Genomic DNA, 56,394 nt, shown 5'->3' on the forward strand with positions numbered 1-56,394 from the left:
CGAGGATGATCCACGGGATATGACGCGACATTATAAGCCTCTCTGGGATATCTTTGGCCGCGGGCTATTTTAGACGGTAGTGTCGCGGCAGCGCGGGGTAAAATCACCGTTTGATCAATAGGGAGATCAAATCCTACCGGTAAAGGTCACGATAATTGCAGGTCCCCCAGCTAGGATAGGCTCGGCGTATTTCACGCAGTCATGTGTATCAAGCTGGTGTGACGAAACCGTCTGCGGGGCCAGGGCCACCAAAAACCCTGCTGAGGGGGTCTGCATACCAAGCGTGAGCCTGCTCATCCGCACCGCATGGTGCGAGCGCCTAGCCATCGCATTCAGATCAAGCACCGGCCTGCCGACAGGTTGGCCGTAAACCGCTATCCCACCGTCGAACTCCGCAGGTGCGCTTCGACTGTCAAGTTGCGCGTCAATCCCTTTACCCGAAAGCGCCAGTGTCCCCTCCAGCACCGCCAGTGTCCGATTGATGCCGGGAAATAAGGAGAATGAACCCGGGGCAGTCACCTTGGCCATGCTTAGCCGCCAGAGAAAGTCGTCCATGCTTGCCCCTGGCGGGAACACGGCAATTTCTAGCGTCGTCCCGCCGCCGTTCTTCCATGGCACTGCGAGGCAATCGACGGCCCGGATGACGGTTACAGTGCTCACCCCAGAATGCCCGGCAGATCGAGGCCCTTCGCCTCGGCGCAATCCCTGGCGATGTCGTAGCCCGCGTCGGCGTGGCGCATGACGCCGGTGGCGGGGTCGTTCCACAGCACGCGCTCAAGCCGCGCCGCCGCTTCGGGCGTACCGTCCGCCACGATCACCATGCCCGAGTGCTGCGAGAAGCCCATGCCGACGCCGCCGCCGTGATGCAGCGAGACCCATGTCGCACCGCTGGCGGTGTTGAGCAGGGCGTTGAGCAGCGGCCAGTCGCTCACCGCGTCCGAACCGTCCTTCATCGACTCGGTCTCGCGATTGGGCGAGGCGACCGAGCCGCTGTCGAGATGGTCGCGGCCGATCACGACGGGGGCCTTCAGCTCGCCGCTCGCGACCATCTCGTTGAAGGCGAGGCCGAGGCGTTGGCGATCGCCCAGGCCCACCCAGCAGATGCGTGCGGGCAGGCCTTGGAACTGGATCTTCTCGCGCGCCATGTCGAGCCAGTTGTGCAGGTGCGCGTTGTCGGGCAGCAGCTCCTTCACTTTGGCGTCGGTCTTGTAGATGTCCTCGGGATCGCCAGAAAGCGCGGCCCAACGGAACGGGCCGACGCCGCGGCAGAACAGCGGGCGGATATAGGCGGGGACGAAGCCGGGGAAGTCGAACGCGTTCTCGACGCCCTCGTCGAGCGCGACCTGCCGGATGTTGTTGCCGTAGTCGGTGGTGGGAACCCCCGCCGCCTGGAAATCGAGCATCGCACGCACGTGCTGCGCCATCGAGGCCTTGGCGGCCTTGGCGACTGCTTCGGGCTCGCGCTCGCGCCGCTCGATCCATTCGGCGACCGTCCAGCCGGCGGGCAGGTAGCCGTTGACCGGATCGTGCGCGCTGGTCTGGTCGGTGAGCAGATCCGGGCGGATGCCGCGCGCATAGATCTCGGGCAGCAATTCCGCGGCATTGCCGAGCAGGCCGACCGAAAGCGCCACCTTGTCGGCGTTGGCCTTCTCTATGATCGTCATCGCCTCGTCGATCGAGTTCGCGGCGACGTCGAGGTAGCCGGTGCGCAGACGCATCTCGATGCGGCTCGCCTGGCATTCGATGGCAAGGCACGAGGCCCCCGCCATCACCGCCGCCAGCGGTTGTGCGCCGCCCATGCCGCCGAGGCCGGCGGTCAGCAGCCACTTGCCCGACAAGTCGCCGCCGTAATGCTGGCGGCCCATCTCGACGAAGGTCTCATAGGTGCCCTGAACGATGCCTTGCGTGCCGATGTAGATCCACGAACCGGCGGTCATCTGGCCGTACATGGCGAGGCCGCGCTTATCGAGTTCGTTGAAATGCTCCCAGTTCGCCCAGTGCGGCACGAGGTTGGAGTTGGCGATCAGCACGCGCGGCGCATCGGCATGGGTGCGGAACACGCCGACCGGCTTGCCCGATTGCACCAGCAGCGTCTCGTCGGCTTCGAGGCGGCGCAGCGTCTCGACGATCTTGTCGTAGCTGGCCCAGTCGCGCGCGGCGCGGCCGATGCCGCCGTAGACCACCAGCTCCTCGGGCCGCTCGGCGACGTCGGGATGGAGATTGTTCATCAGCATGCGCAGGGGCGCTTCGGTGAGCCAGGACTTGGCGGAAAGCTCGGTGCCGGTGGCGGGCTTGATGACGCGAGTGTTGTCGATACGGGACATGGAGGTCAGGCTTCCTGAAAGGCGAAGGCGCGGGCGGCTTCGATGATCTGGACAAGGGTCGCGGTGAGGAAGGCGGCGCGGGCGGCGTCGAAGGCGGGGGGCCAGTTGGCCTCGCTCGGCGTTTCGGGCTCGTCCATGTAGCCGCGAATGGCGAGTTCTATCTGGATCGCGTGGACGCCGTTTTCGGGGCGGCCGTAGTGGCGCGTGGTCCAGCCACCGCGGAACCGCCCGTCAAGGACGTGGCTTTCGCCGCTGGCCTTGCAGACGGCCTCGACGGCGGCGGCAAGCGCGGGATCACACGTGGCGCCGCCGTTGGTGCCGATGTTGAACTGCGGCAGTTCGCCCTCGAACAGGCGCGGCACGTGGCTGCGGATCGAGTGGGCGTCGTACAGCACGACGCGCGGATGAGCGGCGCGAAGGCGGTCGATCTGCGCCTGCAGGGCGGCGTGGTACGGATCGAACCAGAGCGCGCGGCGGCGAGCGATCTCGACCTCGTCCGGCACGGCGTCGGCGTAGAGCGGTTCGCCGTCGAACGTCGTCGTCGGGCACAGTTCGGTCGTCGCCTGGCCCGGATAGAGCGAGGCGCCCGAGGGATCGCGGTTCACGTCGATCACGCTGCGCGAGATGCCCGTCGCCACCAGCGTCGCGCCAAGGTCGGCGGCGAAGGCGTAGAGGTCGTCGACCCACCAGTCGGCATCGCGCCGCGCCAGCCAGGGCGAGCGGAAGGCGCCTGCGACGTCCGCCAACCCGCTACCGATGTGCGGGAAGGCGACGATCAGCGGCGCGTCGCCTTCAGTGACCTTGAGCCAGTCGCTCATGCCACACCCGGCAGCGCACCACCGGCCGCCGCGACGAGCGCGCCTGTGCGGATCAGCGCATTCGCCGCTTCCATGTCGGGGTGGAAATGGCGGTCGTCCTCCAGCGCGGGCACCACTTCGCGCAAGGCCGCGCGGGCGGCTTCGAGCGCGTCGCTGGAGGCGAGCGGGGCGTGGAAGCCGATCCCCTGCACCGAGGCGAGCAGTTCGATGCCGATGACCGCGAAGCCGTTTTCGGCCATTTCCAGCAGGCGGCGCGCGCCGTGGGCGGCCATCGAGACGTGGTCTTCCTGGTTTGCAGAAGTCGGGATCGAATCGACGCTTGCGGGATAAGCGCGCTGCTTGTTCTCGCTGACGAGCGCGGCGGCGGTGACTTGCGGGATCATGAACCCGGAGTTGAGTCCGGGGCGCGGCGTCAGGAACGCGGGCAAGGCGGAGAGCGCGGGGTCGACCAGCATGGCGATGCGGCGCTCGGCGATCGAGCCGATCTCGCAGATCGCCAGCGCGATCATGTCGGCGGCGAAGGCGACCGGCTCGGCGTGGAAGTTGCCGCCCGACAGCGCCTCGTCGGTCTCGGGGAAGATCAGCGGGTTGTCTGAGACGCCGTTGGCCTCGATCTCCAGCGTCGTCGCCGCCTGGCGCAGCAGGTCGAGCACCGCGCCCATCACCTGGGGCTGGCAGCGCAGGCAGTAGGGATCCTGCACCCGCGCATCGTTCTCGAGATGGCTGGCGCGGATAGCGCTGCCCGCCATCAGATCGCGCAAGGCGTCGGCGACTTCGATCTGCCCCTTCTGTCGGCGCAGCGCGTGAATGCGCGGATCGAACGGCGTGTCCGAGCCCTTCGCTGCTTCGGTCGACAGCGCGCCGGTGACGAGCGCTGAGCGGAACAGCAGCTCGGTCTCGAACAGGCCGGCCAGCGCGTTGGCGGTGGAGAACTGAGTGCCGTTGAGCAGGGCTAGACCTTCTTTAGGACCGAGTACGGTGGGCTGGAGGCCCGCCTTGCGCAACGCTTCGGCCGCCGTCAGGCGCTCGCCCTCGTAAAAGATTTCGCCCACGCCGATCATCGTCGCGGCCATGTGCGAAAGCGGCGCCAAGTCGCCGCTCGCGCCGACCGAGCCCTGGCACGGCACCACCGGGGTCAGGCCCTTTCCGAGCATCGCTTCGAGCAGCGCCACCGTCTCGGGCCGCACCCCCGAAGCACCTTGCGCCAGGCTTGCGAGCTTGAGCGCCATCATCAGCCGGATCACCGGCGCCGGCGAAGGCGCGCCCGTGCCCGCCGCGTGGCTGAGCACGATGTTGCGCTGGAGCGTCGCCAAATCCTTGCCGCCGATCCGCACGCTGGCGAGCTTACCGAAACCGGTGTTGATGCCGTACACGGGCTCACCTTTGGCAAGAATGCGCGACACGGCAGCTGCGCTTTCGGCCACGAGCGGGGCGCAGGCGGGATCCAGACGGATGGTGGCACCGCGATAGACGCTGCGCCAGTCCCCAAGCGGAACCTCTCCGGGGACAAGCAGGATCGTGTTCATTGACCACTCCAGATTCGGGCATGGAGCGGATTGAAGCCCATGCGATAAACGAGTTCGGCGGGACGCTCGACGTCCCAAATGGCAAGGTCGCAGCGCTTGCCGGCTTCCAGGGTGCCCCGGTCGGCCAGGCCGAGCGCGCGTGCCGCGTTACGGGTGACGCCTGCCAGGCATTCGGCAACGGTGAGGCGGAACAGCGTCGCGCCCATGTTCATCACCAGCAGCAGCGAAGTGAGCGGCGACGTGCCGGGATTGCAATCGGTCGCCAGCGCGATCGGTACCCCGGCGGCGCGCAGCGCCTCGATCGGCGGCAGCCTCGTCTCGCGCACGAAGTAGTAGGCGCCGGGCAGTAACGTCGCGACGGTGCCCGACGCGGCCATTGCCGCAATGCCGGTCTCGTCGAGAAATTCGAGATGGTCGGCCGACAGCGCGCCATGATGAGCTGCCAGCGCTGCTCCGTGCAGATTTGACAGTTGCTCAGCATGGAGCTTTACCGGGAGGCCGTGGCGGGCGGCGGCGCTGAACATGCGCTCGGTCTGGGGGGGCGTAAAGCCAATCCCCTCGCAAAAGGCGTCAACGGCATCGGCGAGCCCGAGGGCGGCAATTTCGGGCAGGACCTCGTCGCACAGCATCGTGACGTAGGCATCCGCATCGCCTGCATATTCCGGCGGCAGCGCATGGGCGCCCAGAAACGTGGTGGCCACGCTGACCGGGCGTTCGCTGCTTAGCCGCCGGGCGGCCCGCAGCATACAGATCTCCGTTTCACGATCGAGGCCGTAACCGGACTTGACCTCCACCGTGGTCACACCTTCGGCGATCAGTGCGTCGAGCCGGGGCAGGGCAGAGGCTACCAGTTCGGCCTCGTTTGCGGCACGGGTGGCCCGCATGGTGGAGACGATACCACCGCCAGTCCGTGCTATCTGTTCATAGGAAGCGCCGTCGAGGCGCATCTCGAACTCGGCCGCGCGGTCGCCGCCGTGGATCAGATGGGTGTGGCAGTCGATCAGCCCGGGGGTGATCCAGCGGCCCTCGCAATCGACAACGCGTGGGGCATCGAGACCGGGCGCATCGTCGACGGCACCGGCGTAGACGATTTTGCCGTCGCTCGCTGCGATTATGCCGCGCTCGACCACGCCGATGCCATCGCCGACCATCGTGGCAAGCCGGGCATCCTTCCAGATCGTATCGCACCGCATGATCAGCCCCTCGCTTGCCCGTCCCAATGTGATTGCACCGTTCGGATTTAATGTATAGACAAAAAGTGAAGCGAGGAGCAGATTCATGACGGAAAGTTGGGGCGTCACGCGCAAAGTATTGTTTTTCCAACATCTTCTACTTCCGCATGGATGGGCCCGAGATGTGCGCGTTGCGCTTTCCGGCGGCCGGATCTCCGCTGTCGAAATGAACGTGGAACCTTCGAATTCGGACGAACGGCACGCATGTGGCTTGCCGGGAATGCCCAACCTGCATAGTCATGCCTTCCAGCGCGGAATGGCAGGGCTGGCAGAGCGGCGCGGCCCGTCCAACGATAGTTTCTGGACCTGGCGCGAGATCATGTACCGCTTCGTCGATCGCATGACGCCGGACGATGTGAGCGCCATTGCCGCGCTCGCTTATATAGAGATGCTGGAGAGCGGCTTCACACGCGTTGGTGAGTTCCACTATCTGCATCATGACCGTGGGGGACTTCATTTCGCTGACATCGGTGAGATGAGCGGTGCGTTGATGGCGGCAGCGTCCGCCAGCGGAATCGGCATGACCTTGCTTCCCGTCCTCTACAGCCATTCAGGGTTCGGCGGGCAGCCGCCACAGCTAGCCCAAGCCCGCTTTATCCTGGACGTCGACGGCTACGCGCGCCTGCTCGATTCGGCTGACGGCCATGCGCGAAGCCTTCCCGATGCGGTGGTCGGCGCTGCGCCGCACAGCCTGCGTGCCGTCTCCCGAGAGCAGTTGCGCGATCTCGAGGCGCTGGTGAAAGGCCGCCCGATCCACATCCACATCGCCGAGCAAGTGAAGGAAGTGGACGACTGCCTTACCTGGAGCGGTCAACGTCCGGTCGAGTGGCTATTGGATCACGCTGAGGTCGATGCGCGCTGGTGCCTCATCCATGCCACGCACATGACCGACGCGGAGACGAGGGCGCTGGCCCATAGCGGCGCGGTTGCAGGGCTTTGCCCGATCACCGAGGCAAATCTCGGCGATGGGCTGTTTCCCGTCGAGACTTTCCTCGATGCGGGCGGTCGGTACGGCGTTGGTAGCGATTCCAACGTGTTGATCGACTGCGCCGAGGAACTTCGGCTGCTGGAGTATGGGCAGCGGTTGACGCGGCGCGCCCGCAACGTGATGGCGCGCGGTGCCGGGCGCTCGACCGGCGGGGACCTTTACGCCGGCGCGCTCGCGGGCGGCGCTGCGGCGTTGGGCATCGGAGGCGGCATCGCAGTGGGTCTGCCGGCCGATATCGTCAGCCTCGACCTCGATCATCCAGCGCTCGCTCACCGGCAGGGCGATGCCATAACCGACAGCTTCGTCTTTGGGGCGGGCAGGTCGGCTATCGACTGTGTCTGGCGTCATGGCGCCAAACTGGTTAGCGACGGGCGGCACCGTATCCGCGACCAAGCAATCCGGGATTACCACCGCGTGCTCGAAAGACTGATCGCATGACCATGTCGCTTCACGAACTGATCCGGTCTGATTACGAATCCCGGATCATCGGAGGGTTCCTGGCGCCCGGCGATCGCCTGCCGACCGAACAGGCCCTAATGCAGACCTATGGATGTTCGCGCATGACCGTGAACAAGGCGCTCTCGAAACTCCTTTCTGCCGGGCTCATCGAACGCCGCAAAAAGGCGGGAACCTTCGTCGCGAAGCCGAAGGTCCACTCGATGGTGCTCGACGTTCCCGATATCGCCGTGCAGGTCCACGAACGGGGTCAGGCCTACGCCTATCGTCCGCTTCGCCGACTAGTACGGCCGCCGGGGGAGGACGAGGAGGAAAGGCTGCTTGCCGCATCCGGTATGCTAATGCAGATCGATGGCTTGCACATCGCCGATGGCGCGCCGCTTGGCGCCGAGTTCCGTCTTGTCAGCACTGATGCGGTCCCTGCGATCGTCGATGCCGACCTCGATACCTTGCCACCGGGTTCCTGGCTCCTTCAACAAGTGCCATGGACCGAAGCGGAGACGCGTATCTCCGCGGTAGGCGTCGCGGGCGATGAGGCGCGCTGGCTGGAGGTCTCTGCCGGCACGCCTTGCTTGTGCGTGGAGCGCCGCACTTGGCGCGGAGAGGAACGGATCACGTACGTACGCCAGCTTTTCCTTGGCCATGCCTACGATATGGTGGCGCGCTTTGGACCCGGTGCGCCTCACGGATGATGGCAGGCGCGTCGACGATATCTGGCTGACCTGTATAGACAAGCTTCCGGCTGCACGATAATCCAACGGATCGACGACAGGCACGTCGCTGGAGGAAGTTGGGATGTCGGCAACGGGCGCGGCTGCAATGGTACCGCTCTATGAGCAAGTGAAGGCGCATGTCCTGCGCATGATAGGTTCAGGTGAACTGCAGGCATTCAGTCGAGTGCCATCCGAAAATGAACTCGTGCGCCTGCTCAACGTCTCGCGGATGACCGTCAACCGGGCCCTCAATGACTTGGCGTCGGAAGGCGTCCTTACTCGCACTGCCGGCGTCGGGACGTTTGTAGCTGAGCAGTCGGTGAGAGCGCACCCGCTCCAGATCAACAACATCGCCGAGGAAATTCGCCGGCGTGGTCATCGCTATCACGCAGAAGTATTGCTGCTAGAGTTGGCGTGTGCCGACCAGGCCCTTGCTCGCGAGTTCGGGGTACATCCCCAGGCGCCGCTTTTTCACAGCATCGTGTTGCACCATGAGAACGAGCGCCCAATCCAGATTGAGGATCGCTATGTAAATCCGGTGGTCGCGCCGGACTATATGTCGGCAGACTTCACCGTCGAGACCCCGAACGAGCATTTGGTGCGCGTCGCGCCGTTGCAACGGGCGGAACATGTGGTGCGCGCCGCAAACCCTGACCCGGACCAGGCACAATTGCTCGACATGGCCCCCGGCGAGCCGTGCTTGGTTCTGCGCCGGCGAACGTGGACGAACGAGATCGTCGCTTCGTTCGCGACGCTGCTTTATCCCGGGTCGCGGTATGAGTTCGCGGGTCGCTTCACGGTCTGAGCAGCTAGTAATCGCTTGCGTATTTATTAGGCATCCAGTGCTCCGACCTCCACATATTGCCTGATACGCAGGCAGGTTGTCAGAAAGTTGCAACCTAACTCCCGAAACCAGCAATTCTTGCTTGACATACCTGTATAGACAGGGCTGTTTGAGTGGCTCTTGCGGAACGCAGGGCACCTCATTGTAGCCGGTTAGATGGCGATTGCCGGAAGTCACGAGGCTGCTCCATGCGTGCCGACGGCCGGCCCGGCGCCGCGATCTAGGAGTCATCAGGGATGAAAGTACTATCCTGCGCCGCTGCTCTGCTGCTGCTGTGCGCTACCGGCCCATCGCTGGCGAAAACGGCCTCGGGTATCGTAGAGACGCCTACCGCTCCGGCGGCTATCGGGCCCTATTCCCAAGCGATCGATACCGGCACACTGGTGTTCGTTTCGGGTCAACTCGGTCTGTCGCCCCAGGGTACCATGGCTTCCGGCGATACTGCAGGACAATCCCGCCAGGCGCTTGAGAACATCAAGGCAATTCTCGCCGCGGCGGGACTGACGATGAATGATGTCGTTCAGACTCAAATATATCTTCTCGACCTTGGTGACTTCGCGGCCGTCAACGACATCTACGCAGGCTATTTCAAGCGCGCGCCGTCCCGCGCGACCGTACAGGTCGCGCGGCTACCGCGCGATGGCCGCATAGAAATTTCAGCGATCGCCGTTCGGCCAGAGCGGTCTCGTCACTAACATTGAAACTGATTAAATCTCATGGGGGCAACATGAACGATCGAACAATTCTCGACATTCAAGGCGTTACCAAAAGCTTCCGAAAGTCTAAGGCGGTCGATACTCTCGACTTGCGCATTGGCAGCGGGGAGATTTATGCGCTGCTCGGCCCAAATGGCGCAGGCAAGACGACCACGATCAACATGGTCCTGGGTTTCATCGAGCCCAGTTCAGGTACGATCCTCGTGGATGGTTTGAACGTCGCGGAGAATCCGATCAAGGCGCGTTCACGGATCGCATACTTGCCCGAGATGGTGGCGCTGTATCCAACGCTAACGGGTATCGAGAATCTGCACTATTTCGCCCTGTTGGCGGGAAAGGATCTCGACGAGCCGACTTGCCGCCAACTGCTGGCCGAAGCGGGGCTGCAAACCAACGCCCACGACCGCCGCGCGGGCGACTATTCCAAGGGAATGCGCCAGAAAGTGGGTGTCGCGGTCGCCAAGGCTAAGGATGCCTCGCTTCTGCTCTTCGACGAGCCCACGTCGGGACTCGACCCGTCCGCCTCCTCCGAATTTTACGCGATGCTGCGCGACCTCGCGGGGAAGGGAATGGCGATCCTTCAGACCACCCACGACATCTGGCGTGTGCACGAAGCCGCCACGCACATCGGCATCCTGCGCGCCGGGGTTCTCGTGGAGGAAATCGACCCGCGTTCGACCACGCCCGCGGACCTCGAGCGAATCTACGTCAACAGGCTTGCAGCATGAAGACGCTCGGCCTCGAATTGAAAATGATGTTGCGGGGCGGCCGGACCGTCGCTGCAGCGGCCGTCTTCGCGCTTGTCATGGTTTTGTCGGGAGTGTCGAGTTACTACGGCAACCTCCAGGGGGACCGCGAAAAGAACCAAGTGGCTCATGCCGAGCGCGAGCGCTGGCTCCACCAAAGTGGCAAGGACGCCCATCAGGCGGCACACTACTCGATTTACGCATTCCGGCCCGGCGCTCCGATGCATACGCTTGATCCGGGCATTCTTCCTTTCGTGGGGCAGGCGGTGTGGCTCGAACCGCACTGGCAGAACGATATGATCTACCGGCCGCTGCAGGAGGCAGAGCCGTTCCAGCGCATGGGAATTGCCGACCCAGCCCGCTTCCTCGTCGAGTTTGGGCCACTTCTGGTCTTCCTCGTAGCCTTTGGGGCAACCGCGGCGGATCGCGAGACGGGGATCATGCGCCTGGCACTCGGCGCGGCGCGGCGGCCCGCGCCCTACGTCTGGGGCAAGTGGGGCGCGGTGACTCTTTTTTCGTCTGCGACGCTCTTGTTGCCGTCCCTGCTAATAGGTTTGGGAGCGCTGGCGACCGCCCCCAGTGTTGATGGGCTCATGCGCCTGTTGGCCTGGCTTGGGACTTTCAGCGTCTACTTTGCCACCCTGGCGGCGATCGGCGTCGTGGTGTGTCTAAACGCGCGCACCGCACGGCTCGGCTTTGCGGTCTTGCTCGGGTTGTGGGCGGTGCTTGCTTTCGTAGCACCTCGTGCGGCCAGCAGCGCCGCCAACCAGATCACGCCGCTGCCATCCTATGCTGAAGTCAAGCTGGAGATGGAGCGCGAAGCTCCCATCTACTGGTCTGCCCAAACCGGAGAGGCCCAGACCCGCATCATCATGAAGCGCTACGGCGTTGCCCGGCGTGAGGATCTGCCTGTTGATTTGCGCGGTGCGCTGATCGACTACAACGAGCGGCGCTCTCACGGTGTATTCGACCGGATCCTTGGCGGCTTCTACAGGCGCGTGGCCGAGCAGGACCGCACATTCGCGGCGCAGGCATGGATGTCTCCGGCAGTGGGTGCTCAAGCCCTCTCGGGTGCGCTGGCGGGATCGGACTTTGCCCATCAGCTGGATTTTATCACGTCTGCGGAGCGCTATCGCCGCAACCTCGTCAACCGGATGAACGGGCTTCTGCTCACCGCGCAGAGCAAATCGTCGACCTATAAGGTTAACGGCATCACGGCCGGTGATGATGATTTTCGTAAGGTGCCCGAATTCACGTACGCCGGACCGTCGATCGCGCTCGCATTCGCGTCGATTGGTTCCGCGTTGGCCTATCTGCTCGTCTGGCTGGGAGGAGGCCTTGCACTGCTGGCCTGGACGACCCGGAGGATTCACCCATGACGACGTCCCTTTTCCGCAAGCTGTTCTGGTGGGAGATGCGCCAGATGCCGCGCAGGGGTTTCCTCTGGGTTGTCGTGGCGATCCTTTTCGCCGCCTTCGCCTGGGGCGCGGTTAATGCCGAGGCCTTGCGCCGCAGCCAAACCGCCTCTGTTGCGAAAAACCTCGCGGCGGATGCCGCTTGGCGTGCTGACGTAGATGCCAAGGTTCGCGCCTACTCAACGCCTTCCAACGTTACAATCCAGTACTGGCAGGACCCGACCGACGTCGACGCCTTCAGCCATTACTTCCTGCGCCAAAGCGCGGCCAAGCCGGCACTGCCGCTTGCTGCCCTTAGCGTAGGCCAGAGTGATCTCCTGCCGTTCTTCCTCCCCGTCAAGCTGGATACACCGTTCGGCATCGACCCGTCTTACGATTTTGAGCATCCGCGTGCGCTTGCGCTTGGTCTGTTCGACATGGGGTTCGCGCTCGTGTTTTTCCTTCCCATCGGTGTCATCCTACTGGTGACCATGGTGGGTGCCTACGAGCGCGACCACGGCATCCTACGGTTTGCCGCTTCGCAGGCCGTGAGCCCCAGGCTGCTGCTGGGCACCAAACTCCTAGCGCTCGCCGCCTGGCTGGTGCCGCTGCTACTGATCGCTGCAACCCTGGCGCTCGTGGTTGCGGGTGCTCCTGTTCTGCACGACTTGGTCGGGCTCGGGGCGATGCTGCTGGCGATGAGTGCCTATGCATTGTTCTGGTTTACGCTTTCCTGGTTGGTCCTGAGCTTCCAGCGCGGCGCCGCGGCTAGCGCCAGTGCTCTCATCGCAATCTGGGCTCTCTTCGCGATCGTCGTTCCCAAGGCTGCCACGCTTGGGACCGCGCTGTTCGTGCCGCAGAATTCCTACGTCGATTTCATCAACCAGCGGCGCGTCGTCGAAGACGCGGTGATGCGCGGGGGCGAGGGCTGGGACGGGTCCGTGCGCCAATGGCTTGACGGTCTTAGTTTCCCGCAAGCGAAGACAGTAGACCCGACAAGCCTGTCATATGCCGCTCACCTCGTTTTCGTAGCCCCGGAGCGCGAACGACGGCTCCGCGCCACTGCAGACCGAATGGCGGCGGAGCACGCAGCTGCCGGACGCTGGACGCTGCTGGTGGAACTGCTTTCGCCGCCTGCCGCGTTGCAAGACGCACTTTCGACAATCGCGGGAACGGATGCCCGGCGGCACGACCGGTTTCTCACCTCGGTCCGCGAATATCAGCACGAGTTACGCGATTTTGTCTATCCGCGCGTCAAGGCGCAGGTTCTTAACCCCGCTGCCAACTCATGCTCCGGGTGCGCCGGCCGCCTAACCTTCACCGAGCACCATGCCGTGCCGTCTTACCGTGTGCCCGGCCAGACGACACGCCAGCGGATCGAACCCGCTCTGGCGTGGGCTGCGTTCTTCTGTGCGATCTCGGCAGTTCTTGGTCTCGCAGCAGTACGGCGCGGGCGGTTGTGGCGACCGGGTGAACTGCAATGACCTTTCGGACCAATATTGCCCCGGTCGGACCAGAACCCGCCGTGAGAAACACTATGAAGGATGCATCCACGATGAAGAATTTGAAGGTCGGCGCCGCACTCCTGGTCAGCGTTGCAGCACTAGCGACGGGCCAGGCACATGCCAAATCGCGTACCGCTGCCGATACTTTAGCCGCGACGACGATGCTTTCGGATCTGGTCAAGCTCGACAGCACAAATCCGCCCGGCGACACGCGTGCGATCGCCAAGTACCTTCAGGATTATTTCGCAAAGTTAGGTGTCAAAAGCGAGATCGTCCTCGCCCCCAACGGCAAGGCCGCGCATTTCATCCTGCGCCTCAAAGGCGACGGTTCGCGCAAGCCCGTGCTGATCGCTGCCCATTCGGACGTCGTCCCCGTTGACCAGTCGCGCTGGAGCGTCCCGGCCTTCGGCGGGATCGTCAAGGATGGATATGTGTGGGGACGCGGTGCGCTCGACAACAAGGCGAACCTGACCACCTTTAGCCTGGCCGTGGCGCGACTAGTCCGCAACAAGGTTCCGTTGGCGCGTGACGTGATCCTATTGGCGGAAGCGGATGAGGAGCAGGGGTCCTTCCATACTAGTTGGCTGGAGAAGGAGCACTGGGCACAGATGGACGCCGAGTTCGCGCTGAACGAAGGCGGTGACACGATCTGGGATGCCGCGCACAAAGTGCGCCAGGTCGGCGTCTCGACCGTAGACAAGCTGACGGTGACCTTTCGGATGACCGCCAACGGCCTGACTGGCCATTCGTCGCGCCCGTTGAAAATCGATGAGACGGCGAATGGTCAACTGATCGCCGCGATGACGCGCCTCCTCGCCTTCAAGCAACCGGTGCGCCTGAGCCCGACGACACGGGCGCAGTTGGAGACGCTTGCCGTTTCCGCGACGCCGGAGGTGCGCGCCGCGATCCGGTCCGTGCTAGACCTGCCACCTGGGCCGGATCTGGAAGCGGCTGCAGATCGCCTCATGGCGCTCGACCCGGCGGGCGAGGTAGGCGTCTCCGGGCTGCTCAGGGACTCGCTGGTCATCACGATGATCGATTCGGGTGTGAAGGCGAACGTCATTCCCCCTACCGCCAGCGCGGTGATGAATGCCCGCCTGTTTCCGGGTGCCGACGTGGATGCCTTCATTGCGGACATCAACCGGACTATCGCCGATCCACGTGTTCAGCTCAAGGTGATCAGCGCGGCGAGCGAGCAGGACCCGGTCGCCTACTATCGCGGACGAGCCACGGTGCCCGCATCCTCAATCGACACTGACCTCTATCGCGCCATCCAGTCCGCTGCGGCGAAGCAATGGCCTGGTGCGCGCGTCTCTCCCATGCTGTTGACGGGCACGACCGATGCTGTTCCATGGCGTGAACACCGCATCCCTGTCTACGGGATTGGGTCCACACCGATCCTCAAGGCGGAGCGGGCCACGGTTCACGGCGACGACGAACGAGTGTCGGTCGAAGCGCTCGGGCAGGGTGTGGATTTCATCTACGACATCCTCACCGACGTGGCGAAGCAGCGGTAGCCTGTCGCGTTCCGGTAACTGATGGAGTTTTTCGATGACTAGCAGGCGGAATTTTCTGATCGCGGCCGGCTCGGCGACGATCGCACCGGCGTTTCTTCCGGGAGCGGCGCAAGCGGCCTCTACACCGGCAAAAGTGGCCAGGTTCGGCGGTTCGTTCCCAGAGTTGGAGCGGCAGTTTGCAGCACTTTACGATGTTGACCGGTCGGTCGTGAATCTGGATGCAGCATACTATGGGGCTATGACGAAGCCCGTGAAGGCGGCCTATACGCGTCACCTCGACTGGATGAACCGCTACAATTCAACCTTCCTTCGTAACGGGGTGGAAGGCGTATCGCGTGATGCTGTTCTCGGCGCGCCGGTGGCGGCCGTCGAGAAGCTGATCGGCGCGCAGGCGGGAGAAGTGGCGTTCAGCGCGGGCGGCACCGATGCCCTTTACGCGCTGATCGCCAACTACCGCCCGCTCAAGGCGGGTGACTCGGTGATCTATGCCGATGTCGATTATGACGAGATGCAGTTCGCGATGGATTATCTCCAAGCGAACCGAGGCGCGAAAGTCGTGCGCTTTTCGCTACCGGTGCCCTCGACGCGGGCGAACATCCTGGCCGCCTACGAAAAGGTGCTCAATGAAACGCCGTCGGCCAAGCTGCTCCTTCTGACCCATGTTTCGAACCGCAACGGCCTCATACCTCCGGTGGCCGAGATCATCCGCATGGCCAAGGCGCGCGGTGTTGATGTGATCCTCGACAGTGCCCAGGCGGTCGGTCAAATGCCGCTCGACGTCAATGCATTAGGCGCAGATTTCGTAGGCTTCTCTCTCCACAAATGGCTCGCGGCGCCGCTAGGCACGGGAGGCATTTATATCCGGAAGAACCGTCTGCAGGATATCTCTCCGTGGCTGGGCAATCGCATCTATGACGCCGACGATATCCGCGCCCGCCTCCCGACAGGGACCGCCAATGTCGCTGCGCAACTCACCGTCACGGATGCGGCCGAGCTGCAGGGCCATATCGGGCTTAATCGCAAGTTCGAGCACCTAAAAGCACTGCGCAATCGTTGGGTCGAGCCCGTGCGCGAGCTTCCCGGGCTGGAGATGACACTGCCCGATGAGCCAGCGAACTACGCAGCCATCAGCTCCTTCCGCCTTCCGGGCATGCGTACGGTCGAGCAGACCAAAAAGGCGCAGGCGTTGTTCCTGGCGAAGTATAAGCTCATGATCGTTGCCAAAGCCGGCCTTGCCGGCGGTGCGGTTTTGCGGGTTACGCCGGGCCTCTACAATACCGGTGCAGATCTGGACAGGTTAGTCGGCGCCGTGCGCGCCGAATACAAGATGTTCGCCTGAGCTCCGAAGAAAGATGTTACGTGTTGGCTATCCAGAAAGGATGTGGGCGAAGACCCGGGCCGACGCAGCAGGCCCCTGCCGAACCATTGGCAGGAGGAACGGCGCGTGGCCGAAGCTTGAAACTTCGGTCACGCGCGACCGCGATAGGAAGTATCTTTACCTTGCTCGCGGCCACGAAGATGACAGGGCGGTTGCGCGGTGCTACCGACATGGCATGCAGCGTCTGCTTGCCTTCGTCGCAGCGTTTGGTCTCGTCCTCTCGTTGGGACTGGGCGCGATGGCCCACGCGACTGAGGGTGTTGCAGGCGCGGGGCATGATGCGGGCTCTTCCATCTGGCATGCGGACGGGGACCCCGACCATATACCACCCGACGCGGACAGTCCTGTTCCGCACCATCATGGCGGATGCGATGGACATCACGTCGGGACTCCCCATCGCAACCTGGCCATGACTGCACCGTGGCCGCTCGCGGCCGCTCCCGCGGCGGCGTCTCACGCCCGGTTGTCTCCTTTCTCCAACTCCCCCGAAATCGAGCCACCTATTACCTGAAGACGCTTTTCGGCCCGGCACCTTGCGTCGCCGGCCAATCTTAACGTCTTCGGAAGGTGTTTATCCATGTATCGTTTCATCGCGGCCTGCGTGGTCGCTGCGTTGGGCGCCGTCGGCGTCCACGCACAGGAGGGCGCGCCGGCCTTCACCCTTAGTCGTGCGCTCGAACTTGCCGGCGCGGGTTCTCCCCTAGGACAGGCCGGAGCGGCACAGGTGCGGGCGGCAGAGGCAGCCCGCTCCGTCGCGGGGCTGCGCCCCAACCCGTCCGTCACTGTTCAAACCGAGAACGTTGCGGGCAGTGGTGCCTATCGTAGCTTCCACAGCGCGGAGACGACCGCGCAGATCACCATACCGCTCGAAATGGGTGGAAAGCGCTCGGCGCGCATCGCCGTCGCCGATGCCCGGCATGAACGTGCGCTGGTCGAACGTTCGGTGATCGCCGCCGACCTGACCTTGTCGGTCACACAGGCCTACGTGGCCGCGCTGGCGGCCGAACGGCGCGCGCAAATTACCGGTCGGCAAGTGGAGATCGCACTTGCTGCGCACCATGCCTCGCAGGTGCGCGTCCGGGCGGGGCGCGCTTCGCCGCTGGAGGAGCAGCGAGGGGCGCTGATGCTGGTCAATGCCCGATCGGCGGCTGAGCAGGCGGGCCGTCTTGCGCAAGTCGCGCGTGAAAACCTGGCTCGCCAGATCGCCGCCCCGGTGGATGCTCCGCTCGACGTCGACTGGCTCGATCGGCTCGCAGTTGCCGGTCCGGTCGACCGCCCGCTGATCGAGAATTTGCTGGCCGTTCGGGCGGTGGAGTTGGACGTCGCCACGGCCGATGCGCAAATCCGGCTCGCCGCAACGCAGCGAACGCCTGACCTTCAAATTTTCGTAGGGCCACGCCGCCTCGAGGCGACGCGGGATACGGCGTTGACGTTTGGTGTCACCATTCCGCTCCAGGTCTTTGACCGGGGATCGGCAGCACTGGCTCAAGCCCGGGCAGAGCGAGAAAAGGCGGACGCGGAGAGCCGGATAGCGAAGATCCGCATCTCGCAGGCGGTTGCATCGGCCGATGCCGAAGTCGCCAATGCCGAGACGGCAGCCCGCATCACCGGCGGGCCGGCGCTTGATGCGGCGATGGAAGCCGCGCGGATCGCACGTATCGGCTACCGCGAAGGCAAGTTCGGGCAGCTGGACCTGCTAGATGCCGAGCGCGGGCTCGCTGAAACCAGGCTGGCCGCCATCAACGCGCAGGCCGCCTATCATGACGCTACGGCACGTAGGGATCGCCTGACAGCATCCGCGCCGCTTCCCCTCGAGGAGTGATCCGATGAACAATTCGATAGGTACCGCGCTGCCGAAACTCGGTTGGGCGCTCGCTATGGTACTCGCGCTCCCTCTTGGTGCTTGCGGTTCTGAGCCGAAGGAAGCCGAGGAAAACGGCCACGGACATGGCAGCGAGGAAAGCCATACCGGCGGAGAGGGCGATCACGAGGACGGAGTCGTCAACATCACCGCCGTACAGCTGAGAGCCGCCGGCGTAGAAATCGTCACGGTTGGATCCGCCGGAGCCGGAGGGGCCGTGTCGCTGCCGGCGACGGTCGATGCCGATCCGCAGGGTATACGCATCGTAACTGCCGCGATCAGCGGGCGGATCGTCACGCTCAGTCGCAACCTGGGGGAGCCTATCCGTGCGGGCGAGACGCTGGCGGTATTGGAGAGCCGAGAGGTCGCGCTGCTCCAAGGCGAAATCGAGGCCGCGACGGCGCGTCTCTCACTCGCCAACAGCAACCTCGTGCGCGAACGGCGACTGTTCACCGAGAAGGTCTCGCCCGAGCAGGACCTCGTCGCCGCGCGGACGGCGGCGACCGAAGCTGGGATTGCCCTCCGCCTGGCGCGTCAGCAACTGGCGGCAACCGGCAGGGCGGGCAGTGGGCTCAATCGAGTGGCGCTTCCTTCGCCCCTATCGGGCCAAGTCATTGCTCGCACCGCTACGCTCGGGCAAGTGGTTACCGCGGACACCGAACTCTATCGTGTCGCCAATCTGACCAAGGTGACGGTCACGCTGTCGCTTTCCAGCGCCGATGCGGCCCGGTTGCGCCCCGGTGCGCGCGTCGCGGTCACGGCGCCCGGTCGCAGCGGGGAAGCGACCATCCGCTTCCTCTCACCGGTGGTTGATCCCGAAACGCGGTTGGTCCCCGCGATCGCCGAACTGGACAATCGCAGCAGCCAGTGGCGCGTCGGCGAGGCGGTGAGCGCCGAAGTCTCCCTCCCGGTGATCGAAGGCTCCGTGGGCGTTTCAGTTCCGCAGGTTGCAATCCAGACGGTCGCAGGGCGCCCGTCCGTGTTCGTGCGCACAAACACAGGATTCAAGTCTGTCGCTATCGAGGTCGGGCAGGCGAGCGGAGGCAACGTCCTTGTCACCCGCGGCCTGAAGGGTGGCGAGCGGATCGCTGCGACCGGATCCTTCCTCGTCAAGGCCGAACTCGGCAAAGGCGAAGCGGAGCATGAGCACTGAGCCATGATAGACACAATCGTCTCCTTTTCCGTCGCGCGGCGCTGGCTGGTTCTGCTGCTGACGTTCATCGCCTGCCTCGTCGGCGCATGGTCACTCGCGCGCCTGCCTATCGACGCAGTTCCCGACATCACGAATAATCAGGTCCAGATAAATGTGCGGGCGCCGGCGCTGTCGCCTGAACTTATCGAAAGCCAAGTCGCGTTCCCCATCGAGACCGCGCTGTCCGGTATTCAAGGACTAGAATACACCCGTTCACTCAGTCGCAACGGCTTCGCGCAGGTCACCGCTGTCTTTACCGATGGCACGGACATCTACTTCGCCCGCCAGCAGGTGAATGAGCGCCTCGCCGGGGTCAGCGCCGGGCTGCCGGAAGGCGTGACACCTGAAATGGGACCGATCGCGACCGGGCTTGGTGAGGTCTACATGTGGACCGCCCGCCTCGACCACCGAGAAGACGATCGCCACGAACCGGGAGAGCCCGGCATTCAGCCCGATGGCAGCTACGTTACGCCCGAGGGCGAAAGGCTGGTGAGCCAGGCGGATCAGGCAACGTACCTTCGCACCGCTCAGGATTGGATTGTGACGCCGCTGCTTAAAAACACCCCAGGGCTTGCGGGGGTCGATGCCATCGGCGGATACGTCAAGCAGTTTCAGGTCGTACCCGACCTTCAGCGTCTGGCTGCGCTGAGGATTGGCATTGACGATCTCGCCCGCGCGCTCGAGGAGAACAACGCGGCGGTGGGGGCCGGGGTCGTCGATCGCAATGGGGAAGGGCTGGCGGTCCGATCGGATGCGCGCCTCGCTGGAGCGGACGACCTCGCTAAGACGGTCATTGCCACGAGAGAGGGCGTGCCGATCGTGTTGAGTCAGGTGGCGACCGTGAAGACCGGCCAAGCGCTTCGCATGGGCTCAGCGTCTGAAAACGGCCGGGAGGTCGTCGTCGGGACCGCGGTCATGCGCCTGGGCGAGAATAGCCGCACTGTTGCCTCGGCGGTGGCAAAGCGCCTGGAGGACATCAACGCGTCACTGCCGACCGACGTGATTGTTCAGCCGGTGCTCGATCGAACAGCGCTGGTTAACGCGACGATCGGCACCGTAGCCAAGAACCTAGGCGAAGGGGCGTTGCTGGTCGTGGTCGTGCTGTTCGCCCTGCTTGGAAACCTGCGCGCAGCGCTGATCGCCGCGCTAGTCATCCCTGCGACCATGCTGATGACCGCTTTCGGGATGCTGCATGGTGGTGTGTCCGCAAACCTGATGAGCCTGGGGGCGCTTGACTTCGGCCTGATCGTCGACGGCGCGGTGATCATCGTCGAGAACACGCTGCGCCGCATGGCCGAAGGCCAGCATCGCGTGGGCCGGGTACTGACGCGGGAGGAACGTCTGGCTACCGTCACGGGCGCGGCGCGCGAGATGATCCGGCCATCGGTCTTCGGGCAGGCGATCATTATTCTTGTCTACGTTCCGCTGCTCACTCTGACCGGGGTGGAAGGCAAGACCTTCACGCCCATGGCGCTGACGGTGATCCTTGCACTCGCCTGTGCGTTTGTTCTCTCGTTGACGTTCGTGCCGGCGATGCTCTCGATCCTCCTCTCGCGCTTGGTCGAGGAAAAGGAAGGGCGCATAATGGGCTGGCTCGAGGCCCGCTACGAGCCGGGTCTTGCTGGCGCAATGCACCGGCCGCGCCGGACGATGGGGGTGGCGCTCGGCGCCTTTGCGCTGGCGCTCGGCACTTTCCTGCTGGAGGGGCAGGAGTTCCTGCCACAGCTCGACGAGGGAGACGCGACGGTGCAGGTCCTGAGGGTGCCCGGAACCTCGGTGGAGGAAAGCCAGGCGATGCAGTTTCAGGTCGAGACGGCAATTGCAGCGCTTCCGCAGGTGCGTTTCGTCTTTTCCAAGACGGGCACTGCGGAATTGGCCTCGGACCCGATGCCGCCTAACATCTCTGATACGTTCGTCGTTATGAAACCGCGCGGTGAGTGGCCGGACCCTGCCTTGCCCAAGGCGGAGTTGGTAGCAGCTATCGAGGAGAAGCTGAAGGAGTTGCCGGGACAGGCGTTCGAGATCAGCCAACCGATCCAGATGCGCTTTAACGAACTGATTGCGGGCGTTCGTGGCGACGTCTCCGTCAAAGTCTTTGGTGATGATCCCACCGCCATGGCGCGCACTGCCGAGCGCATCGCGACGGTCCTGCGACGCACGGAAGGGGCAAGCGACGTGCGCGTCGAGCAAACCGAAGGTTTGCCGATGCTCGACATCCGTCCCCGCCGGGAGGCGATGGCGCCGCTCGGGATATCTGCCAAGGGGGTGCAGGACGTCATCGCCGCCGCCGTGGGTGGGCGTGAAGCTGGTATGATCTTCGAAGGCGACCGGCGCTTCGCGGTGACTATCCGACTCGACGACACCCAGCGATCCGACCCGGCGCAATTGGGTCAGATCCCGGTGCCGACACCGGGAGGGGCCTACGTGCCGCTGTCCAGCGTGGCCGACATTACCGTCGTGACCGGGCTCAACCAGATCAGCCGGGAGAACGGCAAGCGCCGCATCGTCGTGCAAGCCAACGTGCGCGGCCGCGACATCGCCAGCGTGGTGAGCGACGCGCAAGCAGCGATCAGCAGGGAAGTCCGTCTACCTGCTGGCGCCCATCTTGAATGGGGCGGACAATTCGAGAACCTCGCTTCCGCTCGCGATCGCCTCATGCTGGTATTTCCGGCCTGTTTCGCGATGATCCTGTTGCTGCTCTACGGTGCGCTCGGCAAAGTGCGTGATGCCGCAATCGTCTTTACCGGTGTGCCATTGGCGCTGGTCGGCGGTGTGCTGGCGTTGTTCGTAAGGGGTATGCCCTTCTCGGTTTCGGCCGCAGTGGGCTTTATCGCCCTCTCTGGCATCGCCGTGCTGAACGGCCTGGTGATGCTGACCTCAATCCAGGACTTGGTGCGTCAGGGCATGGAGCCCGCACGTGCCGCACGCGAGGGCGCGATGAGCCGCTTACGTCCCGTTGCGATGACAGCATTGGTGGCCTCTCTCGGCTTTGTGCCGATGGCGCTAGCGTCCGGATCGGGCGCGGAAGTGCAAAAGCCGCTTGCGACGGTCGTCATCGGCGGGCTCGTCTCGGCCACGCTGCTGACGCTGTTCGTGGTGCCGGTGCTTTATGCCAGGCTGACCCGGCCGAAGGACGCGCGGCCGGGAGGAGAGGCATGATCACCTGCTCGCCAGATGCTGACGTCGATCCAGGAGCTGATGCGTCAGGGCGTGGAGCCCGCCCACGCGCCAGCGAGGCGTGACGGGCCGCTTACGTCGTCGCGATGACGGCGCGGGCGTCTGGATCGCCGCGAAGGTCCAACAGTTGCCTGCGTCGTCGGTCACCTCCAGGACCGTCTCAGCGACCCTGCTGGTCCCGCTGAAGGTGATCATGTTGGTGGGGCTCCATGCTAGGCTGACCTGGCGAGAGCGTGCGCCGCCCCACGCCGCGGCAAGACGACTGGCTCGTGAATCATCTCGAAGCAGCCAGCGAACCTGTGGTCCTGGAAGGTTGCGTGAGGCGAACCATTTCGCGTCCGCAGTTGTAACGCCGATCCCGTCGCGGGGTGAGGCGTCTCAAGTCGGCTGCGTACCCATCGGAGGGAAGCGCAATAGGAAACCTCCGGCGAGCAGGCCCGCCGGAGGTTTCGGTTATAGCGCTAATGCAGCTTCTTCGGGGCTACTTAAAAGCTCTTGTCGAACGAGACGCCGATGTTGCGCGGACGGTTGGCGAGCACCGATAGATCCGAACTTCCCGAAAGACTGCGGGCATATCCGGTATCGTAGCCATAATTGGCAATCGCGTCGGTTAGGTTGCGAACGAAGAACGTGAGTTCCCACTGGTCGTCGGAGACCAACGCCGCGCTGGCGTTCACGAGCGTATAAGCGGCGCGGCGGTCGGGGGTCGGACCGGTGCTGGTGCCGCTTGCGGTGCGCATACCCGAAACGTGGTTGAAGTCACCGCGCAACCGGAACGAAAGCGCGGTGTTGACCGGGACGGTAGCCTCCGCGACGCCGCCGTACGTCCAGCGCGGGATGTCGGGGAGGGCATCGCCTGCTTTGTAGCCTAGCGAAGGGTTGTCGTTGCGGAACTTGGCGTTGATGTATGCGGCGTTACCGCTCAGGTTTAGGCCTTCGATCGGGCTCACCGAGACCTCGGCCTCAGCGCCGCGGCTGCGCACCTTGCCTGCGTTGGCCGTGTAGCTGAACGCGGAAATGCCGCAGGAGCGCGAATCCGCCTGTTGGTAATCGTCCCAGTCGATCTGGTAGACCGCACCGCTGAACTGGACCTGCCCCGCACGGACCTTGGCGCCGGCTTCGTAGTTAGTGGTCTTGTCGCTCTTGAACGGGCCCGGATTGTCGGGAATTCCCAACTGTTGCCGCAGTGCTGCCGGACATTGATCTTCAGTAATCGGCGCGTTGCTGCCTCCGGTACGGAAGCCTTGCGAATAGGTCACGTAGAAGTTCTGGTTCGGTGTTGGCTTGAACGCTGCGGTTAGGTGCGGCGTGAACCCGTCTTCCTTGGTACGAACGGAGAAGTCGTAGTCGATAGGTACCGTACGGAAAGGTCTGGCCTGAAGCCTGCTATCGGTCTGGTCATATCGGAAATAACGACCGCCTGCACCCAGCTCAAACGCCCCCAGCGTAAGCGTGAGTTCGCCATACAGAGCCTTTTCTTCCTGCTTGAAGCCGAAGTCCCGGATGCGCTGAATAGGTGCAGCCCCGGTGCCGTAGTCATTGATGACCCGGTTCACGATCAGCGTTGGCGACTTCGTATTATTGTAATACGCGCCGGCCACATAGCCCAGCGGACCGTCCGATTTGGACACGACCCGCAGGTCCTGCGTCCATTGCTTCACCCTGGCGCGTGAATCGAAGGCGATCGTGATGCGTCGGCCGACCGGCTGAACAAGTCCCGGTTGGGTTGGGCCAAATCCGGTGACGTCAACGATGCGGTCGAGCTTGCCGTCCAGGTATGAAGTCGACGACAGCAGCGTCATCCCGCCTAGGACATCGACGTCCTTCTCGACTAGCAGGTTTGCATTGATGAGACGCGTGTCCAACGGTTCATCGATCCAGCGGGCTTCCTGACGGTTGCGGACACCTAGGGCTTCATCCTGCAGCGGTTTAACCGCTCCGCCCTTGACGCGCGAATAGTAGAAGCTCGGCGTGATGCGCAACGTGGCGTCCGGCGTGAAGCCAACCATCACGCGCACAGCGTTAGTTTTGAGCCAGTTGACGTCGCGGTCCCAAGCTTCCGGGCGATTGACGTTTTCGTAGATGTTCGCACCCACGGGGCGAATATTGTCGATCCAACCGGCGTCGTACGCATGCACGCCCACGATCCGGACGGCGAGCTTGTCCTCGACCAGCGGGATGTTCACCGCGCCCTTGAGGTTGTAGCTGTCTCCGCCGTCGTCGGTCGTCGATGCCTCGGCATAGACCTTACCCTCGAATTTCGACGGATCGGGTTTGTTGCTGATGAAGCGGATGGTGCCGCCCATCGCGGACGACCCGAACAGCGTGCCCTGCGGGCCGCGCAGGACTTCGACGCGTGCTAAGTCGTACATGATCGGGTCGGGCGAAAACAGGCCGGTGCTTGTTCGCACCTGCAGCGGTGTCTCATCGAAATAGAGGCCGGTAGTAGGCGACTGGTTAGACGCGAACGAGCCGATGCCACGGATAAAGAAACGGTTGGCATTGGGGCCCAGGGTAGCGAACGTCAGACCTGGGATACGATCAGCGATCTGAGTGATGCTGGTCGCGCCCGTCTTTTCAAGTTCCTTCTCGCCGATCGCGGTTAGGCTGAGCGGAGCCTCTAGCGCGGTACCTTCACGGCGAGTTGCCGTGACGACGATCTCACTGGGATCGTTGGAGGGCGCGGACCGCGCAGCCGGGGTCGATTGAGCGTACACCGGCACGTATGACGAAGCGAGGGCCGCTATCGAAGCCCCCATCAGATACAGCTTACCCTGCATGTTTACCCCTGTTGTTAGAATTTGCTCTCTTACGAAGCTTGGCTAGTGTGACCCTGTATAGACAGGACCGTCAAGTCGAAAATTGCGCGGTAATGAGTAAGCTCGCAAGCTTGAGGCCGTGTGATTATCTTTAAGGCAACATTACTATTGCCTGCCTAAAAATTGCGCAGCTTCGGCCGGATGGTAGGTCTGCACACGCGAGGTAACAGTTGCCTGGTTTTGCAGGCGGCGATCGGAACTGTGGGTGGCCACAGCGTTCAGCAATTCGAATGCCAGCAGGAACGGGTAGTCATGCGGAATGAGCTGAAGCCTCGCCGGTATCGAGACTGTTAGGCCTGGCTATCGGAACTGTGCCCGCCTTTCTCCGTGCCGAGTTGCGTTTCCGCTTTGCTTTCCGAAACCATGCCCAAACGCCGGTGACATAGAAAAAGGGCAGCGAAAGCCCGACCAGAAGAACAAGCATCCTGCCGGGTAAGCCGCCGATCTCGCCCGAATGGACCGCGAAGACGGCGTCCATGACCCTGTTCGCTAGCGGCGCGTTGACCGCGTCGTAGACGTCCACGACTTCGCCGGTGTCGCTATCTACGACAACGGACGTGGCACCGAGCCATGCGCGCGTTTCAGCCGGTCGATGCAGGCGGACCGAATAGAAATGCTGGTCCGGATTGGGCATGAACACCCGGACCCACTGGCCGTCGGGGATGCGTGCCGTCGCGATTTCTAGTGCCTGCTGGGCAGAGAGATGCGGGGCGTCATCGGGATGCATCATCCCCGCCATTCCGGCATGATGCATCCCGCCCACCAGCTTGTGAAAAGGGACGATTTTTTGCAGCAGGTCTTCTACCACCGAGGTGTTCAGCATGAACCCCGTGCCGCCCATCACAATCAGCGCCATTGCGGCAAGCAGGCCGACCGCACGGTGCCATCCATACAGTCTCTGGTCAGGGCTACGCCATTGACCAGCGGCGAAGGTCTTGCGCCACATGCGTGCGCGCGGCCACCCGATCCACAAACCAAGCGCCGAAGCGCTGAGCAGGAACAGGCCCGAGATGGCGATGATGAGTTCGCCGGGGGCCCCCGCGTTGAGCCTCATGTGGATCATATAGATCCACCGCGTAACCGACCCCGCCCAGGGCGTCGCCGGCTCCAACGGTCGGGCTCCGACGCGTTTCCCGGATGAGGCATCCAATTGCGCGGAGACGAGATCGCCTTTCGCATCGTGGTAATAGACGTCGATCAGGTCGCGCTTGCCATCCGTCATGGCCAGTCGCTCGATGCGCGCAGCGCCGGCGACTTGCCTTGCCGCAGCAAGAACATCATCCAGGGAGGCCGGCGGCCCATGAACGACCTTGGGCATTTCCAACCGGTCGTACTCACGCGCAAAGACGTAGAGGGCTCCCGTCGTCCCCTGGATGGCCCAAAGCAGGCCAAGGGTAAGGCCCAGCCACAAATGGATCTTGATCGCTGTGCGACGCATCGCCGTTTACCCCCTTTGGCGCCCGGTGTCGTGCCGAAGCTACGACCACCGGGCTTGATACCCCTGCTTGCGACGCGGGGCTTACTTGACCGAGAAGCTGTATTTCCCCGTGCTCTTGTGCTGTTGGGCATTCGCGACATGCCAGTTCAGGTCATACGAGCCAGCGGGAAGGGCGCGCGGGAACGTCAGGACGAGCACCTTGCCGCCTTCGACGGTCGTCTTGAAACCCTTGAGCGGCATCGGCGCGTGGTTGGCCATGCCTGGCATCCCGGTCATCGTAAGGTCGGCGCCGCTCGATCCAGCGGCCAGCGGCTCGGAAAAAGTCAGGGTCACCCGCGTCGGCTTCGCAACCGTGGAGCCCGCCGCAGGTGACGCCGCGACGAGGTTGACATGGCCGGACGCAGCTGACGCGGCTGATGGCACGATGCCAATGGGAAGAGCGGTGGCAACGGCGGCGGCAAGCAAGATGCGATGCACGAGAATTCTCCAAAGTTGTGATGGCAAAGTGGTATTGGAAAGGCATACGCATGGGAGAAAGCCTACCCCTCACGCCTTGGGGATTTTTTTCGAAGGGTTTGGCGCCGGTGCTGCGTACCTAGACATATGGAGATGGAGTGAAGTCATGACGGAGCTTGACGAACTGCTCGGAAAAGTCCGGGCAATGCCGGTCGATCCGCGCTTGGCGGGCATGGAGAGCGCCGTTTTTGCGGGCGTCGCGTCGCGCCGCGCGAGGGCGTCGTCGCGGGGCAGGTTGGCCCTTGCGGGCGTCGTCGCCATCAGCGTTGGCGTCTTCGGCGGGGTCCTTGCGGACACCGGGCCGGGCCATGACGTCAGGCCCGCCATGGTGGGCATGTCCGACTATGCGCCGTCGAGGCTACTCGGGTAATGGCGATGGGCAAGCGTATAGGCGGGTATGCACTGGTCGCGATGATTGCGTTTCTGGCAGCGCTCGCCGCTGTGCTGGTCACACGGACCTGGATCCCGGCCCAGCCAAGGACTGAAAGCGAAGTTCATGCCCTAATCCACAAAGAGCTGGACCTCGATCCGCAACAGGAACAGCGCATCGACAAGCTGGAAGCTGACTTCCTTGCCCGCCGGGCCGAACTGGAAGCCCAAATGCGCAGCGACAACGCCCGGCTCGCGCGCGCCATCGTGACCGAGCATGGCTATGGGCCCAGCGTCAGCGGTGTGGTGGACCATATGCACTACGTCATGGGAACGTTGCAGAAAGAGACGCTCAAGCACATCTTCGCAGTACGCGCCGAATTGCGTGCGGATCAGGCCGCCAAGTTCGACACCGTCGTGACCGAGGTCCTGACCGCCACAGCGAAGTGATCGTACCCGCCGCCGATCAGACCGACGCCGAACTGGCGGAACGCGCGCTCGCCGGGCAGGAGGCCGCCTTCGCTCAGCTAATGCGCCGGCACCGCAGCACGGTGTACCGGGTCGCTTGCAGTCATGTCGCCGATGCGACCCAGGCGTTGGACATCACACAGGAAACCTTCATTTCGGCGTTCGCCGCGCTCGATAGGTACGATCGTTCGCGGCCCTTTCGGCTGTGGATCGCTCGGATCGCCATAAACAAGTGCCACGATTGGGGGCGCCGGCGAGCCGTACGCCGCCTCTTCGCTTTTGCCTTGCCGATCGACGAGGCCGCCACCGTGGCCGACGCTGATCCATCGCCGGAAGAGGTCGTCGGTGCGCGTGCGGAACTGGCACGGGTCAACGCCGCTATCGCTGCTTTGCCGGCAAATCTGAAGGATGTCTTGATCCTACGTGCAATCGAAGATCTGAGCCAGGCCGAGGCCGCGCGAGTACTCGGCATCAGCGAAAAAGCGGTGGAGACCCGGCTCTATCGCGCGCGCAATAAGTTGAACCAACTGTTGAGGGATGGTGGCGGCACCCGCGTATAGAAAGCATCACCCCCGCCGCGGAAGACCTATTTCCCATGCCATCTGGTTCGCCTGTCAATATCGATCGCCGCACTTTGGTCCGCTCGCTGGGTGGGCTGGGCGCCATGCTTGCTGCTGCGCCCGCCGTTCCGTCGTGGGCACGCAGCACCACGGTGGGCGTCCATGGCGGGATCGGGAATGTTCATCGCGGTAACGGAGTCCTAACCGGCGACGAGATTAGCTTAGACATCGGCACAAGCTATTTCGCAACCGGCGGCAGGTCCGGCCACGCGATTACCGTCAACGGCAGCCTTCCCGCGCCGCTGATCCGCTTGCGCGAAGGACAGCGGGTTCGGCTCGCCGTCACCAATCGCCTAGATGTGGACACATCGGTCCACTGGCATGGGCTCATCGTGCCGTTCCAAATGGACGGCGTGCCCGGTGTCAGCTTCCCCGGCATTCGGTCAGGCCAGACGTTCACCTACGACTTCACGCTCCGGCAGGCCGGCACCTACTGGTATCACAGCCATTCCGGCATGCAGGAGGCCGAGGGTCTCTACGGCCCGCTGATCGTCGATCCGGCCGGTGAGGACCCGGTGCGCAGCGAGCGCGAGCATGTGATCGTGCTGTCCGACTGGAGCCCGGTGCATCCGCACGTTCAACTCAAGCGGCTCAAGCAAATGGGCGGCTACTACAACATGCAGCGCCAGACGCTGGGTGGCCTGCTTGCCGGGCGCGACCAGAAGCTACATGATCGCCTCGCGTGGGGCGCCATGCGCATGGACCCGACCGACATCTCCGACGTGACAGGGGCGACCTACAGCTATCTGGTCAACGGTCACGGCACGGCGGAAAACTGGACCGGCCTGTTCCACCCGGGCGAACGCGTGCGGCTGCGGATCATCAACGCCTCCGCAATGACAAACTTCAACGTGCGAATCCCGGGTCTCGTAATGACCGTGGTCCAGTGCGACGGCCAGAACGTCCAACCGGTCGACACGGACGAGTTCCAGATCGGCATTGCCGAAACGTACGACGTTGTGGTTCGCCCTACCGAGGCGGTCCCTTACGCGCTGGTTGCGGAAGCCATCGACCGCTCGGGGCTGGTGCGCGCGACCTTAGCTCCGCGTCCCGGCATGACGGCAGAGATCCCGGCGCGGCGCCAAAGGCCACTGCTCGGGATGAAGGACATGGGCATGGACATGTCCGGCATGGACATGGGCAACGGCGGAGCGATCGACCTCAGCCAGCCTGCGAACGAAAGCATGGCCGGCCATTCGATGAATATGCGGGACCGTTCCGTGGCGCCGACAGTGGCCATGGGACCGGGCGTGGCAACCCTATCGCCCATGCCGGCCGACCGGACCGCCGATCGCCCGACCGGACTGGAAGAGGTCGATCACCGCGTCCTGACGTATGGCGATCTGCGGTCACTCGAACCTTTCGCCGACACCCGCATACCGACACGGACGCTCGACATCCATCTAACCGCCAACATGGAACGCTACATGTGGTCGTTCGATGGCGTGAAGCTGTCCGACGGCGCCGCACCGATCCCGTTCCGTCACATGGAGCGGGTCCGCGTCAATCTGATCAACGACACGATGATGCCGCACCCGATCCACTTGCACGGTCACTTCTTCCAGCTGGTGACGGGGGCAGGCGCGCACAATCCCGTGAAGCATACGGTGAACGTCCTGCCGGGCGGTAAGATCAGCTTTGACCTGACCGCCGACGCGCTCGGCGACTGGGCCTTCCACTGTCACATGCTGATGCACATGCACGCCGGGATGATGCGCGTCGTCACCGTACGACATGGGGAGGCCGAGGCATGAAGATGCTGGTTCACGCCGCTGGCCTATTGCTGGCGGCGCTGCCGCTTCCGGTTCTCGCGCAAGACATTGAAGCGATGGATCATGGGAATGACGGACAGGGCGTCAATCCGGAGGGCGAAATCCATGCCGAGCACGGCGTGGAGGCGGACCCGGAGATTCCGACGGGCGAAGCGCCATCCGTTCCCGCAGATCACGCCGCAGATGCCTTTTACGACCCCGATGTCATGAGCAGTGCTCGCAACGCGATGACCCGGGAGAACGGCGGCATGACTTTCTCAAAATTGATGATTGACCGACTAGAGTATCGCGCCGCTCGGAACGGTGATGGATACCATTGGGAAGGCGAAGGCTGGATAGGCGGCGACATCGACCGCCTGGCCTTCAAGACCGAAGGCGAGGGCGACATCGGCGGCCGCCTGGATCGTGCCGAAATTCAGGCGTTGTATCGCCACGCAGTGGGCCCCTGGTTCAATCTCGAGGCCGGCGTACGGCATGATGTTCGTGCCGGTCCGCAGCGGACTTATGCTACGATCGGGATCGAGGGGCTGGCCCCGTATTGGTTCGAACTGGGGACCCAGGCGTTCATATCCGACCGGGGCGACCTGCATGTCCGCCTCGAGGGCAGTTACGACTTGCGCGTTTCGCAGCGCCTGATCCTACAGCCTGCCGCCGAAATTAACATCGCCGCGCAGGACGTGCCTGAACTCGGGATCGGGTCAGGCCTAAGCGAGGTCGAGCTGGGCCTGCGGCTTCGTTACGAGATCACGCACGAGTTCGCGCCCTACGTCGGGGTAAATTGGGAAAGGAGCTTCGGAGATACCGCGCGCTTCGCGCATCTCCAAGGTGACAGAGCTTCAAGCACCAGTCTAGTATTGGGAACGCGCTTCTGGTTTTGACAGCCCCGCTCGCAAGCCTGAACGCGCACATTAGCATTTGCATTACATCTCGCGGTATCGTCGCGCAGATCTGTCAGGAGCCGCGTGCTAGCGGATTCTCGCGCTATCGAAGATTGTGAGAATCGCCGAACGAGATCGGCCGCCGATTTTGTCAGGTGCCTTGGCTCTTGGTCATGCCGTTAAGCAACGGAAGGGCAGTAGCCCGTGGTGTTCGCGTGGGTGCCGGCAGCTCTTCAGGAGAAGCTGCAGCTCACGCAACAAACGTTGAGCGGACGATTCGCTAGAGACCGTCACCAGGGCTGAATAATTCCCGGTATCTTCTTCGAAATCCACCGTTGCCACCGAGTCCGCTTAGGATCACTGGGAAACCCCTCAATGGCCTCCCAGACGCGTGGGTAGGTAACATCCCGGATCTTTGCTCCGGTCACCACGGCAAAAAGCATGCTACCGGTCCGTTGCCATTGCATAAGGACGTGATGGATGCTCGAAACGACTGCTTGGCATTACCGGTCTCGATCCACCCGGCAACGTATGATAACAGGATATCGACCCCAAATTCGTGGTGTTTCACGGACGCTCCCTGGCGCGGGGGAGACCATCGAACCTACCGGATCTGAACGACCTTCACACCCGCGTCTTGCCCTACTAGGTTCCATTGCGAGTCACTGGTCCAAGCGGGAAGACCGTCGCGCTGGGCGAGGGCAAGGCAATACCGATCGCCGAGCGACAACCCGGCGCTCGCGGTCACCGAACGCAGGCGCCCCGCGATCCGCGAGGTGGCGTGATCGGCCGGAACGATCGCGATCGGTAGGGGATCGAGCATGGCGTCGATCGCGGCCGAGGGCATGCCCAGGTGGGCGTAATGGCTGACGACTTCGGCATAATTCACGACGCTCATGCGGGCGGAGGCGATCGCCTTGGCGACCTTGGTCGCACCTTTTTCTTGTTTCAGCATGGCGATCAGCGCGGAAGCATCGAGAATGAAATCACTCATTCGCCGCTGTCCTCACGGCGGCGGGCAAGAAAGCTATCGACGCCAGCATCAGGATTGTCGCCCGTGTATTGCTTGGCTAACGCCTGCGCGCGCGCCACGGCCTGAGCTGCAGTCCTGAGAACAACGCCATCGTCCGTCTCCTCGAGAAAGACCGCGCCGCCGCTGGTTAGCCCGAGGCGCTTCCGCACGTCAGCAGGTAAGCTCATGCGGCCATTTGGCGTAATGTTGACCTGAAGCGTCATCGACAACTCGCTTAGAATGAAATGCCCTAGCGGCCTCGATAGCACAACTTACTGTCATGCGCCACGTCGGCTGTGTTATGGTATAACCATGGCGGTTTGACACGTCTCTGCGGATTAGGCGAGGACGATTTTCCGGTAACACCGATCCTTGCGATAACCCGCAACGTCCGATAACGATGATTCTCGGACACAAGAGGGGGCCTGTGGAATCGCACAGTTGCATTCTCAGTTGGCTCAATGGTAGAATGCACAATCGGTTCAATAGTTGGGTTATCGGAGGTTCACGTCATGGCAGTTCATAGCGTTAAAGTTATGCCGGACGGGCGCATCCAGATACCGGCACAGCTGCGCCGCGAGATGAAGCTTTCGGGCGGCGAGACGCTTAACCTCGAATTGCGGGATGGTACGCTTTCGGTGCGCCGCCCGTCCAAGACACTCGAAGCCGTTCGGGCCATGCTTGCGCCGTATCTCGACCCTGAGGTCGATCTGCAGGCGGAATTAAAAGCGATGCGCGTGGAAGATGCCGCCCGTGATTGAAAGCCTGCTGGATAGTTCCACGGTGCTCGCCTTCATTCGCGGAGAACCCCACCAGCTCGATGAAGACCAAGTACTCGCTGGTGCGGGCATCTGCAGTGTCAACTTGGCCGAGGTCATCGGCGTCCTTCTCGCGAAGGGCGTGCCGGACGAGCGGATTACGTCTGCGATCGGCCGCCTCGGCCTGAAGGTCGTCCCGCTCGACGGCGACGCGGCAACACTTGCTGGCCGCCTCATTCCGGTGGCGCGGCCACTGGGCATCGGCCTTGGCGATTGTGCGTGCATCGCGGCCGGCATGACCCTCCAGGTGCCGATTTACACAGGGGACCGCGATTGGCTGAAGCTGCATATCGACGCTGATATCAAGCTGATCCGATAGGCCGTGCCGAACGACCTGCTTCCAATTTCTGCGCATTTGCCTGCGGACATTGCGGCCGAGATCGAGGAGGCGCGTGACACGCTGGCCGCCTCAAAAGCATCGTCCACCCAGAAAGCTTACGCTTCCGACTGGCGGCGGTTCTGCGACTTTTGCGAAGCGCGCAATGTCGAGGCGCTGCCGGCGCATCCCGACATTGTGGCCCTTTTCATCCACGTAGAAGCTGAGGCCGGCATCGCGCCGGTCACGATCGGTCGCCGCGTCGCTGCCATCGCCCACCATCACCGGGATGCCGGTCTCTCGCCGCCGACGGCCCGAGACGATGCCGGGGTTATCGCCCGAATGCTCGCCGGCGTGCGGCGAAAGTATGCGCGGAAGAAAGACCAGAAGTCGCCGGTACAGGCCGATGTGTTGAAGGCGATGTTGGCGACGATCGAGGGCATGGGGGTGCGGGCGCGACGGGACCGTGCGATCCTGGCGCTGGGAATGGCAGGCGCGTTCCGCCGCTCCGAGCTGGCCGCGCTTCGGCTCGAGGATCTCAAATTCACCAACACGGGGCTGCGCATCACCATCCCCAGGTCCAAGCGCGACCAGGAGGGCGCCGGCCAGACCATCGCCATCCCCGAAGGCCGCTTCATTAGGCCGGTTACGCTGCTGCGCCACTGGCTCCACGCGGCCGATCTGCTGTCTCCCGACCCGGCGACCGGGAAAGCGCGCACCGGCCCGGTGTTCCTGCGCCTGACCCGTTCGGACGTCACCACTAGCGCCGCGATCACCGACAAGACGATCGCGCGCCTGGTCAAAACGACCGCGGCTGCGGCGGACCTCGACCCGTCACTCTATTCCGCACACTCGCTTCGTGCGGGCTTCCTCACCGAGGCAGCGGCGCGGCGTGCCAACCTGTTCAAAATGAAGGACCACAGCCGGCACAAGTCTCTCGATACGGTTGCCGACTACGTGCGCGATGCGGCCATGTTCGACGACCATGCCGGCGACGGCTTCCTGTAGGTGTAGTCGCTCGCGCGCATAGGGGCCTTTGCTCGCAAATTGAGCGATGTCCTGCTCGGATTAGCTGACAATGGGCGAGAGGCATGGCTCACACTGTCTGCAACCGTGCTCGCCATTGTCCAACGCCTCTCGCAAACGGAACAGTCTGCTCATGCTATCTGCCAATCACACCAAGGTTGTGGCAAGCGGCCATTCGAACAGGCTCTATGCCATAGCTACAATGCGCCCATTGTCGCCATCCAGCGACCTCGTTCCGTTGCTCTGAAGCGGTCATTCGTCCAAGTTGGACCGGTCCGTCTGACAGTCGAAAAGCTATCCGTCGGCTAGCGCTCCAGAGTTGCCATCAGATATTCAACGTAATCCTACTCCATGCAGACGTTCAGATCACTATTTTAATATCGCTGGCTCTGACGCTGTAGTCTGTGTTCCAAGGTTCAGGTAGCCGGAATAGGGATTTCCTTCTCCTGCGTTTTGCGCAAAGCCGCGATTATATTGGCGTCTTGCCGGTCCATGCTCGCGCGGGCCGCATTTTATTCCTCTTTTTGCAGATGAGTCTGCGAAGCACGCCCATTGCACACCGCCATTATCGCCTATGTTGAAGGACAAGGTTTGCCTGCGCGGAAGATGGCCCGCCATTGGCAAATAATATCTTCCCGAAAATTGCAAGCGGGTCAGTCTGGCATGGATGTTGCCCACTAGTGCGAGCACCAGCATCCCATCAGCGGAAGACCTTTCAAGGTTTAATGCCATCGCTTTTTCGTAATCTTCGCCGGACGCAAAATTAGTTGGCTGGAACGCGATAACATCGGCGATAATATTGGCTCGCTTCAGTCGTCGCAAGCGCTCCAGAAGGTTCAGCATGCCTTTGCTGGACCGTCCGTCATGGATTGGTCCGCGCCAAATTTCATGAGAAAGCAGCCGTTCTCTGGCAGTTCGGTCATCTGCCGTAGAAAGAAAATCACGGATCGTTTGCGTTGCGTCAACTGGAAGCTCGACAGCGATCACCGGCTTCCTGCCTGCGGTTCCGGCCAAGCATGCCAAATCAGAAAATATCTTGGGGGCTTCTGTAGTGCCATGCTGCTCGCCAACGATAAGCCAGCGAACGGCCCGATCTTTTAAAACTTCATCTGCCCCCGGTATCAGGTCGCAAGTTCCCGCCTCGCTAAGGACCGCACTTGCCAATAAAAAGCCGATGGACATCATTGCGAATCTCCTCGCGTGGCACTTCTATCAGACTTTCAGAGGCGGATGTCCTACCTTGTTGTCATCGGTTGACTGCTGCAAATTTCGATCATAGCCGCCAGTCCGCGACCCACCCATCACAGCCGCTGACGCTGTGGATTTACGTGACTGAAAGCGGTTGGTCCGCTTCACGTCGCCACGCGATGGCATCACCGCCTCGGAACGGCGAGCATGGGTGGTTAGTTGCCGCGAAACGTGACACCGTTGGGACCTTTACTCAGTGGAGGTCGGCCCTCGTGCTCAAACAGATTTTGGTATCGTTCTCGATCTTCCTCACCGGCCATGTGCCCGCGCAGGCATGTTCGATACTGAATTATGACCAAGAGAGAGAACAAGAACAGCGGGCGCAAGGAATTGCGAACTCCGGCGTCGTGATCGACGGCATCGTCATTCAGGGTTTCGACGCACGTAGGCACAAGCCCGAGATCATCAAAGCGATTAAAGTTTACATTGGTGACCATGACAGGGGCACGTTCCTGATTTCCAGAACCAAAGGAGAACTTGGCGTAGACGAGGAAGGTGTTATTACTCCGCCTCCAATATGCGGAGTTTCCGGTCTTCAGCAAAAGTACTGGAAGCGTGGAGAAAGGATCACCCAGGTCGCGTTGATCCCCGTGACGTATCCTACCGAGGGTCCTACTGCCTTCTATTTCGATCAGCCACTGTCGTCGTCTAACGACGTCGCCCGAAGGGCACAGGAATTAGCTAAAGCGAACGGACGCCTTCGCGTACCACTAGGAGGTACTGACCATAGTGTTACTCGATAGCACTTTCAGGTTTCAAAGTATTCGGCTCTATCCGTGCATACTTCAAGGGATCAGTTCCGTTGAGGGATGGATGACCCTATGCGGAATGCTGTGGTTGGGGCGGTGGGCGATAGGCAGCTATGACCGCGTCCCTTCCCCGAAAGACGACAGGCAGCAATCTGCCTGGTCTGCCCCGTAAGCCGTCAGTCCAAAATCGGCCAACCGTGGTCATTTGGACGAGCGCGTTGGAATGTTCACAATGTTGGCGGGAATAGCCGAACTGGTGCCTTCGCCCACATGTCGGCGTGCGTCTATACTCAGATCGGGGGCGGCTCGTACAGCGTTTGCTGCCGCACACGGGCGACGTCGAATACGTACTCTCTCCAGGGGAAGCGCTGTTCCAGCGTCGGAACCGGCTCACTCAGCCGCAGAGCTTCGGCCTTGCGGATCTCCAGCGCCGCACGCTTCGTTTCGGCCTCATCGCTCCACCACGCGTAAAGACGAACCAGGTTCACGGTGAGCCATGGACCGACGGCCACGAGCGGAAAGACGACAGCCTGAGTCTTTGGTCCAAACAACGCTAATCCTAGGGCCATTAGGACCACGACCAGGGTGATGCCGATCCAACGCGCGGGCTGCGGTCGTTGCGCATAAACGAATTGGATCATCCACAGATCGCGCGTGAAGCTCAGGAACGTGACGTGAAGCAGCACGCTAGCGCCGAGCATCGCCGCGATCGCCAGAAGTGCGCCGATCGCATATCCGACGAGCATGCCCAATGAACCGCTCACGCGCCAACTTCGTCGAGGCTGTCCGGAACGGTCGCGTCGATCGCCTCCAGCAAGGAATTCGCGATGCTGTGAACCACGACGTTGTTGATGACCCGCGCGTCGAGGGCGACAACGCCTCCGGTGTAATCTTTCTGATGATGGCGAACGCGATTGGTGGGCTCCTCAGGCGTCCGCTTGCCTCTCCCGATCCAGGTGCGCCGCGCAGCACCCGCTTCCTCCGAGGAGCCAAGCTCGTACAGGAACCGTTCCGGGCGTGCGAGCGCGATCGAGAGGATTTCGCCCTTGTCTCCTTGCCGAAGGTCGATGATCGGCCCCTTGTAGGCGATGCCGTAATTGCCACTCATGGTGGACGTGTAGACATGCCCGACCGGCGTGTAGCCGTTTTCGGCCGGGCGCGTCACATGCTCGAACACCCAACCTTGCCCATTGAAGTCTTGACGCTCGAACGCGAGGTCGAAGGCGTCGCTCATCATGAAAGAGCCCACGGCGATGCACTCTAGCAGCAGCGTTCCCGAAAGCGCGATGGCATCCGCAAGCGGCATCGGATTGCCTTCGATTGCCTGGAAAAACGAAGCGATCGGGTTTCCTACGACGGGGCCATAGTCCAGCGCAGGAACAAGCGTATGGACGGCCGCGCAAAAACTGATCGTGATGCTCGCCAAGGTGAAAGCGGCGGTATGAACGATGATCGAGACGAAGACCGCGATCAGCAGGGCGCTGATGGTGGTCAGGGCCATTTCGGGACGCCGCGCTCCTCCTCTGCGCGTTCGGAAGTTGAACGCAGCGAGGACCGCCAGACCGGGCAGCAAAACAAGCACGCAGGCCAAAAGGCCGAGCGTCAAAGCCATGGATTAAGCGCTTACTGGCTTTTTCTGCGCCGCGAAAATGACCCGCCCGGTAGAAGCATCTCGCTTCACCTGGCCTTTGCCTTGAGCCATCCTCCGCTCTTTTTCGAGACGGATCAACTCATCATAGCCGCCGGCCTTCCGAGCCGCAGCTCCCGCAGTGCGCTGTTGATCGAGAGTTAGAAAGCTTGCCATGGATCGAAGATAGTACCTTTCCCGTCTCCAGTAAATGCGTGATGGCTGCCGTCAGTTGCAATCCGAGATAACGTTCGATGGCTTGACCGCAGCGCCTCCCAGCGCTTTCATGTATCTATGTCGTGGATTTCATATCAGGAGTGGCAGCGCGAGGACCCTCAGAACCGGCCAGGTATTTCGCTCGCAGACGGCTACCTCGCTGGCGCGGCGGTGTCCCTGCAGGTCAGAACTGACGATGTCTGGATCGCTGAGATTTTGGGCGTTGAGGTGACGAATGACGGTGCTCCCGACGAGCTAGCGGGACCCAGACGGGAGCTTATGAGCCGACTGGCTGAGGCGCGGTCCTCACTCACCACAGGGCAGAACACCTACGTCCCTACGCTGGACGCCTCTGCGGACGGCGAGTTCGACCTGAGCGGTTGGGCGTCGGGCTTTCTTGAGGCAACGGGTTCCGATCTGGATATGTGGTTATACCACCTTGCTGGGAGTCCAGAGTGCACCCTTCTTGGTCTTCTGGGAACCCACGCGGTCGGTCCGATGGGTGATGCCGGCAAGGCCCACATAGCAGCGCACGAGAAGCGGCAAGATCTCGAGATGCTTCAGGCTCGATCTTGGGAGTTCGTCCCCGGCCTGTTGCAGGTGCTCTATGATCGGAAGGTCGAGTTGGGCGATCTAGGCGCATAACGCCCTCCTTCAGCCCAAAGGCGCGTTGCGTTGCCGCGCAATATCGCCCCAGTCTTGCCACGGCCGATCAACCTGCCCACGTCTCCGGGCGCGAATGCACAGCATGGTAGCTCCGAGCATCAGCAATATGACGAGCGCTGTCGGCGCGCCCCTGGCGACCGCGTACGCCTCGCGCGAAATCGAGATCGAAGCCCATCGTGCGAAGTGAGCACCGAGGCACAACACCTGGAACGATGTCGCCCACAGGGGCCAGATCCGTCGTGCATGGAGCGCAATGGCTCCAAAGCCAAGGAACCCGATGAGATCGGCACCGAGCGATGACACGTCCACCGTCACGAACTTGCTTGGAAACAGCATCTCCACCGTCAGTTGGAACACACCCAGCGCGACGATCGAAGCTACGCCCAGGCGCTCCGGCGCGCCCCCTTTCCATAAAATGAAGAGGAGCGAGAGCGCCATGAACGTGGCCCACGGAATGGCGACATCGCTCAACGTCATGACGACACCTGTGGGTGTAGGCCTCGAGCATCGGCGAGGCGCTCCGTCAACGGATTTCGGAAAATCAAAGCAGCCGGCCCAAGGCGTCGGAGATCGCCAGCATCGCCGCAAACGTAACCGCCACACACATCGCAAGAAAAAGCACGAGCCCCAAGCGACCAAACTTCCCAAGCTTCACGTCCAGCGCCTGTAATCCAAAAGGCCGCTCGGCCAAGGAAGGAGGGTCTTGGTCGCGATGGAGCAAGTGCACTGTAGGGTCGGCGGTCAGGATCATATCGGCGTCCAGGACAGGATCATCGACCTGTTCCACGGCTTTGGGTGGGCAGTCGACTGCCTCCGATACATATGTGGTTTTTCCACATATGGCCTGAAGTTCGGTGTATCGCCTGACAGTGTCCTTGCGGTCGGCAGTCCCCCACCTATCACGCACCTTCGATATCCGCTGGTCGATCGTATTGGGATGAATCCCCAGCCTCCGGGCGATCCTCTTTGACGTCAGATGCTCAGTGAGCAGGTCGAAGACTTCGACTTGCTTGGGCGTAAGCTGGGCAAGCAGTTCCGCAGCCTGCTCGGGCGTCGTCAACGGAAATTGGTCTACACTATCTTCCGACATTGGTCCTGGCCTCGACGTCGCCGAAGCTCCTTGGCACCTCGATCGGGAAAACGGAAGAGAGCGCACACGTCAGTGCCAACAGCCGGATGAGCAATAGATGAAAAGCCGTTCAACCGCGCATGACTAACGGCGGGTTAACCATTAGTAACGAATGCAATGCTGATCATCGGTATTAGGACTATATTTTTTGCCAGTATGTGGAAGAACCACATACTCGGCGACCATAATTGACCGGCCCGTCCCCGACAGGGCAGTTCTACGCATCGAGGGTGAAGCACAGACCCTGTTTGTGAGCGCATGGAGAGCGCAAATGGTCCAATTTCACGATCTTCAAATCCTGCTAGATGCCAACAATCGTTTTGAATTGACCCAGAGCGTGGAAGGCTTGGCGATCGACGAGCTCGAGCGTGTATGCGACAGGGTGCTTGCATCCGATCCACTCGAACCCCTCGCTTTCAGGCTAGGCCCTATCATCGAACACGCCCGTGAGCTTCAGGCCCCCGACGACTGATAATTCGAGGACCTCTCTTCCGTATGGCGCGCCCTGTGATACGCAAAGGGCATGCAAATCGTCGACGACATCCAGACTCTCTACAGCGAAGCGGCCAAAGAGCTTCGCACCAGCGACGATGCGAAGCTGGAGGCCCTGAGATTGCGGATCGCGCAGGGCGACGTCTTCGGCACCGGCATCACCCCGGCCCTTCTCGCGAGGCTACTGGACGAGACCGCTGAGGAGGCAGCAGCCCATTTTGCGGCGCTGCGCAGCGCAGGCTTCATTCAAAGTAGTCTCACCCAATTTTCCTGGGCCAACCTCGATCCTCACGATAGGGCGCGCACTCTCGACAACCTCTCGATGATCGAAGCCAATGTTGCTCTCCGGTGCCGCTACCTCGACATGAAGCCGGTCTTGCCGGCACTGCAACGCCTCGCCGGCGTCATTGAACAACACGCGCAGAACGACGAACTGCTCGAGGTGTGCTTGGCGGTACAGCGTTTATTCCTGGTGCTGGTCGCCACCGTCAACGCGCCGCCGCTGTTCCGAGAGTACGCCGCATATGCAAACGCCAGCACGGCCTATGCCTGGTCCATGGCTCAGAACCCGGGGGCGGCCATGCATATCAGCGACATGATTTGCAGTATGATTGAGGCTCTCAAGAAAGGCGACGGGGTCTCGGCCGCCCGAGCCGCGACGTATCTGCGTTCGATGCCGACGGGGGAGGAGAATCTAGCTGTCCCGCTTTGCGGCTAAACCGTCAACGGAACCGCGATCCCGGAGCACCTGTCCACCGGCAGAAACAATGGATACACTGGATGCGACATGGCTAGCACTCGTCCACGCACGTCGGGCTCTCGGGCCTCAGTACGCCCCAAGAGCTGCGCTCTATCGAAGCGGAGGGATGGGTTCGAAGATAGACCAAGTTCAAGAGCGCGCCGCACATTCTCGAAGATTTTGACCTGACCTTCCCGGACGCCAGGCAGATCGCCTTCCAAGGCCTTTACATTCTGAGCAGCCACTTTGCCGACCACTTTGCGCAGGGACGGGTGCGAGATAAGCAAAAGCCATAGAAGGCGGTAATATGCCTGCGGGATCAGTTTGTGAGCGACCTCCGCGATCGTGCGGCGCTCCCCCGCGCCAAACAGTGCGCTCACCCACTCAAGCGCGCTCAGAAGGAACGCCTCATTGGCCGGGTCGGTACTCGCCATCACGCCCGCCAGCTGCTGCAACTTTTGAAGGCGGACCCCGCGTTCTCGAATGACCCTTGCGGCACAGATTTCGACGAAGACCTCCAGCCTGTCGGTGCATTCGAGCATACTGTCCGAGCACCAGACTGCAGGCGTGTAGCTACGCTTATGCTTGATGAGGTAGCCATCGGTCGACAGCGCGTTGAGCACGCCGATCGTGGCCGAGTGCGTGAGCCCCGATGTATCGGTGAACGTCTTGGTGACAAGCCGTTCGTCCGGAGCGAACTCATCCATAAGAAGCCGCCGACGGAGATCGAGGTAAAACTTGAGCTGTGCGGCCTGCGGCATCTTAGCCTCTATGACTGATGACAATGCGTAATCACCGACCGCTTCTAGCTGCAAGCATCCTTAACAAACCTTTCCCCAAACATCACGGCTCGCGCTGGCTTTTGGCCGCGAGCCATGATATTTTTGAGGAAAGGAGCCTTGCCATGTTGCCTTATGATGGAAGCCCCGGCGGTAATGCGCTCGGTATGCAGTTCGACGAACAACTACGTCGCTCGCATGAGGCGACCGTAGCGGCAGCGCTGGACGTCGACGATGGGCCTAGCACACCGCTTCAAATGGCCGCCGCTCTTCTTGGACTGATCGTATTTCTCGTCGTGATGCTCTACGGGACCGTGGGTTAACGCCCACGGTCTTTATCCTGGAACCAAGTACGGTTCGTCCGTTCGTTGGCATCCTGATTTAGGTCCACCGCGCCCTGCACAGCGCTAGCCCGGTTTGTCTCGGATGCGGCACGTCTGCTTTCGATCGAGGCGCGTCCCTCGTTGATCGCTCCGGCCACCTCGCCTTGGAACTTGGCAAAACCGCTATCACCACCCCCGCCATGGCGGCCGCCGCCGCCAGCGCCAAGGCTACCGCGAAGATCCGCTTCGCTGAAGTCGCTTGGCGCTTGGACCGATCCACGTAGCTCAGTAGGCGGTACGAGCTCATCACGGACTGGCTCCATGATGTGGTCGACGTAGTCCCTCGCAATACGATCAACGATCATATCGCGCGCGCTCATTTGGGTTGGGCTAAGGTCCTGAGCCTGTAGCGGCGGAGCTCCAAGCGCCCGGAACTCGGCGCTATTGGCGTATTCCTGATACCGGCTTGCCACGATCTGGGAAAGGTCCTGACTGACTTGGACGCCGCCGCCCTCGCGCATAGTCCAGGTTGTCCCAAGCGACCGTGAGGCCTCCTCGATTTCGGCCAGTTGACGGTCAATCGAGCGGATTTCTTCGACCGTTTTGTCACGGAATGAGCGGCTTTCGGAATAGCCTTCGTTGCGGGAGAAATTGCCACTGCGAGAGTAGCCTTCTTCGTTCAGCCGGAAGTCCTGGCTATAATCCTCGCCTTGTTTGCTGGTTTCGCTCGAGTTGATATTGGAGCGGTCGCTTCGCGACTGATTTGACGTGTCGGAAAACACAACGCCATCCCAAGCGTCGGTCCCAATGCTTCCACTGACGTTTGCGTTGGCACCGCCTCCGGACGCGCCCTTACTGCCAGCGCGCCCTTTACCGCCGCCCCTCAACAGAGGAATGCCGCCACCCAGGTTCCATTGTGTGCTATCGCCGGCTTTATATTGCTCTTGTGAGGAACGGCTAGAATCTGTTCCTTGGGCGATATCCCGTCCAGAGCCAGTCTGATCGCCGGAGCCCTCAGATTTGCTATGGCTCTCGCCCCGGCTTGCAGTGTTGCCATGCCCCGAGGATCCCTCAGACCCGCTGGACGTACGGAAGCCGTTGCTTGAGCTAAAGCCCGCACGCTCCAACGCAGCGACGCGCTCCGACCTGGAGTTCGTAAGCGATGTTCGACGCGTCTCGAGCTCGGAAGCGGCCTTGCTGACTTCGGCCATGGTCGAGCGCGACACGCTGGGTGTGAAGCCAAGGCTGCTGATACCCGGCCGGCTGTCATAGACCACCGACCCGTCGGCGGTTTGCGCCGACTGTGTGCCGTTGTCGTTGACGAACGTCGAACGGCCAAAGCCGCCCGTGTACGCCGGCGCCGTGTTCCACTGATCGCGCTGAACCACATTACCGGTGAGGTTCTGGTAGCTCTGGTTGCCGTAAGAGTAGTTGCCGGTGGTGCGCTCGATCGCCGCTGCCTCGGCCGCGGACTGCGCCGGGGCCAGCATCGAGGTTGCCTGGCTCGAAATGGTCATCGCGCCCTTGGCGAGACCGCCAGCTAGGAACGGGATCGACATCATCAGGAAGCCGGCGATCGTCGCCGTATCGGCGTTGACGGCATCGATGCCCTCGATCGTCGACATGGTGATGCCGCCGGGCGCGGTCGCCGCCATGGCAGACTCCTCGCGGCCCATGATGAACATATGCAGGACCGCATACAGCGGCCCCCAGGCGGCGAGATAGAAGAACCCGGTCAGATAGCCCTTGAGCGCCCCGACGCCCGTTTGCGGCATGAGGAACAGCGGGAAAATGACCGGGAACATCGCGTAGAACACCACCACCAAAACGATGTTGAGCAGCGGCACCCAGGTCATCGCCTGCTGCGAAATCGAGGTGTAAGTGTTCTTGGCCTGGGTCTCGGCGCGCATCATCGCGAAGGTATCGCCATCGGCCGAGGACAGGTTCGCACGCGCCTCGAGGAAGGCATCGGTAAGCGCGCGCTGCTGAAAGATCTGGCCTGCGTTCTGGGTGCTACCGTGGAACTGCGCTGCCACTGCGGGCAGGTCGGCTTCTAGCTTGGCCTTGGCGGCGGCCTGAGTCAGGTTCGGGAAGAAGCTGGGCGCAATCTTACCGATCTCCTCGTCGGTCTTGGCCGGGATGCCCGCAGCGCCGGCAAGAGCGGTATAGGATGCGGCACAGGTGCGGATCTCGGTCGAACCGTCATCGTTCCAGTACGACATCGCCCGCGCCGGCGAGCCGGGGCCCATATCGGCCAGGATATCGTTCGAGTTCATGACGTCGTTCGGGTTCTTCTGGCCGAGCAGGAAATCGTAGAAGAGGCACTGCTTGAAATACTCGGTGAGGTTGGTCCTCACGCGCGGATCGCGGAATTTGAAGTCCCGCGTCTTGTCGTAGAGCCGGGAGCCGTAGATGATCCCGTTAGTACGATACTCGAGCGCATCGGGCATCACGAAGACGGTCTCGGCCTGCTGGGTCAGCCAGTCCCCGATCTGGCTCGTGAACGAGGCGATCGCTGCCAGACCAATCGGTACATTGGGAACGACGGCCGGCGCGAGCCCGGGGTTGATCCGGTCCGTGACCTTCACCTCGGTCGTGGGCACGATCAGCACGCCGTACATTAGCGTGGCTGAGAGGAACCAGTTGAGCCACGCTTTCCAGTTGAGGCTGAACGCCACCACCAGCAGCACGTAGGCCAGACCCATCACCATCGTGACCTGGATCAGCGAGCGGAAGCCCCCTCCCCCGGTCCAGGATGCAACAGCGTTCAGGACGTTGACGATGTACTCACCGCCGCCGATCGTGAAGACCTCAAGCATGGCAACTGTCCTAGTTGAGCCCTTGCGCCGTGGCGCCGGAACGGAAGGAGAGCGCGGCCGACATCTGGGGCGATATCGAGTTGCGCAGCGTGCGTTCGAGGAAGACCGCCCGATCGACATAGGTCTGCGTGCGGACAAGCCGCTCGTTGAGGCTGTAGCTATAGCCGTCGAGCACCTTGCTGACGTTCTGGAGCTGGTCACGCCACTGCGCGAGCGTCGCCTTGTCCGCTTCGTTGAAGGAGCCCTGCCCCTTCTGCACGTAGCCGTAGAACTCCTGGACGATCTGCTCGAGCATATCGACCGCGACGATCTCGGCGAGCCCCTGGATGTCGGCCTGGCTCATGCCGCCCATCTGCGCCGCCGCGTTGACGGTGATGATCTTGTAGAGCGGGACGCTGGTCCCGCCGAGGATTCCCACCTCTTCGGCCGAGAGTGCGTCGTTCGAGCGGACCTTGGTAGCCATTGAGCCGATCAGGGCGGCGACGCGGGGCTGCAGCGCCTGAGCCTGGCTGATGGTCACCGTGCCGCTTGGCGTCGGATTGAGGCAGTCCTCTGTCTCGTCGCACCGCAGGACGTTCGTGTCAGACGTGCCGAGCAGCAGACCCTGGATGAGATCGCGGTTGCCCTGCCCGACATATTTTACAGTGCCGGTGCCCTCGTCGGAATCGGCGCGCTGGTAGATGATCGTACCCACGAGCGACATGAGATACTCCTTGAACTCGCGCGAGAACGAGGGGTAGCTCTTGTTCAGCATGTGCCAGCTGTAATTGTACGACTTGGACGGGATCGTCTCATCGTCGTTTTTGCCCAGGATTTCGGTGCGCTCGCCCCCGGCGTTGCAATCCTGCCGCGCCTTGGCCCAGTCGGTCGCGAAGCCCTGCGAGTTGGCGATCGCCTTGCAGACCTCTGAATCCCGGCCCTGGCTTTCGCCCCACAGCCCGGCAACGAGCCCTTGCGCGGCCTCGCAGGACGAGATGTTCATCTGGTTCAGCTTCTCGACCTTCTGCGCCATCTCCTCGATCGTCTGGGAGATCTGCGGGCTGATCGACTTGATCGCGAGCTGGAAGGCAAAGCCAAGCGCGTTGCTGGCGACGCCCTTGAGCATAGCAACGATCTGGTCGGTGTTGATGAACGAGAACGAGCCGCCGAAGATGTCGATGCCGCCGCAGCCGGCCTTGACGCTCGGCAACTGGATGTTGACCGGGTTGACCTGCTTGTTCTTGAACCGCGTCCACACCCCGCCGCCGGTGTAGTAGCCGGCTGACTGGCCTTCGAAGGCAGTCGGGCCATAGGCATTGCCGGCGCCGCCCATGTCGTTGAAGAAGTCGTTAAGCTCGCTGCCGACGTTGGCCTGTGCCTGGACTACCGCCAGCTGCGACACGGACAGCACGCTGAGCGCCAAGCCGAGGCGCTCACGCCAATTGAGGGATCGTGCCATCAGTAGTCACTCCCGGGTTCAGTCTGCGTCAGCGTGAAGATACGATCCATGACCTCGTCAGCCGCCATGAGGCCGTAGCCGATCGGGATCGGCTGCTTGGTCTGGGTGTCGAACAGCACCAGCGCCGGCACCTGGTTGCCGGTCAGGCCCATGCGTTGATACTGGCCGGTGTTGACGGCAAAGCGCGGAAACGCTTCGTTACCGCCGCCGTCCATCGAGACAGCAAGGACTTCAAGGCCGTACTGGTCCGAGATCGAGCGCACGATCGGGCTGAAGACGCGGCAGGCCGAGCAGTTCGACGAGTAGAAGTAGAACACCCCGTAGCGCTGCGAGAGCCCCTGCATCGTCGACGACTTCGCGGCCTTGCGATCGGTCATCCACGTCTGCTTGCCGAGCGAGTTGATCGGCCGCTCCAGCGTATAGTCCAGATCAGGGTTCTGCCACACCGTGCGGCCCCAGACGTCGGCGAAGGTCGACGCACGATCGAGTTGCTCGCGCTGGAAGCGCATGTAGGAGGCGAGATTCTCCGACGTCGGCTCCAGGATCGCGCGCGCCTTCAACTCGTCCAACTGCTCGCTGATCGCTGCCAGCTGCTTGGCCGCGGGCACTGCCGGCGTGGCAGGCTTGCCCTTTGCCATTTCGCGCGCCTTGTCCGGATCGCAATAGAACCAGCTGCCAAGCTTGCGTTGCTCGCAGTAGAAAGCATCACGCGGGGTGAGTGCGGAAGTGGGGGTGAACGCTGCGGTGGTGGGTGCCGTCGCGGGTTGGGTGTCCTGAGCCGCCGCTGCAATCGGGGTTATGGTCTGGGCTACGAGGGCGAGAACTGCAGGGAACGCATAGCCAATCTTACGCATGGCCAGACTCCTTGGTGAGGTTTAGCAGAGCGAGGATCATGGAGGGGTTGAGAAGGCCGAGACCGCGATCGATCATGCGGATGCAGCCGCCATAGAGAGTGGTAACGGCGTTGATGCCGTCGGGCGTCAGGCCGTAGCCACACAGTGCTTCGTCGCCGCGGCGCACGATGCCGCGCTCGACCATGCTGTCGAGCGCGGCCGACACGTCGGGAACACGAACCTGGCGCAGGAACCAGTCCGAAAGGATCTCCTGCAGATCCTCGTCGTTGGTGATGACCTGGCGCGAGATGGCACTGGCAACCGCGAGTTCGAAGACGCTAAGGTCCGGAACACGGCGGTCGGCATGGATTTGAATGACGTCGCTCATTAGTTTCCCGTGCCCCCGTGAAGCCGATAGTATTCGTCGATCTTGTCCTGGATCTCGATCGAGGTCTGGACTTCATCTGGCACCTTCGCGGCGTCGATGAACTCCGAGTAGACCTCGGTGAAATCCATCTTGGACAGGTCGAGTCTCTGGAATTCCTCGATCAGGAAGCCCTTGCAGTCCGGCTCCTTGGCCTTGCCCCAGGACTTGCCGATCTGGGCACGGCCCTGCTCCTGCAGGATGCGGCTGAGCTTGCTCTCGAAGCAGCAGTAGTTCTTGCGCTTGGAAGTGCAGACGCCCAGCACCTTGTCCGAGCAGTAGGTGCCGACGTAGTGGCACAGACCCATGCGATCCTTGACGTCGAGCATCATCTCCTCGCTGTCACAAAGGAACATGGTCAGAAACGGTGTCGCTAGCGCGGCGATCGCGGCAGGACCGCTGGCGATCGCCGCGGCGCCGGCTGCCGTTGTCAGCAAGCCCGACGTTTTGCCGGCGCAGCAGTTGACCAGACCGAACACCGGCTTGTGGCAGCCGGCCTTCTCGCCATTGAACAGGGTCATCGTTTCCGGATCGAAGTGATCACGCACGTTCCCCATGGTCTGGACCGCGACCATCGCATCCTTGAACTCGGTCGAGGCCTCGCGCTCGACCTGGGTGCACTCGCCGTTGATGCAGTAGAGATCCCCGCCGCAGATCGAGCCGCCTGGCTCACCAGTTCCGGTATCGGGCGTCTTGCAGGCATAGACCTTGTCAAAGACGTTGCACGAGCCGTCCTCGTTCTCGCTTAGGCACTCGTTATGGTCGAAGTGGCACTCCGGCTTCTTGTCCAGCTCGCTGCAATCGTTGGCCGGGCGACGCTCGGTGCACTGGAACGTGCGTGACCAGGCCCAGCACGGCTGCGTGACCGGTATGCCGTCGATCACGCGGGTGACCGGATCGCTGTCGGTGCAAACCTCGGCACCCTGCTCAACGCACTGCGCGCTTGACGCGTAGGAGCAGGCCGCCACGTTGCGGGTGACGATCGGCGGACTGATCGTCTCGGATTTTGATGACCAATATGTGCCTGTCGCTGGATCAATCCCGGTGAATACACCGGCCATTGTCCCCGACAGCCCACTAAGCTCCTTAGTGCACTCGAATATTTCTGGTGAGTAAGCCGTATCCTTGCAGTCCTTCGTTGGCGAGTACCCGTAACGCTTGAGCTCGGAGCAGTAACCAAACGTACCTTTGCTCTTGCAAGTACCATCAGCAATGGCCGCGCCGAACCCTCCCCGGGCAACATACGGCCCGCTGGTCGAGGTATAGTAAATCCAGGTGCTCACCCGGTCGAACCGCACGTTCAGCGAGGACGTGCAGGTCTGCTGTTGCTGGAACAGCTGGTCCCCCTGGTTGCAGGTCTCATAATACGTGGAGCCTGCCGCGCCAGAGGTGGGCAGCGGCTCACATGCTGCCGCCGAGCCCCCGACACCCATGCCCGCACCGAGGAAACTCTCCGGAGTGTCCTCGATCGTTTTGGCGGCCGAGAGATCGATTGTGGAGGGATCGAACTCGGGCCGGGTCGGATCGATCACGACGCTATAATTCGGATCACTGTAGCGGGCGTTCACACCCGCGTCGGTCAGCGCCTCATCGTCGTCGAGGTACTTCGACGCATCGATGTCGGTTCCGCCATAGCCCGGTACGCTGTTCTCCGCCCCGCTCTGCAGAATCGTGGTGGCCGAACCCTCGCGCACGGACTTGGCGAGGTCCTCGCCCTGCTTCGCCGTCTCCGACTGCGCCAGCGCAGGAGACGAGAACACGCATCCCACCATCAAGAAGGGCAGCCACAACTTCACGGACGCTTCACCAGGTTGGCCAGCGCGACGCGAGAGGCAGGCGCACCAGGCCCCTTCCCTTCCGCGAATGTCTGCAGCGCGTAGCTGAGCGTCACGTTGCCGGTGATCCGATCGTGCGGCGGCGGCGGCGTGACGCAGTCGAGCTGGTCGCACGGCTCGAAGCTGCCCGAGGCGGCCACGATCGTGGGCACCCGGTCGATCTTGAACGCGCGGAACAAGCGCGGATCGATCGTGATGTTGGGCGCGTCCTTTTGGTCGACCGCCTTGGCGAGCAGCTGCACGAACGGCTTGGCGCCGCCTTGCGAGAAGCCGCGAAATACGATGACGCCGCCGGCGCGGGTCGTATCGAGGATCGTGCGGCGCAGCGATTCCTCGGGCATCGACAGGCTGACAAAGGCGATAACCAGCGGCGTCGACTTGGGCCCCGCGAGATTGCCTTTGGCGCCGGCGACCATGGCGTCGAAATCGATCGGGCCATCCTTGCTGCCGCCGGCGATGCCAGAAACGTCGAGGTCGGCAATCCGGTCGTAGGCATCGTCGACGACAGCCTGCGCCGCCTTGGCCTGAGGCTCGCCCTGCCCTTTGACGAAATCGACCAGCGCCTGCGCGTCTTCCTGAGCGGCCTCGCCGCGCTTCTCGACGCCTTGCAGATCGAGGCCCTCGATCGTCTGCGCCAGTGCCGCGCTGACGAGCCCTACAGACAGGACGCCGATCGCGGCCAGGAACGAAGATCGCATCGTCATGGCCGCACCTTCTCCATTTCGGCTTCCATCTTCCTCATCCAGGCTGCGTCCTTTGCCGCCTCTTCGGAGGTCGCCCACCGGTGCTCAGCGGCATCAAAGAACGTGTAGGCAGCGGCTGTCAGGCCAAGGATGAGAACCCAAACAGCAATGGTTTTCCACGTGCTCATGCCGCGCCTCCGAGTGCGACGCCGGTCAAGTCCACCACGAACTCGACGACGCTGACAGCTATTCCCACCGCCGCCAGGACCATGCCTGCGGCTTGCAACCAGATCGCAAGAGGCGGGGGCGAGAGTTGGGACCCTTCCGCCATCACAGCGCACAACAGTTACGCTTGCGCCAGAGGAGGAAGCCCATGTCCTCGCCCTTCACCGGGTACGTGCGCGCGGCGCGTGGAAGCAGGACCGAGCCGCCGATCGGCGAGCAGGACTCGCGTCCCGACACCATCGGCGTCGGATTGACCTGCTGCAGGCGGTACTGGCTCTTCTTGAGGATAGGCATGACGTACTTGCCGCACAGGGCCTTGGAGCCCATCGTGCCCCACCCCAGCGCCTGCCGATGCATCTTATAGACCATCCGCTCGGCCGCGAGCCGGCCCGATTGCGTCATTCCGGTGCTGGCACCAATGTTGCCGTTCAAGGGGTACATCGAGCCCTGGCACCCAGAGCACCAGAACAGCTCGTTGAGCGGCAGCGCGGCCGTTGCCGCGACACAGTCCGCGGCACAGGCCGCCTGCGCCAGCGGGTTGGCGAAGATCAACGCTTCGGGATTGATGAGCGTCGTAAGTGCATCGTCCTGCCACAGCGGGTCGATCTCGGTCATGTAGGCAACGTCGAAGCTGGCCTGCTCGAAGCACAGGAAGTCGGTCAGGATCTCCATCCAGTAGAGCAGCGGATAGACGTAGTAGTGGACGTGGTACTTGGCGGTGTCGGTGCCCCCATTCGAGCCTGTGTTGGCGGCATAGCCGCCCCCCATCGACAGGCCCGGGTTGAGCTTGATCCCGCCAAGGTTGGGGAAGCAGAACGGCTTGGTGGTGACGTCGATAAGTCGCGCGGGCTCCCAGAAGCCCATCTCGATCCCGATGCGCGGAATAGGCGAGCCGCACAGGCAGATGGGGGAGTCCGGATTGTTGGTGTCAGCGCGAGAGGAGGGCCAGATCTTGAGGCCGCCGACCGAGAGCGGGAACATGCAGCCCCAGCAAACGTCGGTGATCGGATTGACAAAGCTCCCTGAACAAGCGGCGGTAGGAACTTGCGCCTTCGCCACGCCCGGCATGAACAGGAACAACCCAAAGAGGATCTGGAGCACCCACTTGTTCATGGCAGACCATCCCCGTCATCGTCGGTCATCCGCGACATCAGGTAGTCGTCGTCCGCCGTGTTCTTGGCGCGCATCCAGAAGATGCCTTGCACGGCGATGAAGACTGCCAGACCCCCAAACACACCGAGTGCCACCCGGCCGGCGATCACGGGCCAGAACGCCGTCATGGCGCCGAGGGCGACAAGCGCCACGATTAGCCTGACGCGGGCGGCGCGCAGCGCGGCGGTTTCGGGCGCGGCCATGGGCGCGGGCATGTGCTTTTCGAGCCAGGGGTTCATGCGCCCTTCCCTTGCCCAAGTGCGTCCTCAGTCACGATGAGGATCTTGCCTTTTTGTTCGACCGACGCCGGCGTCTGCTCGATTCCGAACTTGGCGGTTAGCGAGCCGGCCTGGTCGAAATAGAAGCGGCGCTGGTTGGCTTTCATGAGATCGAAGGGCGAGCCCTTGACCATGATGACCTTGGTCTTGAGATCGTCGCCTTGCGCCATCGCCCAGGACACTTGCGCGGGATCATCGCCGTCGATGAAGAGCAGCTTTTGCGTCATCGAGATCTTGTCGAGCGGGTTGATCCGCTGGCCGGCGGCCGCGATGAGGTTGCCCTTGTGATCGCGGATATCGCTTTCGATCACGACGGTCGGATCGAACTCCCAGGCGCGGTCTTCGATCGCCGCGCTGATGCCGGCGACGGGCGCTGGCCGCATCACGCGAGCCTTCACCTTCTCGGCAAACCGCGCGTTGAGCTCGTCGAGCTTGCCGCTGGCCTTGGCGCTTTCCAGCTTGGCGCGGATCACATCGAGGAGGTCGGGCTCGACCACCGGCCAGGCTTCACCGACCTGACCGTGATCAACCGCATGGGCGGGTGTCTGCCAAGGCAGGATCGTGCCACCGACGGCGCCGACGAGGGCGGCGAGAGCGAACGGCAGGATCTTCACAGGATGGCCCTCCCCACCCCAGCGATGCGATGACCGCAGACGAACCCAATCGCCGCGTAACGGCTGTCGAAGCCGTCCTTGTGGTCGGTCCCGGCAAAGACACAGTTCCGGGGAACCGTGCCGACAGGTCCTGCCTCGAGCGGGTCGCCGCGACGGGTCAGAGGCTTGAGTCGAGCGACCTTGTGACCGTTGACCAGGACGTCGCTACCATTGCGGCTAACGACGTCACCCGGGATGCCGTACGCGATCTTGGCAAAGGCCGAAGGGTGCTCACCAAAATACTTAATGACCAGTGGATCGGAGCCTGGGTTGAAGATCACGTAGTCGCCGCGTGCAGGAAACCGGCCCGCCTCGACAAGGAACGCCCAATTCGGCAGCGATTCACTCTCGTTGATCATCAACGCGTGAGAGCTCCCCCAGTGAGACAGGCTCTGGAGCGCGAGGGCCCCAACCGCGAGCGCGCCGATCGCTGCAAGCTTCTTGCCGAAGCTCAGGCGAAGCCGCGCCGGTGCTGGATCACTGCGCGTTGCCACCGGCCGCTCCCACGGTGTCGAGGGGCAATCCGGTAGGGGCATTCTGGCCGCCGTTCGCAGCAAGATAGGCCTGCATGTCCTGCTCGACCGGCGTGACAGCCGCGACCTTGGGCATCGGCACCTTGGAATAGACCGCCTGCTTCACCTGAGCGGTAATGTCCGGAATGTCGCCGCCGATGACAGCCTCGTTGACCAGCACCACACGGCCCGACTTGCCGACCTCGGCCACGGCCTTGTCGAGCTCGGCCATGAACCGCGTCGTGGCGGCGGCGGCAGTCTGATCGTCGCTGCCCGAGCGGGCCTGCGCCTGCAGGTACTCGGTCATGACGCCCTGCAGCTGCAGCTTTACGAGCTGGCCCTCGCCGGGAGCGGGAGTGACGAGGCTCTTGGTCACCCAGGCTCCCCAGCAGGAGACACCAATTAACGCACCGACCATCAGGACCTGACGCGCATCGATGCCGCGCCTGGTCGGCTTGCGCGTCGCGGTGACAGCTGGCCGCTTGGGGGCAGCGGGCTCGGCTGCCGGTTCGCCGGCGGTGTGAGGAGCCTCGAGATCAGTCATTGGCGCTTCCCTTGAAGAAGACCTGCATGAGCGAATGGCGGCGGAAGAACCCGGAGGCGCAGAAGGCCCCGGACACGCTCCACAGCAGGATCATGTCGAACTGGTGCTGGCGGTCGGCGCCGGCGACGATGTAGCGCGAGGCGAGGTTGGCCAGGTGGTGCATCATCCCCGGGATCGAGAAGCTACCGATCGTGAAGGCGACCAGGCCAACCAAGCCAAAGGCGACGAGCGCGTTTACCGCGAGCCATCCCGACAGGCGGAGGGACACCGCAAGAACAACCTGCCGAGAGGGCTTGTAGGTCGCGCGGCGAGGAACCGGGTACGCCGTCATTCCGCTGCCTCCAGCAAATCCTCGCTGGGTCGAACCCGATCCGGGAAGGCAACGATCTCGATGGCGTCAGCGACGGACCAGCCTTGGTGCACCAGCGCCTCGATGCGGGCGAAGACGTCGGGGCTCGAGGAGTAGAGTGTGCCCGAATAAGCATCGAGCACGAGCCGGCACACTGTCTCCGTCTCGGGACCACGGATCAGCAGGTCAGAATACTCGACCCCGTTGCGCTTCAAGGAGCGCAGCAGGGTCTCGGTGTAGGCGGTCATCTCGAAGCGGTCAGACTTGCGGAAGTCCGAGATCGTCTCGGCCTTTTGCTGCAGGATCAGGAACCAATCGGAGTTCTCGAGCGCGGCGCGGCTGCCGTCCGACTTATAGTAGTCGTTGATCGACTGCGTCGCGGTGATGAGCGAGGCGCCGTATTTGCGGCATGTGCGCGAGTAGGTCTCGACGAAGTCGGCCATGGCGCCGCCCTTGAGCATCTGCCACGCTTCATCGATCAGCAGCGCCTTGGGGATCGAGCGGCTCATGCGCCGCATCGTCTGCGAGGCCACGAACATGATCGAGGTGAGGACGACGCTGCGGAGCTCCTCGCGCGAGGCAAGGTCGGAGAGCTCGAAGACGGTGAGGTCGGCCGAGAGGTCGAGGTTGCTGTCACCGAGGAAGAAACGGCCGTAGGTGCCGTCGCTCGAGAACGGCAGCAGCGACATCGCCAGATCCACCGCAGACTCATGACTGTGCAGCTTCAAGGAGGCAATGACGTCGTCGACGGTGCCGTCGCGCTGGCGCTCGTTCCAGACTGCATTGACGGCCTGGTCGATGAGGCCGCGCTCGGTGTCGTTGAGCCGGTTCTCGTAGCGGGCCATCTGCGACAGGATCGCCTTGAGCATTGCCAGGCAGTCGACGAGGTAATCCTCGTCCTCGCCTGCGAGATCGAGATCGATCATGCGAAACGGGTTGATCGAGATGCCCGAGGACAGCTTGAACTCGGTGAAGGTGCCGCTCAGCGCTTTGGCCATGTGCTCAAAGGAGCGGCCATCGTCGATGACGATCGTCTTGGCGCGCACGCCGGCAAGGCTTGCGGTGAGGTCCTGCAGCAGCACCGACTTGCCCGAGCCCGACTTGCCGGCGATCGCGACGTTGTGGTTCCCCGCCTTGTTCTGGAACGGCGACCAGAACTGGGGCTGACCGCGCCGGCCGACGAACAGCACGTGCGGGATGTGGCCGCCTACGTACTCACCCTGGAGCGGGGCAATCGCCGCTACATTGGACGAGAGCATGGTGCGAAAGCGCTTCATGCGTTCCAGGTCCGACTGCAGGCCATCGGCGACCATCAGCGGGAAGTGCGACATGAACGCGGGAAGCTGGATGTGCGTCTCGTCGATGAGATCCCACCCGGCCGCCTTGTAGAGGCCCTTGATCGCGCGCTCGGCGGTCTCCGCGGTGCCGCGCGGGGCGATGATCGAGACCGAATAGTAGCAGCGGATCAGCTTCTCGCCGCTCTTGACCCGCTCCTGGACCGCACGCCACTCTGCAGCCTGATCCTTGAGCTTGGGGACCAGCTTGACGCCCTGCCCTTCGGAAAGCGACTGCGTGCGTACGAACTTGCGGCCGGCCTTTGATTCCGAGCTCTCAACTCCGGGGGTCACGCCGCAGACCGACTGCAGCGTCGGACAAGGCAGGCAGAGCTTGGGATTGAAGATGTCGCCGATAGTCTTCTGAGTATCCCAGGGCGCCCAACGGTCGGGGAAATTGCGGATCGACATGGTGCGCACATCGAAGCGCTCAGGCACGTAGTCCTCGTACTCAGGCACGCCGTCGACCACGGAGCCGGTCGGGCGAAGCGACTGGGAGTGCAGCAGCAGGCGGTCCTTCTCGACGTGAGTGACCAGGTCGCGGCGCACACACTGCTCGTTGATCGGATCGAAGCGGTTGTAGCCCGGTGCGTCGTCGCCCGCCCCGGTCGAAGGTGAGAGGATCTCGTCGAAGAAGCGGATCAACTCGACCGGCTCCAGGATCCGCACCGGGATGTTGATGGAGTCGAGGGCGGAGACCAGGCCCTCGCGCATCGTGATGAGGTCGTCGAGCTTGATGCCCGAGCCGTCCGGCGCGCCCACCGAGGCCAGCACCCGGAAATTGCGCAAGTGGAACGGACCGTCGCTGGCGAGCGACTTCCAGGCTCCACCGCGCAGCTTCTCCGCACGGTGACGCGCGAGCGTGGAGAAGACGCCGCCGGCCTCCATGCGCGGCAGCATCCATTCGG

At 62.7% G+C, this 56,394-nt stretch carries 56 protein-coding genes (1 of these 56 only partly in view); 25 read left to right on the forward strand and 31 right to left on the reverse strand.

Translation table 11 applies throughout. The features are described 5' to 3' along the window. Positions 1-126 precede the first annotated feature (126 nt). The 5 genes from PMI02_RS17405 to hutI are packed head-to-tail and all read right to left on the reverse strand — an operon-like array spanning position 127 to position 5,861. A complete protein-coding gene (locus PMI02_RS17405; protein ID WP_036504327.1) occupies positions 127-660 on the reverse strand; it encodes a HutD family protein in 534 nt (177 codons plus the stop codon). Next, a complete protein-coding gene (gene hutU, locus PMI02_RS17410) occupies positions 657-2,324 on the reverse strand; it encodes a urocanate hydratase (RefSeq protein WP_007685237.1) in 1,668 nt (555 codons plus the stop codon). Before hutU ends, PMI02_RS17405 begins: the two co-directional genes overlap by 4 nt. Before the next feature lie 5 nt (positions 2,325-2,329). Further along, positions 2,330-3,142, reverse strand: a complete 813-nt coding sequence (gene hutG / locus PMI02_RS17415) for an N-formylglutamate deformylase (RefSeq protein WP_007685238.1) — start codon at positions 3,140-3,142, stop codon at positions 2,330-2,332. Then, positions 3,139-4,668, reverse strand: a complete 1,530-nt coding sequence (gene hutH / locus PMI02_RS17420) for a histidine ammonia-lyase (RefSeq protein ID WP_007685239.1) — start codon at positions 4,666-4,668, stop codon at positions 3,139-3,141. The genes hutG and hutH overlap by 4 nt, the downstream gene beginning before the upstream one ends. Beyond that, the gene (gene hutI / locus PMI02_RS17425) at positions 4,665-5,861 is read right to left on the reverse strand and encodes an imidazolonepropionase (protein WP_007685240.1); all 1,197 of its coding nucleotides are present in this window, start codon (positions 5,859-5,861) and stop codon (positions 4,665-4,667) included. The genes hutH and hutI overlap by 4 nt, the downstream gene beginning before the upstream one ends. 85 nt (positions 5,862-5,946) lie before the next feature. Here hutI and PMI02_RS17430 point away from each other — a divergent pair, with 85 nt between their 5' ends. From PMI02_RS17430 to PMI02_RS17490, 12 genes are all read left to right on the forward strand, one after another. Further along, positions 5,947-7,326: a formimidoylglutamate deiminase gene (locus tag PMI02_RS17430; RefSeq protein ID WP_007685241.1), complete on the forward strand. Its 1,380-nt coding sequence runs from the start codon at positions 5,947-5,949 to the stop codon at positions 7,324-7,326. Beyond that, a complete protein-coding gene (locus tag PMI02_RS17435) occupies positions 7,323-8,036 on the forward strand; it encodes a UTRA domain-containing protein (RefSeq protein ID WP_007685242.1) in 714 nt (237 codons plus the stop codon). Before PMI02_RS17430 ends, PMI02_RS17435 begins: the two co-directional genes overlap by 4 nt. 103 nt (positions 8,037-8,139) lie before the next feature. Next, positions 8,140-8,862 carry a histidine utilization repressor gene (gene hutC / locus PMI02_RS17440; RefSeq protein WP_007685243.1) on the forward strand — a complete coding sequence of 241 codons (723 nt, stop codon included), beginning with the start codon at positions 8,140-8,142 and terminating at the stop codon, positions 8,860-8,862. A gap of 275 nt (positions 8,863-9,137) precedes the next feature. After that, a complete protein-coding gene (locus PMI02_RS17445) occupies positions 9,138-9,596 on the forward strand; it encodes a Rid family detoxifying hydrolase (RefSeq protein ID WP_007685245.1) in 459 nt (152 codons plus the stop codon). A 32-nt stretch (positions 9,597-9,628) separates the two neighbouring features. Further along, entirely contained in the window at positions 9,629-10,345 is a 717-nt protein-coding gene (locus tag PMI02_RS17450; protein WP_007685246.1) for an ABC transporter ATP-binding protein, read from the forward strand. Further along, positions 10,342-11,742 carry a DUF3526 domain-containing protein gene (locus PMI02_RS17455; RefSeq protein ID WP_007685248.1) on the forward strand — a complete coding sequence of 467 codons (1,401 nt, stop codon included), beginning with the start codon at positions 10,342-10,344 and terminating at the stop codon, positions 11,740-11,742. The genes PMI02_RS17450 and PMI02_RS17455 overlap by 4 nt, the downstream gene beginning before the upstream one ends. Beyond that, positions 11,739-13,241: a DUF3526 domain-containing protein gene (locus tag PMI02_RS17460; protein ID WP_007685250.1), complete on the forward strand. Its 1,503-nt coding sequence runs from the start codon at positions 11,739-11,741 to the stop codon at positions 13,239-13,241. The genes PMI02_RS17455 and PMI02_RS17460 overlap by 4 nt, the downstream gene beginning before the upstream one ends. Positions 13,242-13,312: 71 nt before the next feature. Continuing rightward, entirely contained in the window at positions 13,313-14,779 is a 1,467-nt protein-coding gene (locus PMI02_RS17465; protein ID WP_007685252.1) for a M20/M25/M40 family metallo-hydrolase, read from the forward strand. Positions 14,780-14,813: 34 nt separating this feature from the next. Next, the gene (locus PMI02_RS17470; RefSeq protein WP_007685254.1) at positions 14,814-16,118 is read left to right on the forward strand and encodes an aminotransferase class V-fold PLP-dependent enzyme; all 1,305 of its coding nucleotides are present in this window, start codon (positions 14,814-14,816) and stop codon (positions 16,116-16,118) included. A gap of 616 nt (positions 16,119-16,734) precedes the next feature. Next, entirely contained in the window at positions 16,735-17,979 is a 1,245-nt protein-coding gene (locus tag PMI02_RS17480; protein ID WP_007685256.1) for a TolC family protein, read from the forward strand. A 4-nt stretch (positions 17,980-17,983) separates the two neighbouring features. Beyond that, complete coding sequence (locus PMI02_RS17485; protein WP_007685257.1) at positions 17,984-19,171, forward strand: efflux RND transporter periplasmic adaptor subunit; 1,188 nt, start codon at positions 17,984-17,986, stop codon at positions 19,169-19,171. A 3-nt stretch (positions 19,172-19,174) separates the two neighbouring features. Continuing rightward, positions 19,175-22,369 (forward strand): efflux RND transporter permease subunit, encoded by a 3,195-nt coding sequence (locus PMI02_RS17490; protein WP_007685259.1) that lies wholly within the window; start codon positions 19,175-19,177, stop codon positions 22,367-22,369. A 503-nt stretch (positions 22,370-22,872) separates the two neighbouring features. Here PMI02_RS17490 and PMI02_RS17500 read toward each other — a convergent pair. The 3 genes from PMI02_RS17500 to PMI02_RS17510 all read right to left on the reverse strand — a co-directional run bounded on the left by PMI02_RS17500 (position 22,873) and on the right by PMI02_RS17510 (position 27,121). After that, positions 22,873-25,167, reverse strand: a complete 2,295-nt coding sequence (locus PMI02_RS17500) for a TonB-dependent receptor (RefSeq protein WP_007685264.1) — start codon at positions 25,165-25,167, stop codon at positions 22,873-22,875. A gap of 289 nt (positions 25,168-25,456) precedes the next feature. Beyond that, complete coding sequence (locus tag PMI02_RS17505) at positions 25,457-26,644, reverse strand: PepSY domain-containing protein (protein ID WP_007685266.1); 1,188 nt, start codon at positions 26,642-26,644, stop codon at positions 25,457-25,459. Between the two features lie 81 nt (positions 26,645-26,725). Next, complete coding sequence (locus PMI02_RS17510) at positions 26,726-27,121, reverse strand: copper resistance protein CopC (protein ID WP_007685268.1); 396 nt, start codon at positions 27,119-27,121, stop codon at positions 26,726-26,728. 145 nt (positions 27,122-27,266) lie between these two features. On the opposite strand from PMI02_RS17510, the gene PMI02_RS17515 reads away from it, so the two are divergent. The 5 genes from PMI02_RS17515 to PMI02_RS17535 are packed head-to-tail and all read left to right on the forward strand — an operon-like array spanning position 27,267 to position 31,267. Further along, a complete protein-coding gene (locus PMI02_RS17515; protein WP_007685270.1) occupies positions 27,267-27,530 on the forward strand; it encodes a hypothetical protein in 264 nt (87 codons plus the stop codon). 5 nt (positions 27,531-27,535) lie between these two features. Then, positions 27,536-27,979, forward strand: a complete 444-nt coding sequence (locus PMI02_RS17520; protein WP_036504386.1) for a periplasmic heavy metal sensor — start codon at positions 27,536-27,538, stop codon at positions 27,977-27,979. Continuing rightward, a complete protein-coding gene (locus PMI02_RS17525; RefSeq protein WP_007685273.1) occupies positions 27,976-28,557 on the forward strand; it encodes an RNA polymerase sigma factor in 582 nt (193 codons plus the stop codon). Before PMI02_RS17520 ends, PMI02_RS17525 begins: the two co-directional genes overlap by 4 nt. Positions 28,558-28,592: 35 nt before the next feature. After that, on the forward strand, positions 28,593-30,371 hold the full coding sequence (locus PMI02_RS17530) for a copper resistance system multicopper oxidase (protein WP_007685274.1): 1,779 nt from the start codon (positions 28,593-28,595) through the stop codon (positions 30,369-30,371). After that, positions 30,368-31,267 carry a copper resistance protein B gene (locus PMI02_RS17535; RefSeq protein ID WP_007685275.1) on the forward strand — a complete coding sequence of 300 codons (900 nt, stop codon included), beginning with the start codon at positions 30,368-30,370 and terminating at the stop codon, positions 31,265-31,267. Before PMI02_RS17530 ends, PMI02_RS17535 begins: the two co-directional genes overlap by 4 nt. Positions 31,268-31,871: 604 nt before the next feature. Here the strand turns inward: PMI02_RS17535 and PMI02_RS17540 are convergent. Continuing rightward, positions 31,872-32,261 (reverse strand): type II toxin-antitoxin system VapC family toxin, encoded by a 390-nt coding sequence (locus PMI02_RS17540; RefSeq protein WP_007685276.1) that lies wholly within the window; start codon positions 32,259-32,261, stop codon positions 31,872-31,874. Beyond that, a complete protein-coding gene (locus tag PMI02_RS17545; RefSeq protein WP_007685277.1) occupies positions 32,258-32,503 on the reverse strand; it encodes an AbrB/MazE/SpoVT family DNA-binding domain-containing protein in 246 nt (81 codons plus the stop codon). Before PMI02_RS17545 ends, PMI02_RS17540 begins: the two co-directional genes overlap by 4 nt. Before the next feature lie 288 nt (positions 32,504-32,791). Between PMI02_RS17545 and PMI02_RS17550 the strand changes: the two genes are divergently transcribed. The 3 genes from PMI02_RS17550 to PMI02_RS17560 are packed head-to-tail and all read left to right on the forward strand — an operon-like array spanning position 32,792 to position 34,421. Next, on the forward strand, positions 32,792-33,040 hold the full coding sequence (locus tag PMI02_RS17550) for an AbrB/MazE/SpoVT family DNA-binding domain-containing protein (RefSeq protein ID WP_007685278.1): 249 nt from the start codon (positions 32,792-32,794) through the stop codon (positions 33,038-33,040). After that, a complete protein-coding gene (locus PMI02_RS17555; RefSeq protein WP_007685279.1) occupies positions 33,024-33,416 on the forward strand; it encodes a type II toxin-antitoxin system VapC family toxin in 393 nt (130 codons plus the stop codon). The genes PMI02_RS17550 and PMI02_RS17555 overlap by 17 nt, the downstream gene beginning before the upstream one ends. Positions 33,417-33,419: 3 nt before the next feature. Next, a complete protein-coding gene (locus PMI02_RS17560) occupies positions 33,420-34,421 on the forward strand; it encodes a site-specific integrase (protein WP_007685280.1) in 1,002 nt (333 codons plus the stop codon). Between the two features lie 387 nt (positions 34,422-34,808). Here PMI02_RS17560 and PMI02_RS27230 read toward each other — a convergent pair whose 3' ends face one another. Continuing rightward, positions 34,809-35,624, reverse strand: coding sequence for a hypothetical protein (locus tag PMI02_RS27230; RefSeq protein ID WP_157222573.1), 816 nt, complete (start codon positions 35,622-35,624; stop codon positions 34,809-34,811). A 275-nt stretch (positions 35,625-35,899) separates the two neighbouring features. Between PMI02_RS27230 and PMI02_RS27235 the strand changes: the two genes are divergently transcribed. Continuing rightward, positions 35,900-36,430 (forward strand): hypothetical protein, encoded by a 531-nt coding sequence (locus tag PMI02_RS27235; RefSeq protein WP_157222574.1) that lies wholly within the window; start codon positions 35,900-35,902, stop codon positions 36,428-36,430. Between the two features lie 296 nt (positions 36,431-36,726). Here the strand turns inward: PMI02_RS27235 and PMI02_RS17565 are convergent, their stop codons facing one another. The 3 genes from PMI02_RS17565 to PMI02_RS27525 are packed head-to-tail and all read right to left on the reverse strand — an operon-like array spanning position 36,727 to position 38,240. Further along, entirely contained in the window at positions 36,727-37,200 is a 474-nt protein-coding gene (locus tag PMI02_RS17565) for a hypothetical protein (RefSeq protein WP_157222575.1), read from the reverse strand. Beyond that, entirely contained in the window at positions 37,197-38,048 is an 852-nt protein-coding gene (locus tag PMI02_RS17570) for a hypothetical protein (RefSeq protein ID WP_036504334.1), read from the reverse strand. Before PMI02_RS17570 ends, PMI02_RS17565 begins: the two co-directional genes overlap by 4 nt. 3 nt (positions 38,049-38,051) lie before the next feature. Continuing rightward, the gene (locus tag PMI02_RS27525) at positions 38,052-38,240 is read right to left on the reverse strand and encodes a hypothetical protein (protein WP_036504336.1); all 189 of its coding nucleotides are present in this window, start codon (positions 38,238-38,240) and stop codon (positions 38,052-38,054) included. Between the two features lie 117 nt (positions 38,241-38,357). Here PMI02_RS27525 and PMI02_RS17580 point away from each other — a divergent pair, with 117 nt between their 5' ends. Then, positions 38,358-38,924, forward strand: a complete 567-nt coding sequence (locus tag PMI02_RS17580; protein ID WP_007685286.1) for a UPF0149 family protein — start codon at positions 38,358-38,360, stop codon at positions 38,922-38,924. A 9-nt stretch (positions 38,925-38,933) separates the two neighbouring features. Here PMI02_RS17580 and PMI02_RS17585 read toward each other — a convergent pair whose 3' ends face one another. Both PMI02_RS17585 and PMI02_RS17590 read right to left on the reverse strand, forming a co-directional pair. Further along, on the reverse strand, positions 38,934-39,422 hold the full coding sequence (locus PMI02_RS17585) for a hypothetical protein (protein ID WP_007685287.1): 489 nt from the start codon (positions 39,420-39,422) through the stop codon (positions 38,934-38,936). Between the two features lie 64 nt (positions 39,423-39,486). Beyond that, positions 39,487-40,035: a sigma factor-like helix-turn-helix DNA-binding protein gene (locus PMI02_RS17590; protein WP_007685289.1), complete on the reverse strand. Its 549-nt coding sequence runs from the start codon at positions 40,033-40,035 to the stop codon at positions 39,487-39,489. A 310-nt stretch (positions 40,036-40,345) separates the two neighbouring features. On the opposite strand from PMI02_RS17590, the gene PMI02_RS17595 reads away from it, so the two are divergent. Beyond that, entirely contained in the window at positions 40,346-40,546 is a 201-nt protein-coding gene (locus PMI02_RS17595) for a hypothetical protein (RefSeq protein ID WP_007685290.1), read from the forward strand. 51 nt (positions 40,547-40,597) lie between these two features. Continuing rightward, complete coding sequence (locus PMI02_RS17600) at positions 40,598-41,284, forward strand: hypothetical protein (RefSeq protein WP_007685292.1); 687 nt, start codon at positions 40,598-40,600, stop codon at positions 41,282-41,284. On the opposite strand, the gene PMI02_RS17605 is transcribed toward PMI02_RS17600, so the two are convergent. Continuing rightward, positions 41,281-42,120 (reverse strand): hypothetical protein, encoded by an 840-nt coding sequence (locus PMI02_RS17605; protein ID WP_036504339.1) that lies wholly within the window; start codon positions 42,118-42,120, stop codon positions 41,281-41,283. The two genes, PMI02_RS17600 and PMI02_RS17605, sit on opposite strands and share 4 nt — an antisense overlap. A gap of 89 nt (positions 42,121-42,209) precedes the next feature. On the opposite strand from PMI02_RS17605, the gene PMI02_RS17610 reads away from it, so the two are divergent. Then, positions 42,210-42,407 (forward strand): hypothetical protein, encoded by a 198-nt coding sequence (locus tag PMI02_RS17610; protein ID WP_007685296.1) that lies wholly within the window; start codon positions 42,210-42,212, stop codon positions 42,405-42,407. On the opposite strand, the gene PMI02_RS17615 is transcribed toward PMI02_RS17610, so the two are convergent. The 14 genes from PMI02_RS17615 to traC form a co-directional block, all read right to left on the reverse strand. Further along, positions 42,404-45,226, reverse strand: a complete 2,823-nt coding sequence (locus PMI02_RS17615) for a conjugal transfer protein TraG N-terminal domain-containing protein (RefSeq protein WP_007685299.1) — start codon at positions 45,224-45,226, stop codon at positions 42,404-42,406. The genes PMI02_RS17610 and PMI02_RS17615 overlap by 4 nt on opposite strands. A 10-nt stretch (positions 45,227-45,236) precedes the next feature. Then, positions 45,237-46,664 carry a conjugal transfer protein TraH gene (locus tag PMI02_RS17620; RefSeq protein WP_007685301.1) on the reverse strand — a complete coding sequence of 476 codons (1,428 nt, stop codon included), beginning with the start codon at positions 46,662-46,664 and terminating at the stop codon, positions 45,237-45,239. After that, positions 46,664-47,518 (reverse strand): conjugal transfer protein TraF, encoded by an 855-nt coding sequence (traF, locus tag PMI02_RS17625; protein WP_007685304.1) that lies wholly within the window; start codon positions 47,516-47,518, stop codon positions 46,664-46,666. Before traF ends, PMI02_RS17620 begins: the two co-directional genes overlap by 1 nt. Continuing rightward, entirely contained in the window at positions 47,511-47,885 is a 375-nt protein-coding gene (locus tag PMI02_RS17630) for a hypothetical protein (RefSeq protein WP_007685306.1), read from the reverse strand. The genes traF and PMI02_RS17630 overlap by 8 nt, the downstream gene beginning before the upstream one ends. Continuing rightward, positions 47,885-49,717 (reverse strand): conjugal transfer protein TraN, encoded by a 1,833-nt coding sequence (locus PMI02_RS17635; protein ID WP_007685308.1) that lies wholly within the window; start codon positions 49,715-49,717, stop codon positions 47,885-47,887. The genes PMI02_RS17630 and PMI02_RS17635 overlap by 1 nt, the downstream gene beginning before the upstream one ends. Next, the gene (gene trbC / locus PMI02_RS17640; RefSeq protein WP_007685310.1) at positions 49,714-50,460 is read right to left on the reverse strand and encodes a type-F conjugative transfer system pilin assembly protein TrbC; all 747 of its coding nucleotides are present in this window, start codon (positions 50,458-50,460) and stop codon (positions 49,714-49,716) included. The genes PMI02_RS17635 and trbC overlap by 4 nt, the downstream gene beginning before the upstream one ends. Beyond that, positions 50,457-50,627: a hypothetical protein gene (locus PMI02_RS27240; protein WP_007685312.1), complete on the reverse strand. Its 171-nt coding sequence runs from the start codon at positions 50,625-50,627 to the stop codon at positions 50,457-50,459. Before PMI02_RS27240 ends, trbC begins: the two co-directional genes overlap by 4 nt. Positions 50,628-50,769: 142 nt before the next feature. Beyond that, a complete protein-coding gene (gene traU, locus PMI02_RS17645; protein WP_007685316.1) occupies positions 50,770-51,777 on the reverse strand; it encodes a conjugal transfer pilus assembly protein TraU in 1,008 nt (335 codons plus the stop codon). Then, positions 51,774-52,055, reverse strand: coding sequence for a hypothetical protein (locus tag PMI02_RS17650; protein WP_007685318.1), 282 nt, complete (start codon positions 52,053-52,055; stop codon positions 51,774-51,776). Before PMI02_RS17650 ends, traU begins: the two co-directional genes overlap by 4 nt. Then, the gene (gene traW / locus PMI02_RS17655) at positions 52,052-52,708 is read right to left on the reverse strand and encodes a type-F conjugative transfer system protein TraW (protein WP_007685320.1); all 657 of its coding nucleotides are present in this window, start codon (positions 52,706-52,708) and stop codon (positions 52,052-52,054) included. The genes PMI02_RS17650 and traW overlap by 4 nt, the downstream gene beginning before the upstream one ends. Further along, positions 52,705-53,241, reverse strand: a complete 537-nt coding sequence (locus PMI02_RS17660) for a S26 family signal peptidase (RefSeq protein ID WP_007685322.1) — start codon at positions 53,239-53,241, stop codon at positions 52,705-52,707. Before PMI02_RS17660 ends, traW begins: the two co-directional genes overlap by 4 nt. Beyond that, on the reverse strand, positions 53,225-53,803 hold the full coding sequence (locus tag PMI02_RS17665; RefSeq protein ID WP_007685324.1) for a TrbI F-type domain-containing protein: 579 nt from the start codon (positions 53,801-53,803) through the stop codon (positions 53,225-53,227). Before PMI02_RS17665 ends, PMI02_RS17660 begins: the two co-directional genes overlap by 17 nt. Further along, entirely contained in the window at positions 53,796-54,134 is a 339-nt protein-coding gene (locus PMI02_RS17670; protein ID WP_007685326.1) for a hypothetical protein, read from the reverse strand. Before PMI02_RS17670 ends, PMI02_RS17665 begins: the two co-directional genes overlap by 8 nt. Further along, positions 54,131-56,394, reverse strand: the 3' portion of a protein-coding gene (traC, locus tag PMI02_RS17675) for a type IV secretion system protein TraC (RefSeq protein WP_007685329.1). Its footprint extends 301 nt past the window's final position; 2,264 of the gene's 2,565 nt are visible here — the last part of the coding sequence; its start codon lies off the right edge, out of view; it ends in the stop codon at positions 54,131-54,133. The genes PMI02_RS17670 and traC overlap by 4 nt, the downstream gene beginning before the upstream one ends.

The sequence above is a fragment of the Novosphingobium sp. AP12 genome (genome assembly GCF_000281975.1).
In the GTDB taxonomy this organism is placed as follows: Bacteria; Pseudomonadota; Alphaproteobacteria; order Sphingomonadales; family Sphingomonadaceae; genus Novosphingobium.

Coding starts and splice junctions, on each gene's coding strand:
- PMI02_RS17490 (WP_007685259.1), top strand. CDS start 19,175: ATGATAGACACAATCGTCTCCTTTTCCGTCGCGCGGCGCTGGCTGGTT.
- PMI02_RS27240 (WP_007685312.1), bottom strand. CDS start 50,627: ATGAGCACGTGGAAAACCATTGCTGTTTGGGTTCTCATCCTTGGCCTG.
- PMI02_RS17505 (WP_007685266.1), bottom strand. CDS start 26,644: ATGCGTCGCACAGCGATCAAGATCCATTTGTGGCTGGGCCTTACCCTT.
- PMI02_RS17600 (WP_007685292.1), top strand. CDS start 40,598: ATGCAAATCGTCGACGACATCCAGACTCTCTACAGCGAAGCGGCCAAA.
- trbC (WP_007685310.1), bottom strand. CDS start 50,460: ATGACGATGCGATCTTCGTTCCTGGCCGCGATCGGCGTCCTGTCTGTA.
- PMI02_RS17650 (WP_007685318.1), bottom strand. CDS start 52,055: ATGAACCCCTGGCTCGAAAAGCACATGCCCGCGCCCATGGCCGCGCCC.
- PMI02_RS17545 (WP_007685277.1), bottom strand. CDS start 32,503: ATGACGCTTCAGGTCAACATTACGCCAAATGGCCGCATGAGCTTACCT.
- hutU (WP_007685237.1), bottom strand. CDS start 2,324: ATGTCCCGTATCGACAACACTCGCGTCATCAAGCCCGCCACCGGCACC.
- PMI02_RS17585 (WP_007685287.1), bottom strand. CDS start 39,422: ATGACGTTGAGCGATGTCGCCATTCCGTGGGCCACGTTCATGGCGCTC.
- PMI02_RS17570 (WP_036504334.1), bottom strand. CDS start 38,048: ATGGCTTTGACGCTCGGCCTTTTGGCCTGCGTGCTTGTTTTGCTGCCC.
- PMI02_RS17580 (WP_007685286.1), top strand. CDS start 38,358: ATGTCGTGGATTTCATATCAGGAGTGGCAGCGCGAGGACCCTCAGAAC.
- PMI02_RS17555 (WP_007685279.1), top strand. CDS start 33,024: ATGCCGCCCGTGATTGAAAGCCTGCTGGATAGTTCCACGGTGCTCGCC.
- PMI02_RS17610 (WP_007685296.1), top strand. CDS start 42,210: ATGTTGCCTTATGATGGAAGCCCCGGCGGTAATGCGCTCGGTATGCAG.
- PMI02_RS17595 (WP_007685290.1), top strand. CDS start 40,346: ATGGTCCAATTTCACGATCTTCAAATCCTGCTAGATGCCAACAATCGT.
- PMI02_RS17615 (WP_007685299.1), bottom strand. CDS start 45,226: ATGCTTGAGGTCTTCACGATCGGCGGCGGTGAGTACATCGTCAACGTC.
- PMI02_RS17620 (WP_007685301.1), bottom strand. CDS start 46,664: ATGGCACGATCCCTCAATTGGCGTGAGCGCCTCGGCTTGGCGCTCAGC.
- PMI02_RS17455 (WP_007685248.1), top strand. CDS start 10,342: ATGAAGACGCTCGGCCTCGAATTGAAAATGATGTTGCGGGGCGGCCGG.
- PMI02_RS17535 (WP_007685275.1), top strand. CDS start 30,368: ATGAAGATGCTGGTTCACGCCGCTGGCCTATTGCTGGCGGCGCTGCCG.
- PMI02_RS17550 (WP_007685278.1), top strand. CDS start 32,792: ATGGCAGTTCATAGCGTTAAAGTTATGCCGGACGGGCGCATCCAGATA.
- PMI02_RS17540 (WP_007685276.1), bottom strand. CDS start 32,261: ATGAGTGATTTCATTCTCGATGCTTCCGCGCTGATCGCCATGCTGAAA.
- traF (WP_007685304.1), bottom strand. CDS start 47,518: ATGCGTAAGATTGGCTATGCGTTCCCTGCAGTTCTCGCCCTCGTAGCC.
- PMI02_RS17460 (WP_007685250.1), top strand. CDS start 11,739: ATGACGACGTCCCTTTTCCGCAAGCTGTTCTGGTGGGAGATGCGCCAG.
- PMI02_RS17445 (WP_007685245.1), top strand. CDS start 9,138: ATGAAAGTACTATCCTGCGCCGCTGCTCTGCTGCTGCTGTGCGCTACC.
- PMI02_RS17500 (WP_007685264.1), bottom strand. CDS start 25,167: ATGCAGGGTAAGCTGTATCTGATGGGGGCTTCGATAGCGGCCCTCGCT.
- PMI02_RS17590 (WP_007685289.1), bottom strand. CDS start 40,035: ATGTCGGAAGATAGTGTAGACCAATTTCCGTTGACGACGCCCGAGCAG.
- PMI02_RS17670 (WP_007685326.1), bottom strand. CDS start 54,134: ATGACGGCGTACCCGGTTCCTCGCCGCGCGACCTACAAGCCCTCTCGG.
- PMI02_RS17470 (WP_007685254.1), top strand. CDS start 14,814: ATGACTAGCAGGCGGAATTTTCTGATCGCGGCCGGCTCGGCGACGATC.
- PMI02_RS17630 (WP_007685306.1), bottom strand. CDS start 47,885: ATGAGCGACGTCATTCAAATCCATGCCGACCGCCGTGTTCCGGACCTT.
- PMI02_RS17465 (WP_007685252.1), top strand. CDS start 13,313: ATGAAGAATTTGAAGGTCGGCGCCGCACTCCTGGTCAGCGTTGCAGCA.
- PMI02_RS17665 (WP_007685324.1), bottom strand. CDS start 53,803: ATGACTGATCTCGAGGCTCCTCACACCGCCGGCGAACCGGCAGCCGAG.
- PMI02_RS17480 (WP_007685256.1), top strand. CDS start 16,735: ATGTATCGTTTCATCGCGGCCTGCGTGGTCGCTGCGTTGGGCGCCGTC.
- PMI02_RS17485 (WP_007685257.1), top strand. CDS start 17,984: ATGAACAATTCGATAGGTACCGCGCTGCCGAAACTCGGTTGGGCGCTC.
- PMI02_RS17435 (WP_007685242.1), top strand. CDS start 7,323: ATGACCATGTCGCTTCACGAACTGATCCGGTCTGATTACGAATCCCGG.
- PMI02_RS17450 (WP_007685246.1), top strand. CDS start 9,629: ATGAACGATCGAACAATTCTCGACATTCAAGGCGTTACCAAAAGCTTC.
- PMI02_RS17520 (WP_036504386.1), top strand. CDS start 27,536: ATGGGCAAGCGTATAGGCGGGTATGCACTGGTCGCGATGATTGCGTTT.
- PMI02_RS27230 (WP_157222573.1), bottom strand. CDS start 35,624: ATGATGTCCATCGGCTTTTTATTGGCAAGTGCGGTCCTTAGCGAGGCG.
- PMI02_RS17430 (WP_007685241.1), top strand. CDS start 5,947: ATGACGGAAAGTTGGGGCGTCACGCGCAAAGTATTGTTTTTCCAACAT.
- hutI (WP_007685240.1), bottom strand. CDS start 5,861: ATGCGGTGCGATACGATCTGGAAGGATGCCCGGCTTGCCACGATGGTC.
- PMI02_RS17515 (WP_007685270.1), top strand. CDS start 27,267: ATGACGGAGCTTGACGAACTGCTCGGAAAAGTCCGGGCAATGCCGGTC.
- PMI02_RS27525 (WP_036504336.1), bottom strand. CDS start 38,240: ATGGCAAGCTTTCTAACTCTCGATCAACAGCGCACTGCGGGAGCTGCG.
- hutG (WP_007685238.1), bottom strand. CDS start 3,142: ATGAGCGACTGGCTCAAGGTCACTGAAGGCGACGCGCCGCTGATCGTC.
- hutC (WP_007685243.1), top strand. CDS start 8,140: ATGTCGGCAACGGGCGCGGCTGCAATGGTACCGCTCTATGAGCAAGTG.
- traU (WP_007685316.1), bottom strand. CDS start 51,777: ATGAACAAGTGGGTGCTCCAGATCCTCTTTGGGTTGTTCCTGTTCATG.
- PMI02_RS17530 (WP_007685274.1), top strand. CDS start 28,593: ATGCCATCTGGTTCGCCTGTCAATATCGATCGCCGCACTTTGGTCCGC.
- hutH (WP_007685239.1), bottom strand. CDS start 4,668: ATGAACACGATCCTGCTTGTCCCCGGAGAGGTTCCGCTTGGGGACTGG.